Below are 56,324 nucleotides of genomic sequence, written 5' to 3' on the forward strand. Positions count from 1 at the left end.
GAAAATGCGCCTCCATCAGCCGGAAAAATTCGCTTCGGGAAGGAGTGCCGTCTAGTTTTGCTTTCGCCCGCTGATACGTTTTCTTAATAAAATGAAAGGCGAGATTATAAATTTCATCGCTTACTTCTTGGAGAAGCTTTTGATAGTCTTCCTTATAATTTAATTTCGTTGGAAAAATTTCGATCGTCACTTCTAATATGACTTTATCTCCATTCCGGATTTCAAATGTCGATAATCCCACTTCGTTTTGAAAATGAAGGTTTCCCATCAGTACGTATTGACTGCCGATGTTGACTCGGTCGACTGCTCTTCTTAATGATGGATATTCATGATAAAACGTTAGTTCACTATCGTTTTTTGGAGAAACGATGATTTGATAAATGCCATTTTCAAAAAAGATCGGCCGGTGGCCCTCAGACCATTCCACAAGTCTTTGTTGATCAATATCAAATATCTTCACTTCAAGAATGTCTTCTCCCCTGACCAAAAACTCCATCGATTCGTGAAAGTCGAGTTTGCGGTATTGCTGGAGTCCTTTGTATTGCTCGTGATATGGCTTTCCTTTGATCACGAGCGTTAAATGTTTCGTTTCAATATGGACTAGCTCTACATCCTCACGAGCCAATCCAGAAGGAGGTAAAGCCATCGTTCGCTAACCTCCTTAACATGTGCAAAATTTTATCGGCGCTTTTTGGATATTTCGCGTATGTAAAATCAAGCAAAGCATCGTATTCCCCATTTAATTCAATGCCAGTGCAGAACGTAAATAGTTGCTCCAGGGCGCGTTGCACTCTCGCATCACTTCCAGAGACGCGCGGCAAAATTTTTTGCATCAGGCAATAGTCGAACGCCTTGTCAAATTCCATCAGCTTTCCTTCTTCGTTATACGCAAGGTAGAAACAAATTTCATCGCGGACGCGGTAGCCGATATGCGCGCCGAGCGGCGCGAGGATGCGGTTGATCTCCACGAGCTGTTTCGTCACCGTTTCAACAAGCTCTGGGCAGCGTGCGTACACATCTTTCAAATGCAAATACCGCGCCGCGAACAGCTCCTGTCCGATTGACAGGGGCGCGACGGTCGGCAAGTCGCGCAAAAAATCGAGATGGTCGAGCTGGACGCGGTTGAACTCGATCGTGTTCGCCCGGTCGAGCACTTTTTTGCTGAAGGGGTGGGTCGTCTCGTCCATGTTGACCGTGCCGATGATGTAGACGTTCGGCGGGAGAAAAAGATCGCACCCTGCTGTTTCTCTCGGCAGCAGCCGTGACGAGGTGATGCGCCCGTCTTCCCAGCGGCGGCTTTCCATGACGCTTAAGACATCGCTGAAATAATGCTCAACGCGGGCGAGGTTCATCTCATCCAACACGACGAAATACGGCTTGTCCGGATGCTTCCCCGCTTCGATGATGACGTTGGTGAGCGGCCCGGGCTTGAAATCGCCTTTAATGTCGACATAGCCAAGCAAGTCCGAGCCGTCGTGCCAATCCGGGCGGACGGGAATTAAGGTGAAGCGGCCGTTGTCTTCCGTCGCGCCGACGCTCTCGGCGAGCCATTGAACAATTTTTGTTTTCCCGGTTCCAGAAATGCCGGACAAGATGACAAACGGTTTTGTTTTTAACGATAGAAAGAGGTTGGTCACTTCCTCTTTCGTATAGTAAAACCCTTTGGCGGATATGTATGAATGAATATGCTCAACCGCCTCCCGATAGGAAAGGGCCTGCTCGGGCGGTGCCATCGGTTCTGTTCGCTCCACATACTGTCGGTAATAACCGATCATCGTTTCGAGGTCGCGCGCGAGTTGTTCATCGGATGGCAGATCGTCAAACGAATAGGCGATATACGCCGCCACCGACCGTTCGTAGTCTTTCGCCCGTTTGCTTTCGCCAAGACGGATGTCATCATTCGTCCGCACGCGTTCTTCAGCGGGAATGAGTTGGCGGATGTCCCGCTTCACCCGCTCCATTTCGTCTCTCGGCGTCTCCGTCACTCCTTGGGCGAGCGTCAAATAGAGCCGGCGCATATCTTCACTGAATAAGTAGACGATATAATACCCTCGCTGCGTCGAATCCGTCACCTCTTGATCCATCACCGCCACCCACGGCACGTCAGTCCACACCCCTTGACCGACAGAACCTTTCACCATATACCGGTCAGGCGGTAAGAAAGGCAATGTTTTCAACGCCTCTGGAATCGCTCGTGTCACCAGCTGAAACGACCGTCGCTCTTTTGACAGTTTTTCGCGTTTTTCTTGTTCGTAAATGGCCATCACTTGGCGGAAAAGATCGTGCAATGACATGGGAATAACTCCTTCGTATAGAAATGTTATTCTTCGTTTCTATTTTTCTTCTATTCTACTAAAAAAGCGGCTCTCTCAACTAGTGAGAGAGCCGCTTCTTTCGTCACGAGCAGGCGTTCTTTATGTATATACATGCAACATGAAGAGTGGACTTCTCATCACGCCCCATCCCCCAAGCGCTGCAGCACCTTCTCCGGATGTTCATGGATATAAGCCGTAAATCGATCAAAGGCTTGCATGATATCGTTTCGTTCTTTATGAAATACATTCGCCATGACAGGATCTTTCCGCCATTTCCGCAAACGCTCGATCGGGGTGAGCTACGGCGAATATGGCGGGAGATAAAGAAAAAACCCCCGCATCGCAAGGGTTTTCACTAGCGGCCCGAGAGGATAATAACCATTTACCGAAAAGTATTGATATTTCAATGTTTGAGCGAAACATTCTTTTGTGTTGTGCAAAATTTGTGCAAAATTCTTTTGAGTTGCTATCTCGTGCGAAAAGGCGGAGAGATCCGCCTTTTGTTTAGCTAAAATAAGCTATAAGTAAAACGATAACAAAGCACACCCCACCACATCACTCGGCTTCATCTTCTCCTCGACGCGATACGTTCCATACGTACCATCCACCTTCACCAGCTTTATTTCGCGAGGCGGTTCATCTTCATATGTGATGTCATCCTCCCTTTGTTTCTCGAAACTGTATGAAGCAATATCGTTCGATACAACTGTATGCGCTGTATACATTTTAATGTTCTTTTCCTCAAGCATTGAACTCAAAGTGAGTGCCACTCTACATTCCCTGCCTCAATAATGATGATGTTCACCCCATCGGTTACTATTTTAACTTTTTCAAGCGATGGAGTTTCGGAAATAAGCACCGCTTCCAATATTTCATCAGCATCAAAGTCTTTAACGCAATCTGTTTCAAAATATGTTACATCTTCAAAAACAATGAATCCCTCAATCATTTCAGGATCTTTAGTTTCGTCATAATCAAATTGCTGCCATTTACATAACTCAGTTTCAATAGATACTCTTTTTGTAGTGGAATCATATTCCACATTATTAATTAAACTCCCATGTAAATTATATCTTTTAAGAAAATCAGATATTCTCATCATTTCTTCCCCCTATTAATCACAATATGCGAAGCTTTTGATCCCTTTGCCACCGGGTTACCATTTATGTCCAAATACATATCATTTTTTCCTGTGGCATTAGGATTATATATATGATAATGATCTTTCCCTTCATAACCACTTGCTCCTGGCGTTGCTGGGTCAAATCTAACTTTTAGACCCGTTACAGGGTCTTTATATTCTCTCATTTTAGTATTTGCTTTCATTCTTGGATCAGTTACATCCTGCCATCCCCTCTTCAATAAATCTTTAGGATTTTCCGGTAAAGATCTAATAACAGAATGTACTGCTTCTCTAGCAAAAAATTGCAAATCAAGCCTCAACAATACTTTACTCCCCATTTTACTCAGTTTAACACCCTCATTTACAACTTTACCACCTGGAATAAAGCTTAGGGAAGCAATCAATTTATCTATTGTACTAGCATTGCCATCCAATAAAGTTTTAATATCATCACCAATGATGAAATCAAATCCTAATTTAGCAATTTCTTTTAAAGATTTCACCACTTCTTCCCATGTAGAATCTTTAGAATGAACCTTGTTTTCCAATGCTTTATACTTATTCTCAACAATCGTTTTTTGATTATAATAAATTTTTTGCTGCATGGCGTGCTCGATAGCATGATAAGTGCTTTTTCCCGCCAAGCCATCCGCTGTCAACCCATGCGCTTTTTGAAAGCTTTTCACTGCCTCTGCTGTTTGTTTACCGTAAATACCATCAACAGCTCCGACGTTATACCCCAATCGTTGAAGCTTAGCCTGCAAATCTTTTACGGCTTGTCCCCGATCTCCTTCCCTAAGCGTCTGACCTGTCCAACGATCATCGCTACCTGATGAGTTTGATCGGGACACTGTTGTTTGTGTTCTCACATACTCTTGTAGAGCTTGGTACGTTTGTTTCCCCGCAATTCCATCGGCCGTGATTCCAACCTTCTTCTGAAATTCCTTCACAGCCTTCTCTGTATTTGCTCCGTAAACTCCATCAATTCCCCCGGGATTAAATCCGGCTTTATAAAGCCAAGATTGCAATGTCTTCACATAATCATTTCGATCACCTCTTTTCAGCGTTTGCCCACTCCATAGATAATTTGTATAATTTGATGGATAATAGATGATTCTGCTAGTCCCATCTACAACGTACATCATTGAGCCCCCCATTTCAAAGCTTTATCCATTAATTTCAATAGTAATCAATTTTGATCAAAAAGATTGTCGAATTTTGTATTAAAATAAAAAAATCCCCACTCTAAAGGTGGAGATTCGTAATCATCATTCCATATCATACGGCCGGTATTTCTTGCGCAACGCCTCCAATTCTTTTTTCTTTTCCTCGATGTCGCTTCTTAAAAACAAACTGTCGCCGCGTAGCTTTTTGATCGGATTTAACTTGCCGCCCGCAATCATCTGACTCACTCTTTGACGTGTGACACCAAGAATTTCAACTACTTCAGAAGTCGTGAGGACTTCATTTCGAATGAAGTCCTCTACCTCTTTCCGATTTTTTAAATGATACTCCATCATTCATCCCCTTCGAATTTCAGTTTGTATTTGATGACGACGATCACGATCCAGACGATCCCTAATCCCAATGTGATCCATCTTAAAAACGTCATGTCATCAAAATCAATTTCACTAAGCCAGGAGAGATACAGCATAAGGAAAAACCAGTCTGTTGCATCTGTCTTTTTCAACCATTTCATATGGAATTTGTGTGGAAGAACGGATATAATAGTTGTGAGAGGGTGAGGTTGGGGAGAACCCCACCCCCTCGTCCGCTTACTGTCGCTTGCGGCGGCGGTCGAACCAGTCTAGGATGTCGAGGACATTTTTGATTAGCGCCGCCAAAGCCGCAAGCGTAACAATGATGTCTTTGATTGCCGCCTCTTATCCCTTTCGTTTATTCCAATATCGTCGGTCGCTCTCGACCATTTTTTTATATATTCCCATAGCTTTGGACGATTTTCTCCACCGTGATCGTATGAACTCATCCTGAATTTATGTGTTTGAGTTCCATTTAACTCGACGTCTAAATCGTGCAAAATCCGATGTGCATACACCAAACCCGTTTTATCTTATACATGTCATTTTGGATCTTCGCCAAAAGTGGTACTTGACTGTTTCTAGAATAGAAGGGAATGAAGCAAAAAGGATTCCGCCAAGTTGATCTGGCAATGGAGGAACTGCATCATGCCAAATAGCCGTGCAAAATTCGTGCAAAATTTTTTCAAATTCTATCGTATTTTTTCGGATTCCAAAAAAATAGAAAATGACTGCAAACGCAGTCGTATCAAGGGGTTTAAGAATTTTAATCCGAACTAGTCGGATCGTTGGAACGGCCCCGAGAGGATTCGAACCTCCGACGCACGGTTTAGGAAACCGACGCTCTATCCACTGAGCTACGGGGCCATGATAAGAATGTACACCTAAGCGCTGGGACGGCTAGGGGAGAGACTCCATCCCCTCGAGACGTCGAGAATTCCGATTGTTTGATCCGTTCCTGGTTTTTTGAGGAAAAACATCGAAACGAGACCGCTCCTTGCCTTTGGCGCTGTGCAACCGATCAAACGCGCGGCCAGTTTGAGAATATGTTCATTGTTTGGTTGCCAGTGAACTGGGGGCAGGCTCTAGTCATGTTTGTTGATGCATACCGTTTATGGCGTGTCAGACGGGTATATTATAACTGATTTTTTGCTGTTTTAAAAGGTTAAATGGACAAGGAAAAGTTTTGCAAGTGCATAGAATGGCAAAGGATGCTTATGCTACACTAAGGGTAAGGGGATTGGCAAGGGAAGCGGCCCATACACCGTTTTTCGTCGAATCGTCTAGAAAGGCCGACGAGGAATGAAAAAGGCGGCTCATCCCCATTATTTTTTTCAATTAGGGAAGCCTTGTCAGATCTGTCCCCCTTTCTGATGAACTGCCACCGGTTCAAGCAAAAAACAAATTTTTCACCAGCTCTCTAGGAGGTTGGTGATTTACTTGCGCAACCGCTTCTGGAAATCGGTTCTCAAGTAGAAAAAACTTGTTGCATCAGCCTCTATGTTCGCGCGTTCAATCATCGATCAAGTCAAACAGTGGTTTTTCACCAACCTTCTAGAGGCGGCATCAGGCCGCAAAGTGTTGATCTGTCAATATGACTCAAGGGAGGAATGGAACGATGAACCCCCCTGCCCTGTTTCTCGCCCACGGTTCGCCGATGTTGGCGATCGAAGACAATGCGTATACGGCGTTTTTGAAAAAGCTTGGGGAAGGAATTCGCCCGCAGGCGGTCGTCATCTTTACAGCGCATTGGATGACGCGCCAACCGACGGTTTCGGCGGTTGAGGGGACGTATGACATGATTTATGATTTTTCCGGGTTTCCGCGCGAGCTGTATGAAGTGGTTTATCCGGCGCGCGGGTCGGTCGAGTGGGCGGAGCGCGTGCGCGAGCGTCTCGCTGGTGTGGCGGAAGTGGCCGTTGATTCCACGCGCGGGCTGGATCACGGTTCTTGGGTGTTGTTGCACCGCCTATTTCCCAACGCTGACATCCCGATTGTGCAAGCGTCGGTCGTGCCGTGGTGGACGCCGAAGCAATTGTTCCAGCTTGGTGAGGCGCTGCGTCCATTGCGTGACGAAGGATTGATGGTCATCGGCAGCGGCGGGACGGTGCACAATTTGATGGCGCTCCGTTGGGAAGGGCATGCGGAGGCAGAAAGCTGGGCGGCCGCTTTTGATGACTGGCTGTTGCGCGAGTCAGCCGCCCGCAGTGAGGATGTATTCCATTATGAAGAAAAAGCACCTTACGCCAAGCAGGCCGTACCGACCCCCGAACACCTCGCGCCGTATTGGATCGCTTACGGCGCAGGCGATCGCGACCAAGCGCCGCGCGTGTTGTTCCGAGAATATCAATATGGAAGCTTAAGCCTCATGGCTGTGTCTTTTTAAAAGGCCCGCCTCCGACGCCACCGCGTGGGGACGGGCCGTTTCTTTGAGACAAAGCAGCGTTCTCATTTGCCACAGCACTTTTTATACTTTTTCCCGCTGCCGCACGGACATGGGTCGTTACGGCCGATTTTTCGCTCTTTTCGGCGGTATGGGATGTTGGTCGGCCGCGGAGGTGTTTGCAGCACGGCTTGAAAATGGCGATACCGCTGCTCGGCAATGGCTTTCCACGTTTCCAGCTTCGGGTGATCGATCTCTAGAATCGTATAATAGGCGTACGCGTTCTGTTCGACATCAATCATCCAAGAACGCCCTCGTTTTTCCGCTCTTTTTACATACTGCTCTACTTCTGGGAGCGCCTCTTTATCCAGCTGATGGCAAAGCGCCTCAAAGCAAAATGCTTGGAGGTCATCATCGCGCTGTTTGGAAAAGACTTCTCGCAATACACGCACGGCCTGTTTAGATTTGATGTTGGCGAGCACATGAATAGCGGACAGCGCCGTGTCTTCCTGAAACGCATATGGGCGCACCGCTTCGATCGTTTCTTCACGTTGGAACATCGATAAGGTGGAAACGGCTTGATCAACAAGCACATCACCGTCTTGTTGTTCCAACAGTCGGGCGAGGCGGGGAATATATTCAGCGGCGCCGACGAGCGAGACCGCATACACCGCCAAAATGCCGTCATACGAAAACCAAGGCTGTTGCTCGTTTTTCATCCATGTCAGACCGATATCTTCCTTCGTCATCCATCCGCGTTCAACGAGAATGCGCACGGCTTGCTTGGCTACTAAAAACCAATCGTGATTGTGAAACTCTTCCTCGTGCAAATGCGAAAGCACTGAAAAATAGTGTTCCCATACGTCATCTTCCGTTCCTTCTAAAGCAAGGCGGACAGCTCGCTGCCAAGACCGCGGGAAGTGAGGGAGCAGCTGTTCTCCGTATTTTTCGAGCTGGGCGGCTGGAAACGGGAAAAACCAACGGATGTACTTCGCTGCATCTTTCATGCTCAACAACTGCTCAAGCGCTCGGTCGGTCAACGGCTGTTTGGAGATGCCGTGCAAAATCATCCTCCGTGTTTCTTCGTTGTCCGCCGTTACAGCCTCATCCACCAAACGCTCCACAAGCGCGGCTGGAATATCCGGATACTCTTCGATTGCGTCAAACGCAAACTGGCGGAGGACAGGATGGTCGCTAAACAAATGCGGCTCGATTGTTTGAATAAAGGACATGATCACACCTTCTTTTTTCTGAAATTTCACCCCCGTCGCTGACAGAATATCGACATTCAACCTCCTCGCGACGGGCTTGCGGGTTCTTCCTTCATACATGGAACACAAGCAGCGGCCGATGCGATGGAAATGGGCAGCCAAAGGAGCTCTTGGTCATTTCAAACATCACAGCATCTCCTCCTCTATCATAGACAAAATCCGCTTGATTTGAAACCGTTTTTCCTTCTCGCAAACTCGCTTGTTTGATATACTAGAAGTGGAAGGAGGTGAAGAGGGTGGAAGAAAAAACGATATTGGCGCAAATTTTGCAAGTGCTTGACTTGTACGCGTCCGATATGCGCAAGCAGTTCGAAGCGCTCCATGAGAAATTCGACTCGCTTCAACGCCAAGTCCAAGCGTTGAGCGAACAAACGAACACGATGAACAAACGCATCGAAGACATGGACAAGCGCATCGAAGACATGGACAAGCGCATGGAAGGAATGAATGGACGTGTGGAAGGAATGGACGGACGCATCGAGGAGATGGATGGACGGTTTGAGCGGCAGATCGCCCAGTTGGAGCGCACCGTGAATGAACGGTTCGAACGGCTCGAAGCGAAACTCGGCCACATCCGCGTCGAACTAGTTGAAACACAAGAAACGGTCGACTTCCACTCCGTCAAAATCGCCCAGCACGATCGAAAAATCCGCCATTTGCTTCACGCTCGATAAATCCTCCACTGCCATCATGCCCCCGCCCTGATGGAAGGGCGGGGGCGTTCGCATCAAGAAAGCTCTCGGGCAAGGTCGGCCGCCAAGGCGGCGTTGTTTTTCACTAAGGCGATGTTTGCTTGCAAGCTTTTGCCTCCGGTTAACGTTTTCACACGGTCAAGCAAAAACGGGGTGACCGATTTTCCGGTGATGTGCTGCTTTTCTGCTTCCTTGAGCGCTTGTTCGATGATGGCGGTGATATACGACTCCTCGAGCTCCTCTTCTTTTGGGACGGGATTGGCGATCACAACACCGCCGTTTAACCCAAGCTTCCATTTCGTTTCGAGGAACTGGGCGATCTCTTTGGCGCTGTCGAGGCGATAGTCGACGCGAAACGGGCTCGTCCGCGAATAGAACGCCGGCAGGACGTCCGTCTGATAGCCGATGACCGGAACGCCGTGCGTCTCGAGGTATTCAAGCGTCAAGCCTAAATCCAAAATTGATTTCGCCCCGGCGCAGACGACCGCGACATTTGTGCGCGCCAGTTCCTGCAAGTCAGCCGAGATGTCCATCGTCTGTTCGGCGCCGCGGTGCACGCCGCCGATGCCGCCGGTCGCAAATACGCGGATGCCCGCCATCTCAGCGCAAATCATCGTCCCCGCCACGGTCGTCGCCCCGTGTTTCTTCATGGCGACGACATACGGCAAGTCGCGGCGGCTCACTTTTTCTACATCGTGGCTTGTCCCGAGCTGTTCAAGTTCCCCTTCTGTCAATCCAATTTTAATTTTTCCATTAAAAATCGCGATCGTCGCCGGCACGGCGCCGCGGTCGCGGATGATCCGCTCGACGTCTTTCGCCGTCTGCACGTTTTCCGGATACGGCATGCCATGCGAGATGATCGTTGATTCTAAAGCGACAATCGGCTTTTTTTCGGCCTTCGCTTGAGCGACTTCTTCGGAAAAGACGAGAAAATCATTCATATCACTTCGTTCCCCCTTCGCAAAAATACCGCGCATAGGCGGCTTGCAACAGGTGTTCATTCAAAGCGGGATGCACCGTTTCGGCCGTTTGCAGCGTAAGCGCCGCGCTGCTCATCCCAAAGCGGCAGGCGTCTTCCACCGTATGTCCGCCTAAGACGCCGTACAAAAATCCAGCCGCAAAGGCGTCGCCCGCTCCGGTGGCGTCGGTGACCTCAACCTTCGGCGCCGCAATCGCTCCTGTTTCCCCTTGCTTGGTGGCGTACGCGACGCCCTCAGCCCCGCGCGTGATGATGACATTTTCCACTCCCAAACGAAAAAGCGATTCGATCGCATCATCAAGGCGGCGTTTCCCCGCAAGCGCCATGGCCTCCGCCTGATTCGTGACAAGCCAAGTGACACCGGAAAGAACCGTCGGCAACCGCTTCACTTTGGGCACGGACACAGTCACGACGCAAAGCGGAAGGCGGTCTTGGCGGCACTGCTCGATCACCCATGAGATGACATCAGGCGGAAAATTCGTATCGAGCACGACAGTGGAAATCGGACCGAATTTCAACCATCGCTGCTTCATCCACTCGTTTCCCACTGTATCTTGAACGCTCTCCCATTTACACCTTCTGTTTTGTTAAGGCAAGAGGAAGAGCGATGACAAATACCGATTCATCCCCCACTTACGCTCACACGTGGAAGTGGGGGTCTTCTCGGTTCAGGATGATAAATGGCCATACCCGCCAAGGCGAGAACCATCTCGCCGCGTTCATCGAGCACCGCTGTATACGTCCCGGTGTTCGCTTTTGGCGTTCGCACGATGAAGCTCGTATTGACATATCGGCTCGTCACGTCAATGAGCCACTGTCCATCGTGATCATCGCCAACGGCGCTGACGAGCGAAACAGGTTGAGCAAGCCGCCCTAAGTTTTCCGCCACGTTTCTCGCCACCCCGCCCGCGGTTTGCGTCGTGGTGACGGGATGGGACGTGCCAAGCTGAAACGGCACAAGCAACCGCGCTTTCCGATCGACATTCGCCCCGCCGATGCAGACGATCGAGGCCGCTTTCCCCATGCCTTTCCCCCTCTCTTCCAATGATCGCAGCCGCGCGATCCCGCCTCTTTCCAAACGGAGAAAACGATTTCAAAAAAGCGGACAGCTACACGCTTCGAAGCCTCACCACCCATTGTACCACATACCGCCTGGCAAGAACGGCATAAAGAAGGCACCCCGTCAAAACGACGGGATGCCAACTTTCGGACACTTAGTTTTTGTACGCGCAATACGGACGCAGTTTGACGCCGATCAGGCTGCCGAGGAAAGCAAAGACAAACCACGCCCAGCCGTGGGCGCTGAATGACGCAATGCCGCCGAAATACGCGCCGATATTGCAGCCGAACGCCAGCCGGGCGCCGTATCCCATCATCAGGCCGCCGATCAGCGCACCGATCGTCATGCGCGTCGGACGCTTCCACTGAATCGGTTTTGTATAGCGGCCCGCAAGCGCTGCCGCCAATAAGGCGCCGACCATCAAGCTGATGTCCATCACGGTCGTTGTATCGTAGTAGAGTGGATTCGCGAGCGCCTGCCGTTTCGCTTCATCTTGCCAGTACGCCCAAGCAGTCGGATCGACGCCAAACAGCTGCACGAACTTCGCCCCCCAAAGGGCGAAGGCGGACGTAATGCCCCACGGCTTACCGCTAATCATCAGCACAAGCGCGTTCGTTACAGCCAAGAGCAACGCCCCGACCAGAAGCGACCATGGCCCTTTGTAAATCGCTTTCCAGCCATGACGGTTCTCAAGCGATGTAGCAACGAGTTGGCCATAGCGCCGTTTTTCCGCCACGGTCACCACATAGTAGACCGCTGCCAACAAAACCAACTGAAGCAAAAACCCTCCCAAGGCGCCGAACTCGCCAATGAACGAGAACGGCTTCCATTGCGGCATCTTCGCCCACACGTCAAAGTGGGTCGTCGCAATGACTGAGCCAGCGATGAACCCGATGAGCGTCACGATGCCGTTTGCATCGCCTCCGCCGATATGGTACAACGTCCCGGACGCGCAGCCGTCGCCAAGCTGCATGCCGATGCCAAACAGGAAGGCGCCGACGATGACTGATACCCCCACGCCAAATACATACCCTGACACCGGGTGCCCGAGCGCCGAACCTTTCACGAGCAACGGCAAAAACAACGCGCTGGCCACAGCCATCATGATCATCTGTGCCCGAATGCCTTCCCCTTGGCGGTACAAAATGAATTTCCGCCAGGCCGAAGTAAAACCGAAATGGGCCTGATAAAGCACAAAACCGCCGAACGCTCCCAACAAATATAACAGCGCTTGTTGCCAGGACACACGGCTGTATAAGAACAATGCTCCACCGATTAACACGAAGCAGGAGACTGCAATGATCCATGCCGTCGGATTTTTCGGGGCGTTCGCCGCCTGTTTCGCGCGAACGTCTTGTTGCGCAGTCATTTCCATGGTGCATATCCCCCTTTTCTTTCCCCATTGTTAATATACTCTATAATAATATAAAACAGATTGATTTTCTATGATTTAGATATAAAAATTTCACGTATGAACTTATGGTATAATGTAGAGGATCACATTTCGAGAAAGGAGATTCACATGTGGAACGAATTTAAAAAATTCGCCATCCGCGGCAATGTCATCGATTTAGCCGTTGGGGTGATCATCGGCGGGGCGTTTGGCAAAATCGTTTCCTCGCTCGTCAATGACATCATCATGCCGCTTGTCGGGCTGATTCTAGGCGGCATCAATTTCAGCGATTTGTCTTGGAAAGTCGGCAAAGCGGAAGTGAAATATGGGGCGTTTATCCAAACAGTCGTCGATTTTTTGATCATCGCGTTTTCGATTTTCCTGTTTGTGAAATTGATCAACACGCTGTATGAACGGGTGAAAAAGCAGGAAGAGGTGAAGGAAACCGCACCGACGCTGACGAAAGAGGAGGAGCTATTGACAGAAATTCGCGATTTGTTAAAGCAGCAACGGGAAACGACGTGAAAGCCTGTCTGGAAGATGGACAGGCTTTCATGGCGCTGAAACTTCTCAGTCGGGTTGATGGAATGGCGGCGAACCTGAAAATCGCAGCCGCCCCATCGATGTCCGTTTTCATCGAAGCGCCGCACTCCCGTCAAAGCAGCCAATATGCAAGCGGCGCGGTGAGGATGAGCGTTAAGACGGTGCGTTCAAACCAAATGACAAGAAGCCGCGGCAAGCTGAGCGGGATTTCCGTAGACAAAATGCATGGAATGACAGCGGAAAAGAATAGGATCGCTGATACGGATACAACAGCAATAATGAATTTCGTGACAAGCGGTGCTTCGGTGACAAGCAAGGCCGGCAAAAACATTTCTGCGATTTCGATGGCCGAAGCTTTCGCGGCCAACAGCGGTTCAGGGATTTGCAACAGAAGGGTGAATGGATAGAACAGGTAACCCAACCAGTCAAACACCGGCGTATATTCAGCGAGCAACAGCCCGATCAGTCCGACTGACATAATGGACGGCAAAATGCCCATCGTCATGATGAAGCCATCTCGCAAGTTCTCCCATATGTTTGTCCCAATCCCTTTTGACTGCTCTACCGCCCTCATCGCTTCAGCCCAAGCTTGTTTCATATAGTTGCCCGTTACTTTTTGCTCGGGATCCCCCTTGCCGTCGTAGTATTCATCGCTCATGCGGCTTAGCGGCCAAATCCGAGCGGTGAACGCTGTAACGGCAAACGTGACAAGAAATGTCACCCAAAAATACGTATTCCAGATTGGCATGAGCCCCAATGTTTTCGCCACAACGACCATAAATGTCACGGATACAGTGGAAAAGCCGGTGGCGATGATCGCCGCTTCTTTCACGGTATATTTGCCTTCTTTGAACACTTTATTAGTGATCAATAACCCAATGGAGTAGCTGCCGACAAAGGAAGCGACGGCGTCAATCGCCGAGCGGCCCGGCGTTTTCCAAATCGGCCGCATGACGGGTTGCATCCACACACCGACAAATTCAAGCAGCCCGTAACCAACAAGAAGAGCGAGAAAAACCGAGCCAATCGGCACAAGGAGACCGACGGAAATGACGAGTTTGTCATACAAAAACGGCCCCATATTCGGTTGAAACAGCCACGACGGACCGATGTGAAACACAAGCATGACCGCCGTGATCAGTCCTAGAACTTTCAACAGTGAAAAAACGGTTGTCACAGCATCTTTGTTCCACGTTTTTTTGTAAAACGGATAAACGGCACCGAGAGCGATCACGATAAGAGCATAATAAGGAACAAGTGCCGAAAACTGGGTGCGGATCCATGTCACAATATGATCGAGCAAAATCGATGATGTGCCGCCAATTGACACCGGAACGAAAAACACGAAAATCCCGATGGCACTGTAAACGAAAAACTTCCATGCCCCGCTTGCCGGCGTTGGTGTCGGCACGGATGGCGCCATGTTTGTATCCGTTTTCATTTTCCTCCACCCCCATTTGTTCTTCTACAGGCTAAAGACGACAGCACGGCCGGAAGCATAACCGCTCCCGGTCGCTAAACACCTCGACGGAAGACCATTCCCCCTTCAGATGTACACCTTGCCGTCGTTCACCACCACCTTTCCACCTTTGATCACCGTCTCCGCATGGTTGACGCCGTAATAGTACATGATTTGCATATAATTCGGGACATTGAAAATGACCAAATCCGCCTTCTTCCCCGGCTCGAGGCTGCCGACGAGATGCGCGCGGCCGATGGCGTGGGCGGCATTGATCGTGGCGGCGGCCATCGCTTCAGCGGGAGTCATGCCCATATGCAGGCAGGCAAGGCTCATGACAAGCGGCAGCGAGACGGTCGGCGACGAACCGGGGTTGCAGTCGGTCGCCAAAGCGACGGGAACGCCGGCGTCGATCAAACGGCGGGCATCAGCGGCTTTTGTCATTAAGAAAAATGCCGTGCCCGGCAAGAGAACGCCGATCACGCCGCGCTCCGCCATGCGCCGAAGCCCTTCGTCCGACGCACGAAGCAGGTGGTCGGCGGATATCGCGCCGACTTCGGCTGCCAGTTCCGCCCCGCCATACGGCTCGATTTCATCGGCGTGGATTTTCGGCGTCAAGCCGTGCTCTTTGCCTGCTTCGAGGATGAGGCGCGCCTGGTCGGGGGTAAAGACGCCGCGCTCGCAAAAGACGTCGTTGAACTCGGCGAGCCCCCGCCGGCTCACTTCGGGAATCATCTCGTCGATGACAAGGCGGACGTATTCATCCGGATCGTGCTTCCACTCCGGCGGAACGGCATGAGCGCCAAGAAACGTGGAGACGATATCGACCGGGTGGGTGTCATCGAGACGCTTGGCGACTTCAAGCTGCTTGATTTCGTGCTCAAGGCTTAAACCATAGCCGCTTTTTGCTTCGACGGTCGTGACCCCATGAAGCAAAAACTGATCGAGCCGCCGCTTGCTTTCTTCATACAACATCTCTTCCGACGCCTCGCGCGTCGCTTTTGTCGTCGCATGAATGCCGCCGCCTGCGTTCATGATTTCCATGTACGTCGCCCCGCCGAGCCGCATCGTCCATTCGTGTTCGCGGCTGCCGGCGTAAACGAGATGAGTATGAGGATCGACAAGCCCAGGCGTCACCGTTTTGCCCTTAGCGTCAATGACTTCCGCTTCGGCGAGCCGATCGGCAAATTGGCGGGCCAGTTCATCGTCCGCACCAACCGCCACGATCGTGCCATGTTCGATCCAGACGCTGCCGTTTTCGATGATGTGAAGATCGCTCATCTTCTCCTTGACAAGCGGAGCCGCGGAGCTTCCCGCCAGCGTGACGAGCTGGCGGGCGCGGCGGACAAAGAGCGGTCGCATAGGCGGTTCCCCTTTCTATTTCAGCATCGGCATATCGATGCCTTTTTCTTTCGCTGTCCGAATGGCGAGCTCATACCCAGCGTCGGCGTGGCGGACCACACCAAGCCCCGGGTCGGTCGTCAACACGCGCTCCAGCCGTTTTTCCGCCTCTTTCGTGCCGTCGGCGACAATGACCATGCCGGCGTGAATGGAGTAGCCCATGCCGACGCCGCCGCCGTGGTGAACCGACACCCAGCTTGCGCCGCCGACCGCATTCAACAGCGCGTTTAAAATCGGCCAGTCGGCGATGGCGTCGCTTCCGTCTTTCATTCCTTCCGTCTCCCGGTTCGGCGAAGCAACGGAGCCCGAATCCAAATGATCGCGACCGATGACGATCGGCGCTTTCAGCTCGCCTTTGGCCACCATGTCGTTGATGATTTTCCCGAACTTCGCCCGCTCGCCGTAGCCGAGCCAACAAATGCGCGCCGGCAGCCCTTGGAACTTAATGCGTTTTTGCGCCATGCGAATCCAATGGCAAAGACGCTCATTGTCGCTGAATTCACGCAAAATGACTTCATCGGTTTTATAAATGTCTTCCGGGTCGCCGGATAATGCCACCCAGCGGAACGGCCCTTTTCCTTCGCAAAAGAGCGGACGGATGTAGGCCGGCACAAAACCCGGGAAGGAAAAGGCGTCGTCCACCCCTTCGTCTTTTGCCACTTGGCGGATGTTGTTGCCGTAATCAAACGTCACCGCCCCTTGCTTTTGCATCGCCAGCATCGCTCGAACATGCGCGGCGATCGACTGTTTTGCACGGGCGATGTACTGCTTCGGATCGCGCGCCCTGAGTTCGGCGGCCTCATCAAGCGTAAGGCCAGCCGGGATGTAGCCGTTTAACGGATCGTGGGCGGACGTTTGATCGGTCAAGACGTCCGGAACAAAGCCCATTTCGACGAGACGCGGCAACACTTCAGCCGCATTGCCGACAAGGCCGATCGACAGCGCTTTTTTTCTCTTCCTTCGCTTGTTTCGCCATCTCGAGCGCCGCGTCTAGGCTGTCGGTCATCGTATCCAAGTAATTCGTGTCAATGCGGCGCTGGATGCGGGCCGGATCGACTTCGATGGCGAGGCAGACGCCGCCGTTCATCGTCACGGCGAGCGGCTGCGCCCCGCCCATGCCGCCAAGGCCGGCGGTTAGCGTGATCGTCCCGGCCAGCGTGCCGCCAAAGTGCTGGCGCGCCACTTCGGCAAACGTTTCATACGTCCCTTGGACGATCCCTTGGCTGCCGATGTAAATCCAGCTCCCGGCCGTCATTTGTCCGTACATGATCAACCCTTTTTTGTCAAGTTCGTGGAAATGGTCCCACGTCGCCCATGCGGGCACGAGGTTGGAGTTGGCGATCAGCACGCGAGGGGCGTCCGGATGCGTGCGAAACACCGCCACCGGCTTGCCGGATTGAATGAGCAACGTTTCATCGTTTTCTAAACGAAGAAGGGTGTCCACAATCGCCTCGTAACATTCCCAGTTGCGCGCCGCCTTGCCGATGCCGCCGTAGACGATCAACTCATCCGGCCGCTCGGCGACATCGGGATGCAAATTGTTGTTCAGCATCCGCAGCGCCGCTTCTTGAATCCATCCTTTCGCCCGCCGCTCGGTGCCCGCAAACGGGCGTACGGTCCGTTTTTCTGCCATCGTCATCCTCTCCTTTTTCCTCTTTGCTTTTTATTGTAAGGAAGCCAAGAGGATGGAGATAGATTCTCGTCTTTTCAAGATGATCCATTTTTTTTGAAATTTCTTTTTTCTTTTCGCTTCATCTATCCATTTCTTTTGATATATGTTCATTTCTTTTGAAAAAACCGCCTACCGCGGTGATGACGGTTTCAGCCGTTGTTCATCGCGGTAGGCGGTCGGCGTCTGGTTCAGTTCGGCTTTAAAGACGCGCATCAAATAATGGGCGGTGCGAAACCCGGTTTGTTCGGCGATTTCTTTAATCGACAAATCCGTCTGCCGAAGCAGCCGTTTCGCTTCCTCAAGCCGCCGGTTGGTCAGCCACTGGCGAAACGTCACGCCGCGCTTTTTCGACAACAAATGGCTGAAATACGCGGGGCTGCGCCCGGCGGCGGCCGCGACCCGCTCAAGCGTGAGCGACGGATCGCGAAAATGCGCCTCCATATAGCGGAGGCCGCGCTCCACGGCGTCGACGCGCGCGTCTTCCTCGGCCTGCTTGGCCTCATGGAACAATCGATATAAAAATAAAATCAATTCTTGAACGATGCGATACAAGACGGGATTGTACAAAATGTCTTGAAAAATGCGCATATACTCCCGCTCGGTTCCGCCGCGGTCAAGGCCGTATGTTTTCATAAACCGGCGGATTTGCGCCAAGATGCTCGTCAGCCGCGTCCGCACCATCTCCGGGCTCGGAAACGGCGGCTTCCAATGGGAGAATTCGCGCCGCAGCCATCGCTTCACCCCTTCATGGTCGAACCGCTCGAGCATCTCGATCCATTGCCGCTGCTCCTCCGGCGTCAAAAACGGATCGAGCTCACGCCACTGTTCGTATTCCGAAGCGGGAGCGATCACTTGGCGATAGCCAATGAAAAACGTCGTCTCCAGCAACCGGCGGGCCGCTTGGTATTGCCCGCGCACCGTTTTCCGACCATCAGGCGGCATCACGACAACCGCGAGCGGCTCATGATGCTCCTCTTCCCAATCGCGCAACAGCTTCCACGCCTCTTCTTTCCCGTCGCCCGGCAAATCGGGAAGCAGGCAAACCGCCATATGGGTGAGCGGCAATACGCGCGCCCGTCCGCGAAACGGATAGCTCGTTAAAAAGCGGATCACTTCTCGAGACAAGGCAGGCTGTTCCGCCTGCACAAGCCATACATGGGTGGAAGCTGCGGCGGGGTCATCGTAAAATAATGCGCGGTAGTCGTCATGGCCGTCAAAACCCGCTGTCAGGCTCGAGCGGCTGTTGGAGGAAAGCGAAACCGCCGTCCTCAACGCTTGTTTCAGCTTGGCGGGCTCAAGCGGCTTCACAAGCAAATCGACGCATTGCCAGTCGATGGCTTGTTTCGCCCGCGCAAACGTCGCCTCGGCCGTTGCGGCAATCACGCGTTGGCAAAACAAGCGGACGTGGGATGTCGCCTTCGACCATCGTTCATACGGAATCATATCCAGTTCGACGTACAATAGCTCCGGCGCCTCCCGCTCAAGAAACGCCATCATCTCCTCGACCGTAGCCGCCGTATATACTTGCTCAATCGGCAAGGAATACGCGGAAACGAGCCAGCGGATCGCTTCTCGTTCCTTGTCGTCCCGTTCGGCAATGACCAATTTCACGTTCTCACCGCCTTGGCTGCAAGCGTCGAAAATGAAGGAGCGCTTCCATGCAAAAGGCGGCGGCCAACGCCACCGTTTTTCCGCCTTCATCCCAGAGTGGATTGACTTCGCAAAGATCGACGCTGATCGTTTTCGGATGAGAAACGATTCGGCGGACGAGAGCGCGCACTAGCGACGGAGCGAGTCCAAACGGCGACGGCGCGCTCACCCCCGGCGCGGCAGCCGCGCTGATGGCGTCCATGCAAATGGTCAACATCACGGCATCGTGATGAGCGGCAAATTCCTCGATTTGTTCATAGGCGGCCTCGATCGGCCCTGCGGTCAGCTCGTCTTCAAGCATGTACCGGCAGCCGTACGTCTCGGCCGCCGCAAACAGCGCCGCCGTGTTGCCAAGCCGCTGAATGCCGAGGCAGAAGTAACGGACCCGTTCGTCTTGATCCAATATTTGCCGAAACATCGTCCCGGACGTCGGCCCGTCATCGTACGGGCGCAAGTCGAAATGGGCGTCAATGTTGAGGATGCCAAGGCGGGCTTCGGGCCCGAGCGCTTCGCGAACGCCCAAGTAATGGCCGTACGCCGTCTCATGGCCGCCGCCGATCACGATAGACGCCATCCCGTTTTTCAGCAGGCGGGCGACCGCCTTCCCAAGTTCAGTCTGGCTTTGTTCGAGCCGTTCATCGACGCAAACGACATCGCCTGCGTCATAGACAACGACCCCTTCCGGAAGATGCCAAGGCAGCCGGGCCAGCGCCGCTTTGACGGCGGCCGGCGCCTCTTTCGCCCCTTGGCGGCCTTGGTTGCGGCGCACTCCTTCGTCGCACGCAAACCCGATGAATGCCGCCGCTCGTTCCACCGTCTCCAATGGCTGCGACAAATCGAGCAAGCGAATGCGCTGATGAAGACGAAACGCCTGCTCATCGCTCACGCTGTCAATCCGTCCCGTCCAACGGCCGGCGTCTGGCGGTTGATACATGAGACCATCTCCTTTCCATCATCAGCTGCTTGTTTCTTTCGCCACAGCTTTGCCGTTCTCCTCCTCATGCACGCGAAAAGAGGAAATCGCCGCCGTTTGGCGAATAAAAAAACATGATTGACAACAGAAAGGGTGTTCCACATGAAGCCAATGACCAACTTGCACGCTGTCATCGCCGGTCAAAGCGCGCCGCCCCCATGCGACGAAACGCTCGGCGTCCGCCTGACGGAAGCCCGAGACGGCTATGCGAAAGGCGTATGGACGATCAGCGAATCGCTGCTCAACGGCAACGGGGTGATTATGGGCGGGTTCGTCGGGGCGGCGGCGGACATTCTCATGGCGTATGCGGTGACGACCTTGCTTCGCGATGACCAAATGCACGCCTCCATCAACTTGCAGACGACGTTTCACCGCCCAGCGGTGGCTGGAGAAGCCGAAATCGAGGCGCGGGTGGAAAAGTTCGGGAAAACCGTCGCCTATGTAACCGCCATCGTGCGGCAAAACGGCAAAGAGGTGGCGAGCGCCACGTCGTCGGTGCTGATCATGGACAAACCGTGAAGGTGATGGATCTCCAAAAGGCGTTTTTGCGCATGCTCGTTCTCCTTGGATTCGACGAGGCCAAACAGCAGCTGCTGTTGTTGTTTTGAAACGCATGGAAAGCGATGATCAGAGGAATCCGAGAAAACCGGCGAAAAACGATGATGTTCGCCAAATCGGTGGTTTTGTTGAAAAAGGAGAACCAATTTCACAAGGTTTCCCCACTTGAGAAGAGGCGTTGTCGAGTTGCCTTTTTCATGACATCATCAGTCCTCAATGGCGAAACGAGGTGAGGCGCAGCCGTTTTCGACCAGTTGCCAAGCGCCGGAGAAAGCGCTGTCAAAAACAGCCGCTCTCCGGCGCCTTTTGTTGCTTGTTACCCACGGACAAACGTTTTCGGCATTACGACGGCGACGACTTGCCCGCGGGCGCACAGTTCGCCGTTGGCGAACACTTCGGTGTCCACTTTCCATTTTTTCGGATGAATCTCCGTCACAGTGCCGACGGCGACAAGCGGCACTCCATGCGGCGTCGGCTTGACGAAATCGACGTGAAGCGACGCAGTGACAAAGCGCGGCGGCGTTTCCCCGCTCCCTGGTTCATGGCCGTTTTTCCGATGCAAGGCAAGCGCCGCTGAACCGGTGCCGTGGCAATCAATGAGCGAGGCGATCAGCCCGCCGTACACAAACCCTGGAATCGCCGTATGTTCCGGACGCGGCGTATACACCGTCACCGTTTTGTCGCCCCGCCACCCGGTGCGGAAATGGTGGCCTTGTTCATTCAGACGCCCGCAGCCGTAGCACCAGGCGAATTCATCAGGGTAGTCGTCTTGAATCGCGTGCACGATCATTTCTTCCACGTCATCCTCCCCCTCTCTTTTTCTAGTATACCATTGAATCGAGAAGACGACGACTCCTACATGGACGGTTGTTGTCTAGCGGCAGGCAAGGCCATACGAAGAAAAATGGAACGAAGCGCCAATCGCCAGACGGCAAATTCATAGGCGGCCCAAACAGCTGGCCGCCTAGCGTGACGCCATTTATCGAGCAGGCTCGTAAAACTCGATCCATTCGCCGTCGGGCCCGAGGAAGAACAAATATTTGGCCCCGTTCGGAAGTGTCGTTATTTCTTCCCACACAAGCGGCACACCGAGCGACTGAAGCCGTTCTTTCTCCTGCTCAATGCCTTCCACCGTAAACGCCACATGGTGCACTTTTCCTTCCGTCGGCAAATCCGGATTGTATCCTTCGATCAGCTCGACAATGATCGAGCCGCCAATCCCTAAAAACGCCAATTTCATCGTGCCGTTCGTATGAATCATTTCGTCGAGCAGCTCCAAGCCGACAACATTTTGATAAAACTCTTTCGATGCCTCGATGTCTTTCACTTGAATGCCGACATGTTCAAATTTTTTGACTGCCATTCGTCCCTCTTCCTTTCTATGACTCAGTTAACCATACTGCTTGTAAATACGGCGTCATCTGCATCGGGAAAATCCCTTTTTTCCCAAGCTCTGTCCATATGTAGCGGTCAAGGGCGTACGGTCCGTCCGCCTTCCATTCGTCCGCCTCACTGTTGGTCAACAACAACGAAAAGGCTGTTCCTTGCGCTTCCCCATACAAATGAACGTATCCGTCCCCACGGTCGACATGCACCGCCGCCTTAGGGTCAAACCGGATGAGCTCCGCCTGCACACAGCGCATGACACAAACGGCGAACGCTGCGGCAGGGAGATGAGCGGCCATGCAAGCGCGGAGCGAAACCGCCTCCTCCACTGTTTCTCCTTCACCTCCCATCGACAAAAACCCCCTTCGCCTCGGAATGATGCGAAAGGGGCCATGAGCCGTTCTTATCATCCAAAGCGAAACCGCTTTGCGGGTGTTAGCACCTTGCCTGCGGCAGGTTGCTGTGGGGTCATCAAGCCCGTTCTCTCGCCCACTCTTGATAAGACGTATGCAATTTATCTTCTATCTTATCATACATCATCAAAGGCAACAATCGTCATTGTTCGACTTCCGGTTGCTCGGACGTGACGCCGACATCTTTCCACGTCAGTTTCGAGCCCGGATCGACCGTGAAGTTGGCGACGCGGTTGTTGACGGCATAAATGGCCGAACGATACAACGTCGGGATGACCGGCACTTCTTCGTTCATCAGCTTTTGCCATTCACTGTAAATTTTCCGACGATATTCTTTGTCAAACGCCTGTTCGGAATGGCCTTTTTCCAACAGTTCATCGTTTTTCTCATTCACCCAGCGCGAGTAGTTGAACATGACGTTGCGGCCGTACAATCCGTACGGGTCGACGTCCGTTCCCGTTGCCCAAGCGGCGGCGTAGACATCCACTTTCGGATCGTCTTTTTCGACCATATCGTAGAAGGAGTTGAACTCCGCCAAGCGTCCGTCTACAAGCTGAACATCGAGGCCCACATCTTTCCAGCATTGCATATAAAATTTGGCCAGCGGTTCAGCGATGTCCCCACCGCTCATCGCCAAGAAGTTGATCTTGAATTTTTTGCCGTTTGGATCTTCGCGGAGGCCATCGCCATCCACATCTTTATATCCCGCTTCATCCAGCAATTGTTTCGCTTTTTCCGGATTGTACGTATATCCTTTGATGGAGCTGTCATGATAGCCCGGGAACGACGGCGGAATGAGCGTGTTCGCCGGGAAGCGCAAGCCATGATACAGGCGGTCAGCCACCTCTTGGTTGTTGATGGCATACGCCATCGCTTGGCGCAGTTTTTTGTTTTGGAATTTCGGATTGTCCATTACGTTTTCCTGCTTTTTCGCATCCCAATGGCCGAGTTTAAAGCCGATATAGTTGTACGCCAAATCCACTCTACCGATAAACTGAATGTTTTTCGTCCCTTTCGCGTTCAAATATTGGTCAGTCGGGAACTCAGCGACGTCAATTTCGCCTTTTTTCAGCGCTTGCAGGACGACTTGCGGGCTGACGACTTTCAAAATGACGCCTTCCAAGTTCGGTTTGCCAGCCCAGTAGTCATCATTGCGAACAAACTCTACCGACTCGCCCGGAACGATTTTCTTCACTTTAAACGGACCGAACCCGATCGGGTTTTTCCGGATTTTATCCGATTTCGCCAAGTCTTTGATCGGAATGTCTTTCAAGTAATGCTTCGGCAGCGGATACGCCCAAATGCCGGTCAACACCGACGGATTGGCCTGTTTCCATGTGATCGTCAACGTCTTTTTGTCGATGACTTTAATGCCGGAAATTTTATCCGCTTTGCCGCTGTGATATTCTTCCATCCCGACGATCCCTTGGATGAGCGCATCGCCATAGCGGACGCCGGTGTAATCTTTATGGCCGATGACCAAATACGCATACTCCAAGTCTTCAGCGGTCACCGGCTGGCCGTCATGCCAATTCACATTGTCTTTAATATGGATTGTCATCGTCTTTTTATCATCCGACAACTCATACGTGGCAGCCCCATCATTTGTAATTTCATAGTCACCGTTCGTCCGGAAAAGCGACTCGTCAAAAAATTGCAAAATCTCTGCGTCGGGCGCTCCGGTGTAGAATGCATAGCTGAGCGTCCCTTCAAACGGCGTATCGGACACAAGGCCGTATTTCAACACGCCGCCGTCGATGATTTTCCCGTCGTTTTTCACCGTCATCGGGAATTTGCTGATGTCTTCCTTCTGAGCCGCCGGTTTTTCGTTATTGTTGCCCTTTCCGCTCGTTGTGTCGGATTTGCCCGTGCACCCGGCGAGCACGAGCAAGAGCGCGGCGAGAGCCGCCAGCCATTTTCTCTTCACATTTTCTTCCCCCTTATCCTAGTCGTTGTCTTGCATCAGCCGCACGTTTCAGCGCTTGGCCGATGAAATTTATGCACAGCATCATCACTAAAATAAGCAATGACGCAGGCAACCAAACCCACCATTTGTTTTGCAAAACATCCGGGTTGGTCGCATAGCTGACCAACGTCCCTAAGCTCGGCGTGCTCTCCGGCAGCCCGAAGCCAAGATACGTGAGCCCGGACTCGATGCCGATGTTGCCCGCCAAATTTAACGTCAAATTGACGATAATGATCGAGCTGAGGTTGGGCAAAATTTGAAAAATAATGATTTTCCAATCTGGCGTGCCGAGCGTTTTTGACGCGCTGACATAATCCAGCTCGCGCTCGGCCAGCGTTTTGGCGCGGATCAGCCGGGCTTTGCCCGTCCACAAAAACGCGCTCATGATCAAAATGAACGTCAATACATTATATTTAGGCACAATGGCGACAAAAACAATAACGAGCATCAAAAACGGCAGAACGAGAATGAAATCGATGATGCGCATAATGACATTGTCAATCCAGCCGCCGAAATAGCCGGCCACCAATCCGACAATGAGGCCGATCGCCCCAGTGATGAGCGTAATGGCCAGTCCGATCGTAAACGAATTGCGGGCGCCGATGATGAGCTGGCCAAACACGTCGCGCCCTCCGTAGTCTGTGCCAAGCCAGTGTTCCGCTGACGGCGGAGAATAGATGGAAAGAAAATCCACTTTCACGATTTCCTCTTGATCCAAAAAGAGCGACACGCCATAGACGATCGACAAAAGGATTCCTAAAATGATGAGCGAACCAAGCGCGAGCCGATCCCGAACCACCTCCCGCCACATGATCGAAAAGGCGGAAGGGCTTTTCTCGATGTTCGCTCCGGCCGGCGTTGGGCCGCTGATTTCCGCTTTCATGTCAGCTGCCTTCCTCCTTCCCTACTCAATCCGGATGCGCGGGTCGACCGCACTCAAAATGATGTCCGACAACAGCGTGCCCACCAGCGTCGCCAGGCCGGAAATCATGACGAGCGCCGTCACGACGCTGTAATCCCGCTGCATAATCGACTGCAAAAACAGCTGGCCAAGCCCCGGATAGCTGTAGATCGACTCCAAAAACACGGAACCGCCGACAAGCCCGGTGATCTCATACCCTAAAAACGCCGCGATCGGCAAAAACGAATTGCGCAAAATATGGCGCCAATAGATGTGCCGCTCCGGCACGCCTTTCGCCCGCGCCGTTTTCACGAAATCTTTCACTTTCGTATCGACGATTTCGCTGCGCAAATATTGAATCGTAACGACCGTGTTGATGAGCGCTCCCGACAACGCCGGAAGCATGAGATGGTTCAATTTGCTTAAATAGTAAGCGAGCGTCCCTTCCTCGACCTGAACGTCCACGCTGCCGCCGGTTGGAAACCAGCCAAGGTGAAAGCCGAAAATAAACAGCATGATCAAAGCAAAAATGAACAGCGGCGTGGCAAACCCGAGATAGCTGTAGCCGACGATCAGCTTATCAGCCCATGTATCTGTCCATCGCCCCGACACGATGCCAAGCGGAATGGCAATCAGGTACGTCAAAATTAAAATCGCCGCCGACAGCAACACCGTATTCCCGATCCGTCCGGCCAGCAGATCAGTGACCGGCTGCTGGTGGGTATAGGAAAGGCCGAGATCCCCTTGCAGCATGTTTTTCACCCAACGGATGTATTGAATATGTACCGGATCATTCAAGCCAAGTTTTTCCCGCATTTCCTCAAGCGTCTGCGGATCCATTTTCGGGTTGGCCGCCAGCTGCCCCGTCAGCGCATCGCCCGGCATCGCCTTCGCCAGTAAGAAAATGAGGACGCTCAGCAAAAACAATTGCGGAATCATAATGAGGATTCGCCGTAAAATAAATTTCAGCATCTTCCCGTCTTCCCCTCTTTACGGAATGGCCACCGAGTGCGTCGGCGAAATCGGCTTGAGCGGGTGAGCCCGGCCGTTTTCATCAAAATAGCGGGAATACGACTGCTCATATTCTTTTTCCACTTCGCGGCGAAGCGCCTCCTGCCGGCCGCGTTCGCGCGGATCGGCGTTCGGAATGGCGGAGAGCAGACGTTTCGTATAAATATGTTGAGGATTCGTAAAAATCTCCTCGCTCGTCCCTTCCTCCACGAGCCGGCCGCGGTACATAATGCCGATGCGGTCGCACATATGCCGGATGATCCCTAAATCATGGCTGATGAACAAATACGTCAGCCCGTACTCCTGCTGGATTTCTTTCATGAAATTCAACACTTGCGCCTGCACCGACACATCAAGCGCCGACACCGGCTCATCGGCGATGATGAGCTTCGGATTGAGCGTGAGCGCCCGCGCAATGCCGATGCGTTGGCGCTGTCCGCCGGAAAATTCATGCGGATATTTGTAAATCGACTCCGCGCTCAAGCCGACCCGCTCTAAAACGTATTGCACCTTCTGCCGCTCCTCTTGCGGGGACAGGCGTTCAAAATTGCGGAGCGGCTCGGCGACAATGTCGAGCACACGTTTGCGCGGATTGAGCGAAGAATACGGATCTTGGAAAATCATCTGGATGTCTTTCCGATACGGATGAAACTCGCGGCGACGAAGCTTTGTCAAATCCGTCCCTTCAAACAGCACTTCCCCGGCCGTGGCGCGAATCAAACCGATAATCGTGCGCCCTGTCGTCGTCTTGCCGCAGCCGGACTCGCCGACGAGCCCGTACGTTTCCCCTTTGTTCAGCGTGAAACTGACATCATCCACCGCGCGGACATGGTCGACCACCCGGCGAAAAAAACCGCCGCGCACCGGATAGTATACTTTCAAATGGTTGACGTTAAGAAGCGCCATAGCCGATTCCACCTACCGTTTGATCATCGGGAAAATAAAAATGTTGGTAACATGTGCAACGCACCCAGTGCCCCGGCTCCACTTCCCGCAACTTCGGATCCGATTCGTGCTTATCCGCCCCAATCCAGCTGATGCGCGGCTGGAAGCGGCAGCCGCGCCGCGGCAGTTTATGCAGCGGCGGAACGATCCCTTGGATGACGTGGAGTCGTTCCTTTTTCGTCTGCGCAGACGGGATCGACTGCAACAATGAGCGAGTGTATGGATGAAGCGGACGGTGAAAAATGGTATCGACGTCCGCTAACTCAACGATTTCCCCAGCATACATGACCGCCACACGGTCCGCCATTTCCGCCACCACCCCCAAATCATGCGTGATTAAAATAATGCTCGTTTTCATTTGCCGCTGCAACTCTTTGAGCAGCCCTATGATCTGCGCCTGAATCGTCACATCAAGCGCCGTTGTCGGTTCATCGGCGATGAGCAGGGCGGGCTCGCAGGCGATGGCGATCGCGATGACGACCCGCTGCCGCATCCCCCCGGACAACTCGTGCGGATAACGGTAGTACACCTTTTCCGGCTCCGGAATGCCGACTTTGCGAAGCAAGCCGATCGTTCGCTTCTTTTTTTTCGGCTGCTGACAGCCGCAGATGGTAATCCATGCTTTCTTCGATCTGCCGGCCGACCGTCATGAGCGGATTGAGCGCCGTTAACGGATCCTGAAAGATCATCCCGATTTCTTTGCCGCGGATGCGATTGAGTTCGGCAACGGAGAGCGACAGCAAATTTGTCCCTTTAAAGTGCAGGCGCCCCTCAATTTTTGTCTTTTCGGGCGGGTGGAGACCCATAATCGACAAAGCGAGTGCGCTTTTGCCGCAACCCGACTCCCCGACGAGAGCGACGACTTCGTTCTCCCCGATCGCCAGCGAAACGTCGTCGACCGCCGCATAATAGTCATCACCGATGCGGAAAGAGACTCGCAGCTCCTCAATTTCCAATAACGTTTGCTTTGCCAATGTGTCCTTCTCCCTTTTGTTAGTATTACTAAATTTTAGACTATATATAATATCCAGATAATATTCTATCATTTTTTTTCGTAAATTCAATATTTATAGAAAAAATATCAGTAAATTTTTTGATTCCTTTCCAGTCTTATACCTCATAGAAAAACATGACTGTGAACTACAGCTCAGTTTCAACCACTATTTTTTGGACAATAAATAAGCAGATGCTCCACGAAAGGAACATCTGCCTAAGCAATGAACAAAAAAGTGGAAAAGGACACAGCTTGACCGCGGCCGCCCATTCACGATCGATTATTGCTTTGTTCCCTATAGTTATTTAAACGCCATCGCCGCCCGCACCGCTTTTTTCCAGCCATCGTAGAGCATCGTTCGCTTGTCGTCATCCATCTTCGGCTCAAACCGGCGCTCGAGCTGCCATTGGGCGGCGATGTCATCTCGGCTGTTCCAGTAGCCGACCGCCAGCCCGGCCAAATACGCCGCACCCAAGGCCGTCGTTTCATTCACAACCGGACGTTCGACCGGAACGGCAAGCAAATCGCTCTGGAATTGCATAAGGAAATTGTTTTTCACCGCCCCGCCGTCAACGCGCAACGTGGTCAGCGAGATGCCGGAATCGGCTTCCATGGCGGCGAGCACATCTTTTGTCTGGTAAGCGAGCGATTCCAAGGTGGCCCGGATGAAATGCTCTTTCGTTGTGCCGCGCGTGAGGCCAAACACCGCCCCGCGCACCTCGCTGTCCCAATACGGCGTGCCAAGCCCGACGAACGCCGGTACGACATACACCCCGTCGGTCGACTCGACTTTTTCGGCGTACGCTTCGCTGTCAGCCGCCGTTTTGATCATCCGCAAGCCGTCGCGCAGCCATTGAATGGCCGAACCGGCGACGAAAATGCTGCCTTCAAGGGCGTATTCAACCTTGCCGTCAATTCCCCAGGCGATCGTTGTGAGCAGCCCGTGTTTCGATTGCACCGCTTTTTCCCCCGTATTCATCAGCATAAAGCAGCCGGTGCCGTACGTATTTTTCGCCATCCCTTCCGTAAAGCACGCCTGGCCGAACAAAGCCGCCTGCTGGTCGCCCGCGGCTCCCGCGATCGGCACCTCCACGCCGAAGAAATGATGCGGAACCGTTTTCGCGTATACTTCCGAGGACGGGCGCACCTCAGGAAGCATCGCCTTTGGCACGTTTAAAATCGCAAGCAGCTCGTCATCCCACTCGAGCGTATGAATGTTAAACATTAATGTGCGCGACGCGTTCGAGTAATCGGTTACATGGGCGCGGCCGCCGGACAGCTTCCAAATGAGCCACGTATCAATCGTGCCAAAGAGCAGCTCTCCTCGCTCCGCCCGTTCGCGCGCCCCCTCGACATGGTCCAAAATCCATTTCACTTTTGTCCCGGAAAAATAGGCGTCAATAAGCAAGCCGGTTTTTTCGCGGAATAGCGGGTCATACCCTTTCGCTTTCAGTTCATCGCAAATGCCGGCCGTCTGCCGCGACTGCCAGACGATGGCGTTGTAAATCGGGTTGCCGGTGTCTTTCTCCCACACAACCGTCGTTTCCCGCTGGTTCGTAATGCCGATCGCCGCCACTTGTTCCGGCTTCACTTGCGCCTCGGACAAGACGCTGGCAATGACCGCAAGCACCGATCCCCAAATTTCATTGGCGTTGTGCTCGACCCAGCCGGGCTGCGGAAAATATTGCGTAAACTCTTTTTGCGCCATATGGACGATTTCGCCCTTTTGATTGAACAAAATCGCGCGCGAACTCGTTGTGCCTTGGTCGATGGCTAAAATGTATTGATTCATGACATTCTTCCCCCTTCACCTTTATTTGCTTACAAACCCGGTACGCCAACTAGAGAGAACGGCGGCTTGCGGCGCTGGTTGTTTTTCCTTTTGCCATCTTCGCCGCCGCCAAAACGACTGCGGTTGCCGCCAGCACTCCCCATAATGCGCCTGTCGGTTTTCCCAAGAAAACGGCTTTATAGACCAAACTGCCTAACGCGCCGCCAAGCAGCGGTCCGACGATCGGCACCCACGCATACGCCCAATTCGATGACCCTTTCCCTGGGATTGGCAACAAAAAGTGGGCTAAGCGAGGTCCAAAGTCTCGGGCCGGATTAATGGCGTATCCCGTCGTACCGCCGAGCGACAGTCCAATCGCCACGATCAAAAAACCAACGATAAATGGATTGAGCCCATCAGCGAATTTGTTGGCGCCAATGGCCAAGATGGCCAAAACCAACACAAACGTTCCGATGATCTCGCTAAGCAAGTTGGCAGCCGTATTCGGCACTGCCGGACCCGTCGCAAACACGCCAAGCTTGACACCCGGGTCGTCTGTTTCCTTCCAATGCGGCCAATAGTGGAGATAGACGACGGCAGCCCCAACCATAGCGCCAAGTACTTGTGCCAACACATAGCCAGGGACATCTTTCCATGGAAAATCACCGCTTATGGCCAATGCCACTGTCAGCGCTGGATTGAGATGGGCGCCGCTATACCGGCCGACAGCGTATACGGCCACGGCCACCGCCAGCCCCCACCCCATCGTAATGACAATCCAGCCCGAATTGGCCGCATATGATTTCTTTAAATTGACCCCGGCGCACACACCAGCGCCGAAAATGATGAGCAGTGCCGTGCCGATGAATTCCCCTAAAAATGGCGACATTTGTTCTCTTCCCCCTTTTCATTCGTGATTTCCTCTGCTATTTCCTGCTTGGGCGGCCCCTCCGGAGGGTTAGCCGTTGGGTGGAAAAACAAAAACCCACACACTTCCCCGCTAAGCAACGAGGAATATGTGTGGGTCTCCGCTTCTCCACCACAACGTTATTAACTTGCTTTTAGCATATCATCCGTTGAAAACGCTGTCAACCTATTTCTTCGGCAAAATTTGCACGTAATCGAAGTCGAGCGTATCGACCGCGTCTTCGATATGAAGGCGGGTGATGAACCGGTACGACCGGCCGGGGCGCGATGGCGGCAAGGTTTCTGGAATCATGTAGGAAAACGGGATTTCCTTTTTCTCGCTCGGCTTGATCCAAAACGCTCCGGCCGCCGGAATGACGGCGACAATGGCATCCAGCTCCTTGCCGTTTTCGATTGTTTTTTGCACGAGCTCCACATCGAGCCGCTCGATCCTTTGTTCCACCGTTCCGCCGTAAATGTGGACGATCCCTTGAATCATTTCCCCCTGGCGCCATAACGATTTATTTAAGATCAAGTCGACGTGCGCCGACCCGACTCCGACTCTTGACATCATTTTGCGCAATAACACCGTAGTCACCTCTTTGTCTCTCTTGTCATATCATCATACGAAAAAACGAAGCCGCTTGTTTCAACGCGAGCCAAAAAATAAACAGACGATGCTGGCGCGGCACGTCTGCCCCTGGGAGAAACAGGGACGAATGCGGCTTGTTTTGTTACCGCTTACATTCGAGATTACCGCATTCGCCTTCCGCTGTCAATTGGTTATTCGTACACATTTTCGTTTTCGATAATGTAATCGATTCGAATGACCGGGACGTCCTGTTGCTCGACTTCCGCGACAATCAAGCCGACGCGGTCATTATAGATGCAAAACATATCCTGCCCTTTGCGAAACGCCGACTCTCCGTACGAAAGAACCATGTGGTAAATTTTATTGTCGCTGAAATAACGGCGGCTGACCCGGCTCCCTAACCGGACGATCACTTCTTTTCCCGCGATTTTTCCGCGGTACATCCGCTCTCCCCCTTTTTGTCGTTCCTATTCCAATGTATGGGCGTTGTGGCCCGCTCATGACTATTTTCTCCCCCAGCGGCCCGTTTTCCTTTTCAACGCATTGTTTTTCGGGCCGGCAAACAATTTTTTCGGAAATTTCCTTTCTTTTGCTTGACGCGGCCACCCGCGGTAGTGTATAGTAAAGTCATCATATAACAGAATATATTTCAGGCATTCAACATGAAGGTGCATCTTGGATGGCTGTGAAGTATATTTTGTTATTTGATAAAAATCTTGAGGTTAGCCGAACAGGCTAAAGGTATTAGGAGGAATTCAGTATTATGCAACGTGGTAAAGTAAAATGGTTTAACAACGAAAAAGGTTACGGTTTCATCGAAGTGGAAGGCGGTTCCGACGTATTCGTCCACTTCACGGCGATCCAAGGTGAAGGGTTCAAAACGTTAGAAGAAGGCCAAGAAGTTTCGTTTGAAATCGTCCAAGGAAACCGCGGACCGCAAGCAGCGAACGTTGTCAAATTATAAGACTTCGTTGACATAGACGAGAGAACGGGAGCGGAATCGAGTAGGAGAGGGTGACTAACCCTCGTCCTCTCACACCACCGTACGTACCGTTCGGTATACGGCGGTTCCATTAAGTCTGACGCAGAGATTCATATCGTTGATAAAGACTCTTCAGCCCTTGGCTCTCCCAATAGGAGTTGCCAAGGGCTTTATGCAGGATGGGACTGGCGGCCACTCTCCAATATTTCTTCCGAGTGTTTCCCCATTCATATGCTTTCTGCTTGGGCACTCCTAAACTTTGCAGTTTTCGGACTCTGGTTCTCGGAAGTTTCCACTCTTTCCATTGGCACATGCGCAGCCTTCGTCGAATCCATCCATCTAGTTCTTTGAACACACTTGGGGTCTCTGCTAGCGAAAAGTATCCACACCATCCCAGAATGTATTGATTGAGCTGTTCGATTCGTTCGGGCATGGGAATCGGTTTCGATCGGCTCGTCATGGTGCGTATCCTTTGCTTCATGCGCCGAATGCTTTCCTTTGCAATTCGGATTTTTGGCTCCTTACTTGGGGTGAAGCTAAAACCGAGGAATTTTCTCCTCCACGGACGATCCACTGCCGATTTGGTTTCGTTGACTTTCAGCCGGAGTTTCTTTTCGATGAATGCCGTGATCGATTTCATCACCCGTTCCCCGGCCTTCTTCGTCCTTACGTAGATATTGCAGTCATCCGCATACCGTACAAACTTGTGCCCTCGTTTTTCCAATTCTTTGTCCAGCTCATCCAGGAGAATGTTGGACAGGAGTGGACTGAGCGGCCCTCCTTGTGGAGTCCCCTCTTGTGTTTCCATGACCACCCCGTTGATCATGACCCCTGCCTGTAGATACTTCCGTATCAACTTTAGGAGGATTTTGTCTGGAATTCGTTTCGCTAATATCCCCATCAGTTTGTCATGGTTGACTCGATCAAAGAACTTTTCCAAGTCGATATCTACCACCCATGTATATCCTTCCTGAATATACTGCTTCGCCTTTTTCACCGCGTCGTGTCCTCTTCGACCGGGACGAAACCCGTAGCTGTGTTCCGAAAAGGATGGGTCAAAGATCGGCGTGAGCACTTGGGCGATGGCCTGTTGGATGAACCGGTCTGTCACGGTCGGGATTCCTAGTAACCTGACTCCTCCGTTCGGTTTCGGGATTTCGACCCGTCGGACCGGGCAAGGTTCGTAGGTCCCTTCTTCTAAAGCGTGCCGTATCGCGTCCCAATGTTCCACGAGGTGTCTTCGCAGGTCTTTGACGGACATTCCATCGGTTCCATGGGACCCTTTATTCTTTTCCACTTGTTTGAGTGCTCGCAGGAGATTCTCTCGTGACATTACCTGTTTCATCCACATTCCGATTCTTCCTCTCTACGTGAACGGTCCGTTCTATTTGTGCCATCTTCTTCTCCACCCTCTTGAGGTTCCCCATGGACTTCACCATTTCCCCCCTCAAGCAGGCCCTTTCGGGTTATCTGCTTCATCAAAGAAGATGAACGCCTAGTGGCCGTTCTCCTTCATGGTTCGGTCCTTCCCCTTCTATCTAAGCTAGACGGGTACTATGACCTCTGCTGACTTCTGTCCGTTCAGCGTTGGATCGCTCCAACGGTTGCCAAGCGCACTTGGCTTCCCGGACAGACCTCCCCGGGTAAGAGTGCAGTCTTTCCTTCCATCCATCTGCTTCATTTACTCGGTATCACCTTCGGCAGAAAGGGCTTCGTTTTGTCGTGCAAACTCACCCAATGATACCCAGCCTCCTATGAAGTTCGTGTTCCTCAGACCGGAAGTTTGCCGCCCGCTTCCTTCAGATTCTGCGTCGCCGCAGACACCCTTGCGTTAAGCTAACTGCTACTTCTGCCTTCGCAGTTCGGGACTTTCACCCTATAGACTGCACCCATGCCGGGCGCACACGAGAGGCACCCTGCTTAAGCAGGGTGCTTTTTCATTGCGATTTGCATAGATTCAACCAAGCGGCGAACAATAAAAAAAGGGAGGTGTTCATATGGCCAGACGCGATGCCGACGTACATACGGGATACAACGACTTAAAGCAAGTGGAAATGTTCGTCGAGACGGCGGAGAAAATGGTCGGCCAGGCGACGATGCAGCTCGACCCCGAGATGCTTCGCCATGCCGAACAAGCGGTGAAAAACGCCCGCGACCAACTTGCGCGCGCCCGCCAAGAAGCAACGGGCGTCGACGGTGATTTTCTCGCCCGTTGCGAACAAACATTGGCCCGCGCCGAACACCAGCTTCGCGAGGCGCGGCAATAACAGCAAAACGATATATATAGATGCAACGAAATCGTTTAACATATCCTTGACGGAAAAGTGGCTCATCCATTTTTGACTGTCGAAGGCAAGCCTATGGCTTGCCTCCGTCACGCTTTAGCGTGACGGAAGACCGAACAACGACTCGCTTCCAGACCCATTCATGGGTCTGGAAGCGGTGTTGTTCGGTCACTCGACAGTCGGATGAAATGATCGGTAAAAACGAAAAATGTTAAAGCTTTAAATTGCATCTATATAGATGCAACCAAAACGTTTAACATATCTTTTCTTTGACAGAAAAGACACTTATCAATTTTTCGACTGTCGAGGGCAAGCCTTTGCTTGCCTCCGTCACGCCTTGGCGTGACGGACGATCGAACAACCACCCGCTTCTCAGACCCATACATGGGGCTGAAAGCGGTGTTTGTTCGGTCGTTCGACGGTCGATCCAATGCTCAGTAAAAATTGCATCTATTAAGGCGGAGGACAAACAGCGATTTCCTTTTGGAGTGAAAAGAAGAACTGCTTTTGAGGTTTCTCCATGTTAAAACGTATGTTCTGTCAATCACCGGCCTTCGCAGCGCATCCGCTTCCTCCGTTCAAACGCCAAAGCTTGCCTGGTCGCAGCCGGCACCGCCCCAGGCCCGCGAAAGCGCAGATTGGGGCTCCTATCGCCCGCACCAACCGCCTCTTGAAAAAAATTCCTTCATTACCGACGCGAACGCGGCGGCGCTGATAGAAGCATCTCCCCGTACTGCCGCATTTGTTCCCCGACCGTGCATTGCTGGATGCAAAACGATTGGGCGTACGTTTTGCCGTACTCTTTCCGGAACGTGCTTTTTAAAAAGCAGCCATCGCAGTACGTTTCCTCCAGCCAAGCGATTTGGTCCAATATTTCTTTGCGTCGGTTCCGCTTCTTTCCCATACGACCTTACCCTTTCCCTGTCAATTCCGTTCGGCTTGTGATGATCTGCCCTTCAAGCGCCTGGCGGGCGAGCGAATCCGCCTCTTTATTTTGTTTGCGCGAAATCGGCTCGTACGCCGGTTCGATGTGAAGCTCGCGCATTTTCGCTTCAATGCGGTCAAGCCAGATGTTGAAATCGTCCTCAAAACACGGCCAATCGCCGGACAGCTGCTTTAACACGACGTGGGAGTCGCCGCGGAACGTCACCGGCAAATGATGAACACCAAGTTCCTCGAGCAGCTGCATGACAAACCAAAACGCCGCATACTCTGCCTCGTTATTGGATTTGATTTCGCCGAGCCGGCTGTTGGCGCGCAACCGGTAGCGATGATCGTTTTGCTTATAGTATACGACCGCGCCGGCGCCGCCTTGGGACGTTTCATGGTCAAAGCCGCCGTCGAAATACACAACGATCTCATGCGGCTCGCCGGCGATCTCCTCAAGCAGCTTTTGCAGCTCTTTTTTTGACCACACCGTGCCGTTTCGATCGATGAACTCCACTGTTTTCGTCCGCCCGGTTTTTTCAAAATCATCCGCCAAAGCGAGCGCCTTTTTGGCATCGACCCAATCGGAGACAAGAAACGCCTCTTGTTTTTTCGGCGTGATATACGTCCAGTGGATTTGTACGTCCAACGCATTGTCACCCTTCCGCGTGGCGATGATCGGAGCTGGTTTTTATTTTACCACACTTGCGCCCTTGTTCATTACCTAATATTATGCGCAATTTCTTCTTGTATCAACCATTTTGCCGCAGGCGCCCATCTTTTTTCCAAAATATCTATCTTTTTCGGCCTACTTGTGGTACACTAGCGGCTAGCACCCAAAATGAGATGGGGCGCAAGCATATGAAGAGGGAGGATTCGAATTGAAGCGTCAAACCATAGCCGATCTGAGTCTGCTAATGGTGACGTTCGTCTGGGGGGCGACGTTCGTCGTCGTCCAAAATGCCATTTCGTTTTTGGAGCCGTTGTCGTTTAACGCCGTTCGCTTCAGTTTGGCCGGCTTGTTGCTTCTCGCTTGGATCGCTGCCGCTTCCCGCCCACTCTTCGGCCAGTTGTCATGGCGAGTCATCGGCGCTGGGGCGTGGATGGGGCTATGGCTGTTTTGCGGCTACGCATTCCAAACGATCGGACTGTTGTATACCACTTCCTCGAAAGCCGGCTTTATTACCGGACTGAGCGTTGTGCTCGTTCCATTGTTTTCCTTTTTGATTTTAAAGCAAAAACCGTCTGTGAATGCGGTCGTTGGAGCGGCACTTGCCGCGTTCGGCCTGTATTGGCTGACAGGGGGAGCGGAGCTGTCGTTCAATCAGGGCGATTTCTTTGTCTTTCTTTGTGCTGTTTCCTTTGCCATGCACATTATCGTCACCGGCCGCTATTCCTCTCAGTATTCGACGATGCTGTTGACAATGGTGCAAATTTTTACCGTCGGCATCCTCTGTTTCTTCTTTGCCTTTTGGTTTGAAGACGCCGCGCAAATGTGGAATATGGCGGTGCTCCGCCGTCCGGAAGTATGGGGGGCGCTCGCTGTGACATCGTTGTTGGCGACGACCGCGGCGTTTCTCATCCAAACGGCGGTGCAAAAATATACGACTCCCGCCCATGTCGCGCTGATTTTCGCCATGGAGCCGGTGTTCGCCGCTTTGACCGCCTACCTTTGGGCTGGAGAGCGGCTGTCGCCATCGGCCTGGCTTGGCGGCGCTGCGATTTTGGCCGGCATGATTTTCGCCGAACTGCCAAGCATGCGCCTCTGGGGCAGACGGTGGCGGGAAAAGCGGAACATCCCATCGTAGCCGCAACGATTGCTCTTAGCGAAAAACAGTGAAGCTTTCCTCCTTTGCTTATATTTTGACCAAGGGTGGCCATACTATCCGTAAAGAGCGGAGGTGAGAGCAATGACCAAAAACGGCGGCCGAAACCGCGGCACGAAGGCGCCGGGCGTCAACCCGCAAGGCTTTGGCCAAGACGGAACGTTCACCCCGGATCCAAAAAGCAAGCTTGAGAACGCAGCGAAAAAGCTCAACACAAAATAAAAGCAGGCTTCCCGATATGGGAGCCTGCTTTTTGTCGTTATTGTTTCACTTTCGCCAATTTTTCGCGCAACACCATTTGCAAAATGCCGCCGTGGCGATAGTAGTCGATTTCGACTTCGCTGTCAAAGCGGACGATGACCTCAAATTCTTTCTTCTCACCCGTATCCGGGTTCGTCGCCGTCACTTTGACGAGATCGCGCGGTTTGACGTTTTCATCGATGTGAATGTCGAACACTTCTTTACCCGTCAAGCCGAGCGTCTCCGCATTTTCGCCTTCTTTAAATTGCAGCGGCAGGACGCCCATCAAAACGAGGTTCGAGCGGTGGATGCGCTCAAAGCTTTCGGCGATGACCGTTTTAATGCCGAGCAAGAACGTCCCTTTCGCCGCCCAGTCGCGCGAGCTGCCCATGCCGTAGTCTTTGCCGGCGATGACGACAAGCCCAGTGCCGTCTTGTTTGTATCTCATGCACGCATCGTACATCGACATCACTTCGCCGGTCGGCCAGTACGTCGTATAGCCGCCTTCCGTGCCCGGCGCGATTTGGTTGCGGATGCGGATGTTGGCGAACGTGCCGCGCATCATCACTTCATGGTTGCCGCGCCGCGAACCGTACGAGTTGAAATCTTTCGGCTCGACGCCTTTCGAGATCAAATATTGGCCTGCCGGCGTGTTTTTGCCGATCGACCCAGCTGGCGAAATATGGTCAGTCGTGACCGAATCACCGAACTTGCCGACGACGCGCAAGCCGGTGAGAGGTTCAACTTTGCGCACTTCCGGCGACAAGCCTTCAAAGAACGGCGGATTTTGAATGTACGTCGAGTTTTCATCCCATTGGTACAGCGGCTCATCCGTTGTTTCGATGGCGTTCCAGCGCGGATTGCCGTCGAACACGCGCTCATATTCTTTGCGGAACAGTTCCGGATCGACCGCTTGCTTGACGACATTCTTCACTTCTTCCATCGACGGCCAAATGTCGCGGAAATAGACGTCGTTGCCGTCTTTGTCTTTGCCAATCGGCTCGTTAAGCAAGTCAATGTCGACCGTGCCGGCGAGCGCATAGGCGACAACAAGCGGCGGCGATGCCAAATAGTTGCCTTTGACAAGCGGGTGGATGCGGCCTTCAAAGTTCCGGTTGCCGGACAGGACGCTTGTCACGAGCAGATCGCTTTCCGCGAGCGCTTTTTCGAGCTCCGGCGCAAGCGGACCTGAGTTGCCGATGCATGTCGTGCAGCCGTAGCCGACAATGTTGAAACCGAGCTGTTCCAGATACGGAAGCAGCCCCGAGTCACGCAAGTAGCCGGTGACGACTTTCGAGCCCGGCGCGAGCGACGTTTTCACGTATTTCGGCACTTGCAAGCCTTTTTCGACCGCTTTTTTCGCCACTAAACCAGCGGCGACAAGCACGTACGGGTTCGACGTGTTCGTACAGCTTGTGATCGCCGCGATGACGACAGCGCCCGTTTTTAATTTCACTTGTTCGCCGTTCAGCTCGACCGTAATTTCCCGCTCCAAGTCCGCTTCCGTCAAGCCAAAGCCTTGGTTGCCTTGCGGCGCTTTCACCGCGTCGCGGAACGACTGTTTCATTTTCGAGAGCGGGATCAAGTCTTGCGGCCGTTTCGGGCCAGACAAGTTCGTTTCAATTTCCGACAAGTTGATTTCCACCACATCCGTAAACACCGGCTCCGGTGCATCCGGCGTGTAGAACAAACCGTTCGCTTTGCAATACGCTTCGACGACTTGAACGTGATGTTCGTCGCGGCCGGTCAAGCGCAAATAGTCAAGCGCTTCAGCGTCGACCGGGAAGAAGCCGCACGTTGCCCCGTATTCCGGCGCCATGTTGGCAATCGTCGCCCGGTCGGCAAGCGGCAAAGTCGCTACTCCTGGTCCGAAAAATTCAACGAATTTGCCGACGACGCCTTTTTTCCGGAGCACTTGCGTCACCTTAAGCGCCAAGTCCGTGGCCGTCGCTCCGTCCGGCAGCTTGCCTGTCAGGCGGACGCCGATGACTTCCGGCACCGGGAAGTACGACGGCTGGCCGAGCATGCCGGCTTCCGCTTCAATGCCGCCGACTCCCCAACCGAGGACGCCGAGGCCGTTGATCATCGTCGTATGCGAGTCCGTGCCGACAAGCGTATCCGGGAACGCTTCGTACTCGCCGTTCTCCCCTTCGACCGCGTGAACGACGCTTGCCAAATATTCCAAGTTCACTTGGTGGACGATCCCCGTTGCCGGCGGAACGGCACGATAGTTGTTAAACGCTTTTTGCGCCCATTTCAAAAACTTGTACCGTTCGGCGTTCCGTTTGAATTCCAAATCCATGTTGTACTCCAGCGCATCGTCTGACCCGTAGCGGTCGACTTGCACCGAGTGGTCGATGACGAGATCGACCGGAATTTCCGGGTTGATTTCGTACGGATCGCCTCCCAAATCGGCCATCGCTTTGCGCATCGAAGCCAGATCGACGACAACCGGCACGCCGGTGAAGTCTTGCAAAATGACGCGCGACGGCTTAAACGGCACGTCGATGTCTTTCATTTCCGGCGTTCCCCATTTCGCCAAGTTTTCGACGTGCTCTTTCGTGATGACGCGGCCGTCGACTTGGCGGAGCACCGATTCAAGCAATACTTTGATCGAGTACGGCAGGCGGCTCACCTGGCCGATGCCCGCTTCTTCAAGCGCTTGCAAACGGTAATAATTGTATTTTTTACCGTTGACTTCGAATGAAGAGCGGGTGTTGAACACATCTTGTTTCGCCATATGTATAACCCCCTTCACTTCATAATCCTTCACTTCATAATAATACTATACTATTTTTTCGCACAAAAGTCGAAAAAATAGCATGAATTCTCCCAATCCCCATAAAGTTCGGCACGACTTTATCTTATTATAGAACAGCACAAGTTGTAAATAATGATTTCCAATGTCTCGCCATATTACTTCCTTACCGCGGCAAAAGAGGAATAAGGCGCCCGTTTCGTCGCAAACTAGAAGCGGAGGTGAAACGAATGGCAAAGCGAAAAGCAAACCACGTGATCCCTGGCATGAACGCTGCAAAAGCGCAAGGGATGGGCGCCGGCTACAATGAAGAATTTTCCAACGAACCGTTGACCGAAGCGCAGCGGCAAAACAACAAAAAACGAAAAAAGAACCAATAGCGTGGCGGCCATTCCGCCATCCCGGACTGCCATAGCGTCAACTACCCCCACTTAGCTAACGCTTGAAGTGGGGGCTTGCAACTCCCCAGAAGTGCAAACGGACTTCGTCCTCCTTCCTTGACTTGGGGTTGCATCAGGGGGCAGGTTGACGACTACCCAACGACGCAGGTCATGCCTGCATCGTTACCGATTCTCTCGGTGTGTCTGTTGGCAGTACTTGGCTTCCACACACAACAGACGGACCTATGCTCGATGTTTTACGGTTACAACGTTTCCTGTAACCAACTCCATACATCGAGTAGCCGTGATTGGAGTGCCTTTATTGAACGGTTTTCTCCACGCCTTTATTATATCATACACAAAAGAAAGGGGGGAACGCGCATTCCTCTCCCACTTACTCCCTTTGGTCGTTGAAGTGGGAGTCTCCTGCGCGAAATAGGATGAAAAAAGGGAATGTCCGCCGCCGGCATTCCCTTACTCGTTTTCATTGACTTCGTCAACGATCGCCTGCAAATCGCTGCGGAATTTTTCGAGCTGCACGCGCTGCGTTTCCGAGGCAACTTCGAGCGCGTTTTCAATTTGGGCGAACGCCTCGTTTACTTCTTGCCGAAGATGGGCCAGCTGGTGGCCGTAGTCGGCTTGATCACGCACCAAGTGATCGTGCCATTCTTTCGCTTCCATCGTCGCCTTTTGCGCTGCTTGAAACGCCTCTTGCTTCGTTTTATGGTAAACCATGGCTCGTCCCTCCTTCGCAGTCATTGCGGTCGTTCACTACTTATCGTTTCAAACCGGGCGCAAATTATGCGCCGAATAAGCGAAAGCACAACGCCGCATGCTAACGGACAAAGGAGGGACAACAAATGACGAACAAAAACGACGGCAAAGATATGCGCAAAAACGCCCCAAAAGGCGACAATCCTGGGCAGCCGGAGCCGCTTGACGGTTCGAAAAAAGTGAAGAACCGCAATCACACGCGGCAAAAGCACAACACAAGCCACGATATGTGACGCAAACAAGCGGAGTTTTCCTTCTCCGTTCAGCCGAGACCGGCGGCAGCCGGGAGGGCTGAACGGCTGGCGCCCTTATGTTCACATAATAAAATTATTGTAAAATCAACAAAGCGGGCGGTCGCTAGAACAGCCCGTTGCCGCCCGCCTTGGGTTCATTCCCGTTGAAGCGAATCATCCTCACCCGGTCAACAAGCCGGCCGACGACAATTATGATTCGGTTGTTTGCCGCTTGAGCGCTTCATACAGCTCCACGAATTCAGCGGCTAAATCCTTGACCGTGATCGCCGTCATTAAATGATCTTGGGCATGCACCATCAGAAGCGTCACCACCGGCTGCCCGCCGCTATGCACAAAACAAAAGAACGAGGCCTTATTCGACCCCGTTCATCTCGCGAAGACATGGTGCCCAATGCGAATCGTCACCGGGCGCGACAACATCCATTTGTCTTTGGTGATTTTCGGATTGTAGAAATAAAGCGAGCCGCGGCGATCGTTTGGGAATAAGGCTAGCGCCTTGTCGACCGCCTCGTAATCCTGCTTGGTCGGCTGAATGCGGGTCAATTTCCCCGTTTTGGCTGGCACAAACGCATAGCCGGATTTCGTTTTTTGATAAATGACGCCGCGCACCGTCTTTGGAAACTCCGGATGCTTTGTGCGGTTTAAAATCACAAGCGCCACTTCCACCTTGCCGGCAAACGGCTCGCTCGAACCGGTCTCCGCTTGCACAAGCTGGGCGAGCAGCTTCCGGTCAGCGGCGCTTAATGAGATCGATTTCTTCTTTGCCGGCGCCGAAGCCGATCGTTTCGCCGCAGCCGGCACTTTCAGCCTTTCTCCGGCATAAATGGCATCGCTTTTTAAGTGATTTAACAACTTTAACGAAGCAACCGTAGTATGATATTGTTTGGCGATCTTCGACAACGTATCCCCTTTTTTCACTTGATAGTATGTATACGAGCCAGCCGCTTCCGCCGACAGCCCATGAGAGCTTAACGCCATACAGCAAATGATCGTGAGCGCTGCAATCGTCTTTTTCACTTTCACTCTGCGCATCCCCCTCATCGTTGCCTTTTGGCTTTTTTTCTTTGTTTACTAGATTAGCAGGCAAAGAAGGGAACGTCACTGTATATCTTTTCCATACAAAGCGGCCGGCGGCTTTCAATCCATTGGCGCTGTAAGGTGGGACAAGCTTTTTTACAGTTGCATTACAGTTGCGTTACGCTTCGTAACAAGCCGCTGTTTGAAACTTGCCAAACAGCAAGCTTTTCGACATAATAGTAGACGAATCTTGCCTATGGCAAAAACAGTTGATCATCATGTTGGGGTGGGGATCGTGCTGACCGGATGGTTTCTTTGGTTTATTTTGCTTTGGGTCGTCTTTTTGCTTGTCATGATGTCGATCGGCGGCTTTTTCATGTTCCGCAAGTTTTTGAAGCGGCTGCCGAAAGAAGATGGGAAATCGGAGCTCGACTGGCAGGAATATTACATTGAACAGACGCGTCATCTATGGGGGGAAGAAGAAAAAGCGCTGCTTGAGGAATTGGTTCGCCCTGTGCCGGAATTGTTCCGCGACGTCGCGCGGCAAAAGATCGCCGGCAAAATCGGCGAGCTTGCGCTCAAGGAACAGGCGCCGCGCATCACACGCGACTTGCTGATCCGCGGCTATATCATCGCAACCCCCAAGCGCGACCATAAGTTTTTGATCCGGACATTGCAGGCGAAGAACATCGATCTCGCCCCTTATAAACATTTATTGGAAAGCCGCTGACGTTCCGCCTTTCGTCTAAGGCTGACCGGCGGCTTTCGTCTGTTTCAGCATGGAAAAAGCGGCCCAAACAAGCAGCTTTTTAGGCCGGGACCGACGACTTCAGCTCCGTCTGCGGGACAATTCCAGGGAAGCGAAGTGAAGCGGCTTGGCGCAACAAAAAAGGGAGCTGTCCATCAGCGGGACAGCTCTTTATGTCAGCACTGGCGGTTTCAGCTGCGCCGCCAGCTTTCTATACGAAACGTACATTGCAATCCGCCATGGGACGATCATCGAAAACGCGAGCAAATAAAACATGCCGCTTAACTGGCGGTAGTCGATCGTTCGTCCTAAATACGTTTTCAAGCCAAGACGAATGACAATCAACCCGAGCAAAATCCAAATAAAGGATTTTGAGCGTTTCAAATAAATATCGCTGCCGCGGATTTCAAATTTTGACGTTTTAATGAGAAACAGCGAGAAAAACAGGCCGAGAATGACCGCTTCGATGAGCTCCCCGCGCGTAACGCGAAAGACCGGATCGATGAACATCAGCGCCCCGGTGCTCATAAACAGCGGCGGCAAAATAATTTTTTTGGCATTCGTCGGCTTTTCCGACGCCTTCATGCGCACAAAAAAGATGAAAAACGCCATCACAACGGCGATGAGCGATGTAATGAACGCCAAAGCCATCACCTTCTTCCGACAAAATTCACGGACAACGCTATTATAGCAAAAACCGCTCCGCTTGCCTACCGCCCTCTCCAGCCGCCCCCGCCTTCGCCAAACATCGCGCTCGCTTCATCCCTCTCGCTTGCCAAGAGGAACGCAGTCAGCTGTTTTCCAGCGGTCATAAGCCGGCGCCTTCCTATGCCGTACGAAGCCAAAGCCCGCTTACAAAAGACGGGCAATCGCCTCGAGCACGCGGGTTTCTTCAAACGGCTTGACGATGAAGTCAGCCGCTCCGGCTTCAATGGCCTCAACGACCATACGCTGCTGCCCGAGCGCCGAGCAGATGATGATTTTCGCCCCGGGATCGATCTCCTTAATCGCCCGCACCGCTTCAATCCCATTCATGACCGGCATCGTAATGTCCATGATGACAAGATCGGGGCGCAGCCGGCGATACAGCTCGACCGCCTCTTTGCCGTTTTCCGCCTCACCGGCTACGGTGTGATCCGTTTTTTCCAGTATGCGCGCCAGCGTTACCCGCATAAACTTCGCATCGTCAGCAATTAAAATGGCAGCCATCTTTCCATCGCCCTCTCCTCAACGATATTCCTCCAACAACAGCCGCACAAAGGGCGGCTCCATCGCCGCTAAAAACCAGTAAATCCGCCAAACAAGCTTGTCGTATAAGCAATCAGCTTTGTCATCCAGTCAAAGTACAAAACGACGCCCATCGCCACCATGACATAGCCGCCCGCCTTCATGATGGATGCGCTATGGCGGCGGATCCATTGCAGCTTGCCGATAAAAAACGACAACATGAAAAACGGAACGGCAAATCCAAGCGTATAAGCAAGCATATACATCATTCCTGAGCCCGGGTTGGTGGCGGCTAGAGCGACAACCGCCACCAAAATCGGCCCCATGCACGGCGTCCAACCGGCGGCAAACGCCATGCCGATCAGCACGGAGCCGACATATCCCGATGGCCGTTCACGAAACGAAATGCGCCGATCTTTCAGCAAAAACGCCGGCTTCCACAGCCCGGCGACGACGAGGCCAAGAGCGACGATCACGACCGCGCCGATTTGCCGGATCGCATCTTGATAATCAACAAACAGCCTTCCAAGAAGCGAGGTGCCAAAGCCAAGCGAGATAAAAATGAGCGAGAAGCCGAGCAAAAAGCAAAGCGTATGCCATAAGCTGCGGCGGTTCAGCATCGCGTTTTCCTCTTTCAACTCGCTGACCGACACGCCGGTGATATACGATAAAAACGCCGGATAAAGCGGCAAGCAGCACGGGGAAATAAACGACAAAAACCCGGCGCCGAACGCTAAAAATAGATTGAGATCATTCATTGGTGAACCAGCCCCTGCTTTTTTACTTTTTATTTTAGCAGAATTCCTTCTTCCCGTAACACGTTTCTCATTGTTCCTGGTCAATTTTTCTATTTTCCATTTTTGCGTTCACTGATAAAATAGTATAAAGCACCATACACAATACTTCAAGCAAAGGACGGTCGATTCGTGCCGAAATGCAAATTGTTGACCTTGATTGAACAAAAGCGGATGGAGCTTGTCGACACGGTGGCCAAAACGGGGTTAAACTCGGCGGCGGCCATGAAAATCAGCAAAGAACTTGACACGTTGCTCAATGCCTATCAACGCGAACAAACCAAGCGGCGAAAGCAAAGCGCCTCCCGCTAGGCGGGACATGGCGCTTTCTTCTTTTTGTTCCAAGCAGGGGCGGCAAAACGCCGCCATTTACGCATGGACGTCGACGAGGCCGTTTTGCAGCAAGTACATTTGGTAGTAAAGCCCTTTTTGCGCCAGCAGTTGCTGATGCGTACCGCGCTCGATGATTTCGCCGCGGTGGAGGACGAAAATTTGATCAGCGTCTTGAATCGTTGATAGACGGTGGGCGATGGCGATCGTCGTCCGCCCTTTCCGCATGCGCATGAGCGCATCTTGAATCGCTTCCTCTGTTTCGGTGTCAATATGGGCGGTCGCCTCATCGAGCACCAAAATTTTCGGATCAGCAGCGATCGTGCGAGCAAAGGAAAGAAGCTGGCGCTGACCGCTTGATAACGTCGCCCCGCGCTCGGCGAGCACATGGTCGTAGCCGCCGGGCAATTGCTCAATAAACGCATCGGCCTGCACGAGCCGAGCGGCCTCCTTAATGGCTTCGTCGTCCAGTTCCTGATTATACATGCGAATGTTCTCTTTGACCGTCCCGTAAAACAAAAACGGATCTTGCAAGACAAGGCCGAGGCGGCGGCGCAGCTCGGCGCGCGAGTAATCGCGGATCGACCGGCCGTCAAGCAAAATATCGCCGCGGTCAAACTCATAAAAGCGCATGAGCAAGTTGATGATCGAACTTTTGCCGCTGCCAGTATGGCCGACAAACGCGACCGTCTGACCTGGACGGATGACAAACGACAGCCGTTTCAGCACATCCCGTTTGCCGTCGTAGGAAAAGCTGACATCCCGAAATTCGATTTCCCCGCGCTCGATCACATGCGGCGACCAATTTGGATTGGCCGGCGCCTCTTCTTGATGATCAAGAAGGGCAAACACGCGAGAGGCGGAAACGATCGCCTGCTGGTAAAGAGACAGGCGCATCATCATTTGCGTCACCGGTTCGAAAAAGCGCTCCAAATAGTTGACAAACGCATACAGCACGCCGATCTCAACTGGGCCATCAAGCGCCGTGATGCCAAAAAAGCTGAGCACAACCATGATCGACAACATATACACCACATCGATCGCCGGTCGAAGCAGCAGTCCATCAAGGTGGATGTTTTTCATCCCCGCCTTGTAATGCGCTTCATTGACGGCGGCAAACTCTTGATATAAACGGCGCTGCTGGCGGAACGCTTGAATGACGGCCATTCCTTGCAGCGATTCGTTCAATTTGGCGTTCAGTTCGCTCAGCCGTTCGCGCATCTCTTGATAAAACACTGAGCTGTAGCGGCGGTATGTGTGCATGATGAACGCGATCGCCGGGAGGATGAACAGGCAAAACAACGCAAGCTTAGCATCAAGCGAAAACATGGCGACAAACACGCCGATGACAAACAAGCCGTTTTGCACAAAGGCCGCTAGGACGCTGATGAACATGTCCTTGATCGCTTCTGTATCGTTCGTCACCCGCGAAACGATGCTTCCGCCCGGCGTCCGGTCAAAATAGCTCATCCCGAGCCGGTGCACTTTCGCAAACACATCCATCCGCAGCGCTTGAATGACGTACAAAGCGAGCCGCTGAAACTCGACAAGCTGGAAGTAGGAAATGATCGTTTTCAAGACGAGCACGCCGAGATAGGCGGCCGCCAGCGCCGCCACCGGTCCAAAAGCGAGGCGGCCCGGCACCAAATAGTCATCAATGAACACTTTCACCAAATACGGGCCGGAAAGCTCCCCGGCCGTTGCCAACAGAAGAAGCGCAAACGCAAGCGCAGTTTCTTTTTTGTATCTTCCCATATAAGCGAGCAGCCGCCATAAGACGCGCCGCTGCTCTTTTGTTGTCAACCATCGGTCGTTCATCCACTTCCCCCTATCTTACAAACAACTTGTATTTTCAGGTTTTTCGCTCCGCTCGTTTTTGGCGAGAGCTCGAACGTTCAGACCTGTTGTTACTCCGCAAGCGCCTCAAGCTGCTGGCGTCGGTGCATGTCACGATACCAGCCGCCTTCTGCCATCAGCTGCTCGTGCGTTCCGGCCTGCACAATTCGCCCCCCGTCAAGGACGAGAATCCAATCGGCATGCTCAACCGCGCTTAAACGGTGAGCGGCGATGATCGTCGTTTTTCCGCGCCGCTCCTGTTTGAGCGCCGCTAAAATCCGCGCCTCGGTCTTCGCATCCACGGCCGACAACGCGTCATCAAAAATGAGCACTTCCGGGTCAATGAGAAGCGCCCGGGCGATTGACAGCCGCTGTTTTTGCCCACCGGATAGGGAAACGCCGCGCTCTCCGATGACCGTCTCATACCCGTCGGGAAACTGCAAAATGTCATCATGAATGTCGGCCAGCCGCGCCGCCCGTACGACCTCGTCCTCTCCGGCTTCCGGCTTGGCAAAGGCGATGTTGTCGCGGATGGAGGCAGAAAACAAGAAATGGTCTTGCGGCACGTAGCCGATCGCCGAACGGAGCGCGAAAAGCGTATAATCGCGGATGTCGCGGCCGCCGAAGCGAATCTCGCCGTCATAGCCGTCAAACTCGCGCAGCAGCAGGCGAAGCAACGTCGTTTTTCCCGCCCCCGTTTTGCCGACGACGCCAAGCGTTGCCCCACGCTTGAGCTGAAAACGAATGCCCCGAAGCGCCGGCTTCGCCTCCCCCGGATAGGCAAATTGACGAACATCATACTCAATGTCGCCTTGCGGAGCGATGTGAAGGGCATCCGGACGTTCGTTGATTTCATCTTGTTCAGCCAACAGCGCCCGCACCCGGTCGTACGAAGCACGCCCTCGCTCAACAATGTTAAACAGCCAGCCGAACGCCAACATCGGCCAAATAAGCAGGCCAAGGTAGGTCGTAAACGACACAAGCTCGCCGATCGTCAATTCGCCCGCCAAAACCATTTGGCTGCCAAACGCCACAGCGAGAAAAAATGACAGCCCAACAAGCAGCCCGATCGTCGGATCAAACAAGGCGTCAATTTTGGCGACGGCAACGTTTTTCGCCACGACGTCTTCCGATTGACGGCGAAACGCCTCGACATCGTGTTCCTCATAGCCGAACGCCTTGATGACGCGGATGCCGTTGACGCTTTCCTGCACCTTGTCGTTCAGCGACGAAAACGCCGCTTGCGCCGTTAAAAACCGACGATGGAGCATCGTCCCATAGCGGCTCGTCGCCGCCGCCATCACGGGCATCGGCAATAGGCTGATGAGCGTCAGCTTCCAGCTGATCGAAAACGCCATCGTTGCCAACACAAACCCGCCAAGCGTCACCGAGTCAACAAGCGTCAAAATGCCGCTTCCGGCCGTCTGCTGAATCGCTTGCAAATCGTTGGTCGCATGGGCCATTAAATCGCCGATCCGCTTCCGCTGGTAAAACGACGGCGACATGTTCGTAAAATGCTGATACAGCTCGTTGCGCAGCTGGCGGGCAAGCTTGACCGCCGAACCGAAAATGAAAATGCGCCAAGCGTAGCGGAGCCCGTAAAGCGCCGCCGCAACGGCGGCGAGGACGGCGATCCAGCGGATGAGCACTTCTTTTGTCATCGTGCCGTTTTTCATATGATCGACCAACAAGCCGATCACTTTCGGCGGGACTGTCTCCAAAAACGCCACGATGACAAGCACGAAAATGCCGGTGATATACGCCTTCTTTTCTTGACGGAAAAACCAAAACAAATCGCGAAACACGCGCATAAGGCCCGCCCTCCTTTCATTTGGCTGACGAACAATCGCCATATTATTGTAACAAAACTAGAAAAATTTTGAAAGAACATTTTGGCAAAATAAAAAGACACTCTCGATCGAGTGTCCGTTTCGCTTATTTCAGTTGATTGTTCATCATTTTCATCATCTGGTTGATTTTCTTCTGCGACGGAGTCATGCCCATTTGCATCATCATCATGCGAATCATTTGTTCATTGATCGGCGGGTTTTTCTTCAAATAATTGATCATCGTTTTGCGGGCGACGAAAAATCCGATCGCCACCCCGGCGATGAGCGCCAGCACGCCAACGAGAATCGTACCCCACATAACAGCGATTTTCCTCCTTCTTGTTGTCTCCCTAACAGTGTACTAAACGATGCGTCATTAGACAATATTTCGCGACAAAAATCTTTTCATTACGCAAATTTTCTTCCTTGCCGAGGCGCAGACAGCCAGTAGTAATCGACAAAATCGGCGTCGACCGCCAAAAACGTCGGCGAAAGCCGAGCGAGCGCCCGCCCGATGTCCGCGGCAAGCGGCGCGCTGTCAGCGACAAGAAGCAAGCGGCGCTTTTGCACGACAAGCAACGCTTCCTCGCCGGCGTCGTTTTGCAAAACAAACATATTGCGCTCCAAATTTTTGCCGACGCGGCCGGCAAAATATTGCTTTAAGCCAAGTTCCAGGCGCGAAAATGACAGCCGTTCGGTGATAAATTCGACTTGCTTGCGGCAAATCGCCTTCAGCGGCGCTTTCGCGTATTGATGCTCACGAAGCAGTTCGACAATTTTTTCTGCCCGATGGCGGTAATGCGACGCCACATCGTCATTCAACAAATAAATCCAATAGCGGACCATGCCCCATCCCCCATTTCTGTTCATCTATTTTCTATTATAGAAAAGGAAAGGGGAAAAATATGTCTATTAACGGCAAGTTTTTTCACTAACATTGTCGATTTTTGTTTGCGGTGGCCATGCGGCCGCAAACAGGCCAACACGTCATGAACAAGCCTTTGCCCTCGATTCAACCCCGAAAATACTTGACCAAGGCGCAGCCATCTTTCACAAAAACAAGCTGCCCCTGCAACAACGCAAGGGCAGCTTTCCCGGTTACTTGCCGAGCAGCGCTTTTGTGCGGCGGACGACGTTGTCAACCGTAAAGCCATACTCGGCCATGATTTTCTCTCCCGGAGCGGAAGCACCGAATCGGTCGATGGCCAAAATGTCGCCCTCGGCGCCGACGTAGCGCTCCCAACCGAGCGACGCGCCCATTTCAATGGCGAGCCGCTTCGTCACGGCCGGCGGAAGCACTTCATCGCGGTACGATTTTGGCTGCGCTTCGAAGCGGTCCCACGATGGCATGCTGATGACGGAGACATGGATGCCCTCAGCGGCGAGCGCTTCTTGCGCTTTGACGGCCAGACCGACTTCCGAGCCAGTCGCCAACAACAGCGCCTCCGGAGCGCCGTTTTTCGCCGGTGAAACGACGTACGCACCTTTTTTCACGCCTTCATACGCCAACTCAGCTGTTGCCGCCAACGTCGGCACATCTTGACGCGTCAAGACGAGCGCAGTCGGCTTGTCCGTCGATTCGAGCGCCAGCCGCCATGCTGCCGCCGTTTCGTTTGCGTCAGCCGGACGGATGACCGACAAGTTCGGCATCGCCCGAAGCGAAGCGAGATGTTCGATCGGCTCGTGCGTCGGCCCGTCTTCGCCGACGGCGATGCTGTCGTGCGTCAAGACGTAGATGACCGGCAAGCCCATCAGCGCCGCCAAGCGGATCGCCGGACGCAAATAGTCAGAGAACACGAAGAACGTGCCTCCGAACACTTTCAACCCGCCGTGAAGCGCCATGCCGTTCAGCGCCGCCCCCATGGCAAACTCGCGCACGCCAAACCAAATGTTGCGCCCTTCGTAGCTGTCCGGCAAGAAGTTGCCGCCGCCTTTGATGAGCGTTTTATTCGAGCTTGCCAAGTCCGCCGAACCGCCAAACAATTGCGGCACCGCTTTGGCGATGGCGTTGATCACTTCCCCGGACGATGAGCGGGTCGCCAGGCTTTTGCCCGCTTCATACACCGGCAGCGCCGCCTCCCAGCCATCCGGAAGCTTCCCTTCAATCGCCCGCTTCAGCTCGGCAGCCAGCTCCGGATGCGCCCGTTCGTACGCGGCGAACTGTTCGTTCCATTCCGCTTCTTTTTTCGCACCGGCCTCTTGCACCGTTTCTCGGAAATGGGCATATACTTCTTCCGGTACATAAAAATCTTCAGCAAACGTCCAGCGGTACGCTTCCTTCGTCAGCTTCGCCTCTTGGGCGCCGAGCGGAGCGCCGTGGACGCCGGACGTGCCCGCTTTATTTGGCGCGCCGTAGCCAATCGTCGTTTTTACTTCAATGAGCGTCGGCCGGCTGAGGTCCGCCCGCGCCTCCTCGAGCGCTTTGGCGATTTCTTCAATATTGTTGCCGTCCTCAACGCGCAAATATTGCCAGCCGTACGCTTGGAAACGTTGGGCGACGTTTTCCGAGAACGACAGGTTGAGCTCCCCGTCCAGCGAAATGTCGTTCGAGTCATACAGGACGATCAGACGGCCGAGCTTCAAGTGGCCGGCGAGTGACGCAGCTTCGCTCGCCACTCCTTCCATCAAATCGCCGTCGCCGCAAATGGCGTACGTATAATGATTGATGATCTCAAACCCGTCGCGGTTGTATGTAGCAGCCAAATGCCGTTCCGCCATGGCCATGCCGACCGCCATCGCAATCCCTTGGCCGAGCGGGCCGGTCGTCGCTTCCACGCCCGGCGTATGGCCGTATTCCGGATGGCCCGGCGTTTTGCTTCCCCATTGACGGAATTGTTTCAAATCATCCATCGATACGTCGTAGCCGCTTAAATGAAGCAAGCTGTACAATAACATCGACCCGTGCCCGGCTGACAAGACAAACCGGTCGCGGTTGAACCAGTTTGGATTCGCTGGGTTATGATTCATAAATTTCGTCCAAAGCGTGTACGCCATCGGCGCCGCGCCCATCGGCATGCCCGGGTGCCCGGATTTCGCTTTTTCGATCGCGTCAATCGACAGCGTTCGAATGGTGGTAATCGCCAACTCCTCGATTGAATGCGCCATCGTCTTCCTCCCTTTCATCAACATGGTGTCATTTACTATCATATAGAAAATCAGATTCCTTGTACAACGTTTATTTCCTCCTTCGGGACAAACGAGACGCCGTCTGTTTTTTCGCGGCTTAATGGAAGCGCCGCCGCTGGCTTTCCTTTAATTTTTTCGGCGTCACGTCGTTGCCGCTCGGGTCAATGACGGTCACTGTATGGAGCATATCGGTCATCGCCTTGCGGAACGCTTGAATGTACTCACGGCGCAGCTTCGCTTGCTCGAAAGCCTCTTCGGCCGACAAGCCGGCCGTTTTCGCTTTTTTCGCCAGTTCATTGATGCGGGCTAATTTATGTTTGGCAAGCATTGATCATCTTCTCCTATCTGCCATATTCTCACTCTGTTTTATCTTATCTGATCAACCGGGAAGATGGCAACGATGGCATCTTGGTTTCCTTTGCCCGCTCGCCGCTTTAGGGCCAGGCGCAGTACACGATCAACGCCGCCTTTGTTGCTCGTCCATATATTCCTGGTAACGCCGATGGACGGTCGCCTTGGACACCTCGTAGCCGAAGCTTCGCATCGTCGCGGCGATATCGGCAAACGTCAGTCCGCGCTCGCGCAAGCGGACGATCTCCTCAACCGGCAGATCGATTCGATCGCGCCCGGCGTTTTCGCCCCGGCGCCTTAGGTTCCGCTCCGGTCGGTAGCCGCTGGCGATGGCTCGCTGCATGCCACGCTTAATTTTGGCGTTATGTATTTTTCTTTGGTACTCCTCGACAATAGCGATAATGGATAACACCATCTCATCGGCCTCCGACAGCGGCATCTCCCCGCGGTGGCTGGCGCTGTATATTTTCACCCCTTGCTTTTTCAAGCAATGCAGCACCGCCATGCGCGCATGGCCGCGCCCAAGCCGCGTTTCATCTTGAATGAGCAGCACATCGACCTCGCCTTCCTCGCAAAGCGAAAGCAGCTCCAACACGCCGTCGCGGTCGGCTTCATAACCGCTCGCCTGCTCGGCGATCACTTTCACGACTTCAAATCCACACTCGGCCGCCAGCTGCTCGAGCTCATCTCGTTGCCTCGCGAGCGACGTTTCCTGTTCAGCTTTGTCCGTGCTGACGCGGCAGTAAATGACCGCCCTCATGGCCAATCCCTTCTTTCCATCACTGATTGACGGCCACCGAGCCGCCCTGCTTTGATTTTAACACAGGAATGACAATTTGTTCACCGGCGGCAAGACGCGGGCTCGGCAAATGGTTGACATCGACGACCCAGCGGATGAACTCATCAGGCGGCATATGGTGTTCCTGTTCGTACTGTTTTGCCAGCCCCCAAAGCGTATCGCCGGGAGCGACCGTGATCGTCACGTATTCTTTTTTATCGACCGGGCTGCTGGCGTAAACGAACCCTGCCAACACGAGCGCAAACAAAAATGAAAACAAAACATAGTGCAGCAACGTTTTCCTCATTCCCTCCCACCCTTTCTAGAATGTTTGTTCGCTTTCCTTCATTATAGCCAGGAACATTTGTTTGTGTCAATAAAAAACTCGAACCTATGTTTGTTTTTTCGTCTTCCGCATGGTATAATGAAGGCAAATGATGTGGCGAGAGGTGTGAAACAATGACGAAACTGTCAAAACGACAACAGCAAATTTTAGAGTTTATTAAACAGGAAGTAAAAACAAAAGGCTATCCTCCGTCGGTGCGGGAAATTGGGGAAGCGGTTGGACTGGCGTCAAGTTCGACGGTCCACGGGCATCTCGCGCGCCTAGAAAGCAAAGGGTACATCCGCCGCGACCCGACAAAGCCGCGCGCCATTGAAATTTTGGACAACGATATGGCCAAGGAGAGAGAAAAAGAGGAGATCATCTCGGTGCCGATCATCGGCAAGGTGACGGCCGGCCAACCGATTACAGCGGTGGAAAACATCGAAGGCTACTTTCCGCTGCCGAAGCGGCTCGCCGCCGGCGAGGAGCAGCTGTTTATGCTTGAAGTGATGGGCGACAGCATGATCGAAGCCGGCATTCTCGACGGCGACTACGTCATCGTCCGCCAGCAGTCATCGGCCAACAACGGCGACATCGTCGTCGCCATGACGGAAGACAACGAGGCGACGGTGAAGCGGTTTTTCAAGGAAAAAGACCACATCCGCCTGCAGCCGGAAAACGCCCATCTTGAGCCGATCATCGTCCGCGACTGCACGATTCTCGGCAAAGTGATCGGCGTCTATCGCCTGTTCGACTGACTCGTGCCGGCCTGCGCCCATAAAAAAGCTGCCCCGTTTTTTTCAGGGCAGCTTTTTTATGAATCAGTAGAGTTCCATATATTGGTCCAATTCCCATTGATGAACCGTTGTCCGATACATATCCCACTCAATTTCTTTCGCTTCGACGAAATGCTCGAATAAATGTTTGCCGAGCGCGTGAATCATCACTTCATCGGACTTCAAGTTTTCCAACGCTTCATGCAGCGTTGCCGGCAAATCGACAATGCCTTCTTCGAGCCGTTCTTCTTTCGTCATGACGTAAATGTTTCGATCCACTGGCGCCGGAGGAGTGAGCTTGTTGCGAATGCCGTCAAGCCCAGCGGCTAAAAGCACCGCCATGGCCAAGTATGGGTTGGCCGACGGGTCGACGCTGCGCACCTCAATGCGCGTGCTCATGCCGCGCGAAGCTGGAATGCGGATGAGCGGGCTGCGGTTGCGCGCCGACCAAGCGACGTAGCACGGCGCTTCATAGCCTGGAACAAGCCGCTTGTACGAGTTGACGGTCGGGTTCGTCACCGCCGTAAAGTTCGGCGCATGCTTCAGCACACCGGCGATAAACTGCCGCGCCGTATCGCTCAACTGCAAGTCGCCGTTCGGATCGAAAAAGGCGTTTTCACCGTTGCGGAACAGCGACAGGTTGCAATGCATTCCTGAACCGTTAATCCCAAAAATCGGCTTCGGCATAAAGGTCGCATGCAATCCGTGTTTGCGGGCGATCGTTTTGACGACGAGCTTAAACGTTTGAATGTCGTCGCACGCTTTTACGGCATCAGCGTATTTAAAATCGATCTCATGCTGGCCCGGGGCGACTTCATGATGGGACGCTTCGATTTCAAACCCCATTTCCTCAAGCTCGAGCACAA

The 56,324-nt window shown here is 52.9% G+C and carries 56 protein-coding genes, 1 tRNA gene, 3 pseudogenes and 1 riboswitch (2 of these 61 only partly in view); of the genes and pseudogenes, 13 read left to right on the forward strand and 47 right to left on the reverse strand.

Annotation, left to right across the window (positions count from 1 at the left end):
- The 6 genes from ACVX3G_RS13485 to ACVX3G_RS13510 form a co-directional block, all read right to left on the reverse strand.
- Positions 1–646 carry the 5' portion of a restriction endonuclease-like protein gene (locus tag ACVX3G_RS13485; protein WP_025039194.1) on the reverse strand. Its footprint begins 1,865 nt before the window's first position, so only the first 646 of its 2,511 coding nucleotides appear in the window; the start codon lies at positions 644–646; its stop codon lies beyond the left edge, outside the window.
- The gene (locus ACVX3G_RS13490) at positions 615–2,294 is read right to left on the reverse strand and encodes an MrcB family domain-containing protein (RefSeq protein WP_014195552.1); all 1,680 of its coding nucleotides are present in this window, start codon (positions 2,292–2,294) and stop codon (positions 615–617) included. The genes ACVX3G_RS13485 and ACVX3G_RS13490 overlap by 32 nt, the downstream gene beginning before the upstream one ends.
- Before the next feature lie 775 nt (positions 2,295–3,069).
- On the reverse strand, positions 3,070–3,414 hold the full coding sequence (locus ACVX3G_RS13495) for a hypothetical protein (RefSeq protein WP_230581431.1): 345 nt from the start codon (positions 3,412–3,414) through the stop codon (positions 3,070–3,072).
- A complete protein-coding gene (locus ACVX3G_RS13500; protein WP_269208237.1) occupies positions 3,414–4,580 on the reverse strand; it encodes a peptidoglycan-binding domain-containing protein in 1,167 nt (388 codons plus the stop codon). Before ACVX3G_RS13500 ends, ACVX3G_RS13495 begins: the two co-directional genes overlap by 1 nt.
- Before the next feature lie 126 nt (positions 4,581–4,706).
- Positions 4,707–4,955: a helix-turn-helix domain-containing protein gene (locus ACVX3G_RS13505; RefSeq protein ID WP_025039192.1), complete on the reverse strand. Its 249-nt coding sequence runs from the start codon at positions 4,953–4,955 to the stop codon at positions 4,707–4,709.
- An 815-nt stretch (positions 4,956–5,770) separates the two neighbouring features.
- Positions 5,771–5,843, reverse strand: a tRNA-Arg gene (locus ACVX3G_RS13510).
- Positions 5,844–6,594: 751 nt separating this feature from the next.
- On the opposite strand from ACVX3G_RS13510, the gene ACVX3G_RS13515 reads away from it, so the two are divergent.
- A complete protein-coding gene (locus ACVX3G_RS13515; RefSeq protein ID WP_014195545.1) occupies positions 6,595–7,362 on the forward strand; it encodes a DODA-type extradiol aromatic ring-opening family dioxygenase in 768 nt (255 codons plus the stop codon).
- 62 nt (positions 7,363–7,424) lie between these two features.
- Here the strand turns inward: ACVX3G_RS13515 and ACVX3G_RS13520 are convergent, their stop codons facing one another.
- A complete protein-coding gene (locus tag ACVX3G_RS13520) occupies positions 7,425–8,591 on the reverse strand; it encodes a HEAT repeat domain-containing protein (protein WP_031205493.1) in 1,167 nt (388 codons plus the stop codon).
- Between the two features lie 275 nt (positions 8,592–8,866).
- Here ACVX3G_RS13520 and ACVX3G_RS13525 point away from each other — a divergent pair, with 275 nt between their 5' ends.
- Positions 8,867–9,304 carry a hypothetical protein gene (locus ACVX3G_RS13525; protein ID WP_021321283.1) on the forward strand — a complete coding sequence of 146 codons (438 nt, stop codon included), beginning with the start codon at positions 8,867–8,869 and terminating at the stop codon, positions 9,302–9,304.
- Between the two features lie 53 nt (positions 9,305–9,357).
- Here ACVX3G_RS13525 and ACVX3G_RS13530 read toward each other — a convergent pair whose 3' ends face one another.
- The 4 genes from ACVX3G_RS13530 to ACVX3G_RS13545 form a co-directional block, all read right to left on the reverse strand.
- Positions 9,358–10,263 carry a pseudouridine-5'-phosphate glycosidase gene (locus ACVX3G_RS13530; RefSeq protein WP_021321284.1) on the reverse strand — a complete coding sequence of 302 codons (906 nt, stop codon included), beginning with the start codon at positions 10,261–10,263 and terminating at the stop codon, positions 9,358–9,360.
- Position 10,264: 1 nt separating this feature from the next.
- Positions 10,265–10,834 carry a carbohydrate kinase family protein gene (locus ACVX3G_RS13535; RefSeq protein ID WP_223812616.1) on the reverse strand — a complete coding sequence of 190 codons (570 nt, stop codon included), beginning with the start codon at positions 10,832–10,834 and terminating at the stop codon, positions 10,265–10,267.
- Between the two features lie 89 nt (positions 10,835–10,923).
- Positions 10,924–11,325 carry a PfkB family carbohydrate kinase gene (locus ACVX3G_RS13540; RefSeq protein WP_021321286.1) on the reverse strand — a complete coding sequence of 134 codons (402 nt, stop codon included), beginning with the start codon at positions 11,323–11,325 and terminating at the stop codon, positions 10,924–10,926.
- A gap of 190 nt (positions 11,326–11,515) precedes the next feature.
- Positions 11,516–12,736, reverse strand: coding sequence for a YeeE/YedE family protein (locus tag ACVX3G_RS13545; RefSeq protein WP_011230868.1), 1,221 nt, complete (start codon positions 12,734–12,736; stop codon positions 11,516–11,518).
- Between the two features lie 147 nt (positions 12,737–12,883).
- Here ACVX3G_RS13545 and mscL point away from each other — a divergent pair, with 147 nt between their 5' ends.
- Positions 12,884–13,279, forward strand: a complete 396-nt coding sequence (mscL, locus tag ACVX3G_RS13550) for a large conductance mechanosensitive channel protein MscL (protein ID WP_011230867.1) — start codon at positions 12,884–12,886, stop codon at positions 13,277–13,279.
- Between the two features lie 130 nt (positions 13,280–13,409).
- On the opposite strand, the gene ACVX3G_RS13555 is transcribed toward mscL, so the two are convergent.
- The 5 genes and pseudogenes from ACVX3G_RS13555 to hutG form a co-directional block, all read right to left on the reverse strand.
- Positions 13,410–14,738, reverse strand: a complete 1,329-nt coding sequence (locus tag ACVX3G_RS13555; RefSeq protein WP_014195538.1) for a YjiH family protein — start codon at positions 14,736–14,738, stop codon at positions 13,410–13,412.
- A gap of 105 nt (positions 14,739–14,843) precedes the next feature.
- Positions 14,844–16,118 carry an imidazolonepropionase gene (hutI, locus tag ACVX3G_RS13560; protein ID WP_014195537.1) on the reverse strand — a complete coding sequence of 425 codons (1,275 nt, stop codon included), beginning with the start codon at positions 16,116–16,118 and terminating at the stop codon, positions 14,844–14,846.
- A gap of 15 nt (positions 16,119–16,133) precedes the next feature.
- Positions 16,134–17,790: pseudogene (hutU, locus tag ACVX3G_RS13565) on the reverse strand (urocanate hydratase).
- Positions 17,791–17,958: 168 nt separating this feature from the next.
- On the reverse strand, positions 17,959–19,440 hold the full coding sequence (locus tag ACVX3G_RS13570) for a helix-turn-helix domain-containing protein (protein ID WP_014195534.1): 1,482 nt from the start codon (positions 19,438–19,440) through the stop codon (positions 17,959–17,961).
- A gap of 4 nt (positions 19,441–19,444) precedes the next feature.
- The gene (hutG, locus tag ACVX3G_RS13575) at positions 19,445–20,413 is read right to left on the reverse strand and encodes a formimidoylglutamase (RefSeq protein WP_014195533.1); all 969 of its coding nucleotides are present in this window, start codon (positions 20,411–20,413) and stop codon (positions 19,445–19,447) included.
- A gap of 141 nt (positions 20,414–20,554) precedes the next feature.
- On the opposite strand from hutG, the gene ACVX3G_RS13580 reads away from it, so the two are divergent.
- Positions 20,555–20,971 (forward strand): PaaI family thioesterase, encoded by a 417-nt coding sequence (locus tag ACVX3G_RS13580; protein ID WP_021321290.1) that lies wholly within the window; start codon positions 20,555–20,557, stop codon positions 20,969–20,971.
- A 355-nt stretch (positions 20,972–21,326) separates the two neighbouring features.
- Here ACVX3G_RS13580 and ACVX3G_RS13585 read toward each other — a convergent pair whose 3' ends face one another.
- The 12 genes and pseudogenes from ACVX3G_RS13585 to ACVX3G_RS13640 form a co-directional block, all read right to left on the reverse strand.
- Complete coding sequence (locus tag ACVX3G_RS13585; protein WP_013523474.1) at positions 21,327–21,809, reverse strand: PaaI family thioesterase; 483 nt, start codon at positions 21,807–21,809, stop codon at positions 21,327–21,329.
- Between the two features lie 180 nt (positions 21,810–21,989).
- Positions 21,990–22,373 carry a VOC family protein gene (locus ACVX3G_RS13590; protein WP_014195529.1) on the reverse strand — a complete coding sequence of 128 codons (384 nt, stop codon included), beginning with the start codon at positions 22,371–22,373 and terminating at the stop codon, positions 21,990–21,992.
- A gap of 16 nt (positions 22,374–22,389) precedes the next feature.
- Positions 22,390–22,746, reverse strand: a complete 357-nt coding sequence (locus tag ACVX3G_RS13595) for a hypothetical protein (RefSeq protein WP_014195528.1) — start codon at positions 22,744–22,746, stop codon at positions 22,390–22,392.
- 50 nt (positions 22,747–22,796) lie between these two features.
- A riboswitch (SAM riboswitch) is annotated at positions 22,797–22,901 on the reverse strand.
- A gap of 50 nt (positions 22,902–22,951) precedes the next feature.
- Positions 22,952–24,736 (reverse strand): oligopeptide ABC transporter substrate-binding protein, encoded by a 1,785-nt coding sequence (gene opp4A / locus ACVX3G_RS13600; RefSeq protein WP_020279677.1) that lies wholly within the window; start codon positions 24,734–24,736, stop codon positions 22,952–22,954.
- A gap of 13 nt (positions 24,737–24,749) precedes the next feature.
- Positions 24,750–25,658, reverse strand: coding sequence for an ABC transporter permease (locus ACVX3G_RS13605; RefSeq protein ID WP_014195526.1), 909 nt, complete (start codon positions 25,656–25,658; stop codon positions 24,750–24,752).
- A gap of 21 nt (positions 25,659–25,679) precedes the next feature.
- Positions 25,680–26,648: an oligopeptide ABC transporter permease gene (opp4B, locus tag ACVX3G_RS13610; RefSeq protein WP_014195525.1), complete on the reverse strand. Its 969-nt coding sequence runs from the start codon at positions 26,646–26,648 to the stop codon at positions 25,680–25,682.
- 18 nt (positions 26,649–26,666) lie between these two features.
- Positions 26,667–27,593: an ABC transporter ATP-binding protein gene (locus ACVX3G_RS13615; protein WP_014195524.1), complete on the reverse strand. Its 927-nt coding sequence runs from the start codon at positions 27,591–27,593 to the stop codon at positions 26,667–26,669.
- Positions 27,580–28,606: pseudogene (locus ACVX3G_RS13620) on the reverse strand (ABC transporter ATP-binding protein). Before ACVX3G_RS13620 ends, ACVX3G_RS13615 begins: the two are co-directional and overlap by 14 nt.
- Positions 28,607–28,927: 321 nt before the next feature.
- Positions 28,928–30,418 (reverse strand): glycerol kinase GlpK, encoded by a 1,491-nt coding sequence (gene glpK / locus ACVX3G_RS13625; protein ID WP_013523471.1) that lies wholly within the window; start codon positions 30,416–30,418, stop codon positions 28,928–28,930.
- A gap of 49 nt (positions 30,419–30,467) precedes the next feature.
- The gene (locus ACVX3G_RS13630; RefSeq protein WP_020756086.1) at positions 30,468–31,286 is read right to left on the reverse strand and encodes an MIP/aquaporin family protein; all 819 of its coding nucleotides are present in this window, start codon (positions 31,284–31,286) and stop codon (positions 30,468–30,470) included.
- Between the two features lie 204 nt (positions 31,287–31,490).
- Positions 31,491–31,892, reverse strand: a complete 402-nt coding sequence (locus ACVX3G_RS13635; protein WP_014195522.1) for a sporulation protein — start codon at positions 31,890–31,892, stop codon at positions 31,491–31,493.
- A 194-nt stretch (positions 31,893–32,086) separates the two neighbouring features.
- Complete coding sequence (locus ACVX3G_RS13640; protein WP_014195521.1) at positions 32,087–32,338, reverse strand: hypothetical protein; 252 nt, start codon at positions 32,336–32,338, stop codon at positions 32,087–32,089.
- Between the two features lie 320 nt (positions 32,339–32,658).
- Here ACVX3G_RS13640 and cspD point away from each other — a divergent pair, with 320 nt between their 5' ends.
- On the forward strand, positions 32,659–32,859 hold the full coding sequence (cspD, locus tag ACVX3G_RS13645) for a cold-shock protein CspD (protein ID WP_003251474.1): 201 nt from the start codon (positions 32,659–32,661) through the stop codon (positions 32,857–32,859).
- Between the two features lie 109 nt (positions 32,860–32,968).
- Here the strand turns inward: cspD and ltrA are convergent, their stop codons facing one another.
- On the reverse strand, positions 32,969–34,228 hold the full coding sequence (ltrA, locus tag ACVX3G_RS13650; protein WP_011230853.1) for a group II intron reverse transcriptase/maturase: 1,260 nt from the start codon (positions 34,226–34,228) through the stop codon (positions 32,969–32,971).
- 646 nt (positions 34,229–34,874) lie between these two features.
- On the opposite strand from ltrA, the gene ACVX3G_RS13655 reads away from it, so the two are divergent.
- A complete protein-coding gene (locus tag ACVX3G_RS13655; RefSeq protein ID WP_011230852.1) occupies positions 34,875–35,144 on the forward strand; it encodes a DUF2564 family protein in 270 nt (89 codons plus the stop codon).
- 706 nt (positions 35,145–35,850) lie between these two features.
- Here ACVX3G_RS13655 and ACVX3G_RS13660 read toward each other — a convergent pair.
- Both ACVX3G_RS13660 and ACVX3G_RS13665 read right to left on the reverse strand, forming a co-directional pair.
- Positions 35,851–36,066, reverse strand: a complete 216-nt coding sequence (locus ACVX3G_RS13660; RefSeq protein ID WP_011230850.1) for a zinc-finger domain-containing protein — start codon at positions 36,064–36,066, stop codon at positions 35,851–35,853.
- Between the two features lie 6 nt (positions 36,067–36,072).
- A complete protein-coding gene (locus ACVX3G_RS13665; RefSeq protein WP_014195518.1) occupies positions 36,073–36,738 on the reverse strand; it encodes a ribonuclease H family protein in 666 nt (221 codons plus the stop codon).
- A gap of 232 nt (positions 36,739–36,970) precedes the next feature.
- Between ACVX3G_RS13665 and ACVX3G_RS13670 the strand changes: the two genes are divergently transcribed.
- The gene (locus ACVX3G_RS13670) at positions 36,971–37,897 is read left to right on the forward strand and encodes a DMT family transporter (protein WP_011230848.1); all 927 of its coding nucleotides are present in this window, start codon (positions 36,971–36,973) and stop codon (positions 37,895–37,897) included.
- A gap of 102 nt (positions 37,898–37,999) precedes the next feature.
- Positions 38,000–38,137, forward strand: coding sequence for a small, acid-soluble spore protein L (gene sspL / locus ACVX3G_RS13675; protein ID WP_011230846.1), 138 nt, complete (start codon positions 38,000–38,002; stop codon positions 38,135–38,137).
- 37 nt (positions 38,138–38,174) lie between these two features.
- On the opposite strand, the gene acnA is transcribed toward sspL, so the two are convergent.
- A complete protein-coding gene (gene acnA, locus ACVX3G_RS13680; RefSeq protein ID WP_014195516.1) occupies positions 38,175–40,895 on the reverse strand; it encodes an aconitate hydratase AcnA in 2,721 nt (906 codons plus the stop codon).
- A 248-nt stretch (positions 40,896–41,143) separates the two neighbouring features.
- On the opposite strand from acnA, the gene sspO reads away from it, so the two are divergent.
- Positions 41,144–41,293, forward strand: a complete 150-nt coding sequence (sspO, locus tag ACVX3G_RS13685; RefSeq protein WP_008879509.1) for a small acid-soluble spore protein O — start codon at positions 41,144–41,146, stop codon at positions 41,291–41,293.
- Positions 41,294–41,767: 474 nt separating this feature from the next.
- On the opposite strand, the gene ACVX3G_RS13690 is transcribed toward sspO, so the two are convergent.
- On the reverse strand, positions 41,768–42,028 hold the full coding sequence (locus ACVX3G_RS13690) for a hypothetical protein (protein ID WP_011230844.1): 261 nt from the start codon (positions 42,026–42,028) through the stop codon (positions 41,768–41,770).
- 125 nt (positions 42,029–42,153) lie between these two features.
- Here ACVX3G_RS13690 and ACVX3G_RS13695 point away from each other — a divergent pair, with 125 nt between their 5' ends.
- Positions 42,154–42,300, forward strand: coding sequence for a small acid-soluble spore protein P (locus ACVX3G_RS13695; protein WP_011230843.1), 147 nt, complete (start codon positions 42,154–42,156; stop codon positions 42,298–42,300).
- 210 nt (positions 42,301–42,510) lie between these two features.
- On the opposite strand, the pseudogene ACVX3G_RS13700 reads toward ACVX3G_RS13695, so the two are convergent.
- A pseudogene (locus tag ACVX3G_RS13700) lies at positions 42,511–42,645 on the reverse strand (PTS lactose/cellobiose transporter subunit IIA); the annotation flags it as partial.
- 42 nt (positions 42,646–42,687) lie between these two features.
- On the reverse strand, positions 42,688–43,362 hold the full coding sequence (locus tag ACVX3G_RS13705) for a cell wall hydrolase (protein WP_031206444.1): 675 nt from the start codon (positions 43,360–43,362) through the stop codon (positions 42,688–42,690).
- Positions 43,363–43,633: 271 nt separating this feature from the next.
- Here ACVX3G_RS13705 and ACVX3G_RS13710 point away from each other — a divergent pair, with 271 nt between their 5' ends.
- The gene (locus ACVX3G_RS13710) at positions 43,634–44,068 is read left to right on the forward strand and encodes a DUF2621 domain-containing protein (RefSeq protein ID WP_011230841.1); all 435 of its coding nucleotides are present in this window, start codon (positions 43,634–43,636) and stop codon (positions 44,066–44,068) included.
- Positions 44,069–44,257: 189 nt separating this feature from the next.
- Here the strand turns inward: ACVX3G_RS13710 and ACVX3G_RS13715 are convergent, their stop codons facing one another.
- The 3 genes from ACVX3G_RS13715 to ACVX3G_RS13725 all read right to left on the reverse strand — a co-directional run bounded on the left by ACVX3G_RS13715 (position 44,258) and on the right by ACVX3G_RS13725 (position 46,071).
- Positions 44,258–44,737, reverse strand: a complete 480-nt coding sequence (locus tag ACVX3G_RS13715; RefSeq protein ID WP_020278238.1) for a CcdC family protein — start codon at positions 44,735–44,737, stop codon at positions 44,258–44,260.
- A gap of 201 nt (positions 44,738–44,938) precedes the next feature.
- Positions 44,939–45,295 carry a response regulator gene (locus ACVX3G_RS13720; RefSeq protein ID WP_011230839.1) on the reverse strand — a complete coding sequence of 119 codons (357 nt, stop codon included), beginning with the start codon at positions 45,293–45,295 and terminating at the stop codon, positions 44,939–44,941.
- Positions 45,296–45,363: 68 nt separating this feature from the next.
- Positions 45,364–46,071, reverse strand: a complete 708-nt coding sequence (locus tag ACVX3G_RS13725) for a cytochrome c biogenesis protein CcdA (RefSeq protein WP_011230838.1) — start codon at positions 46,069–46,071, stop codon at positions 45,364–45,366.
- A 168-nt stretch (positions 46,072–46,239) separates the two neighbouring features.
- On the opposite strand from ACVX3G_RS13725, the gene ACVX3G_RS13730 reads away from it, so the two are divergent.
- Positions 46,240–46,419, forward strand: coding sequence for an aspartyl-phosphate phosphatase Spo0E family protein (locus ACVX3G_RS13730; RefSeq protein WP_011230836.1), 180 nt, complete (start codon positions 46,240–46,242; stop codon positions 46,417–46,419).
- Between the two features lie 57 nt (positions 46,420–46,476).
- On the opposite strand, the gene ACVX3G_RS13735 is transcribed toward ACVX3G_RS13730, so the two are convergent.
- The 8 genes from ACVX3G_RS13735 to yneA all read right to left on the reverse strand — a co-directional run bounded on the left by ACVX3G_RS13735 (position 46,477) and on the right by yneA (position 54,664).
- Positions 46,477–48,255: an ABC transporter ATP-binding protein gene (locus ACVX3G_RS13735; protein ID WP_023634181.1), complete on the reverse strand. Its 1,779-nt coding sequence runs from the start codon at positions 48,253–48,255 to the stop codon at positions 46,477–46,479.
- An 89-nt stretch (positions 48,256–48,344) separates the two neighbouring features.
- Complete coding sequence (locus ACVX3G_RS13740) at positions 48,345–50,084, reverse strand: ABC transporter transmembrane domain-containing protein (protein WP_014195510.1); 1,740 nt, start codon at positions 50,082–50,084, stop codon at positions 48,345–48,347.
- Between the two features lie 124 nt (positions 50,085–50,208).
- Positions 50,209–50,421, reverse strand: coding sequence for a YneF family protein (locus ACVX3G_RS13745; RefSeq protein WP_011230833.1), 213 nt, complete (start codon positions 50,419–50,421; stop codon positions 50,209–50,211).
- Between the two features lie 89 nt (positions 50,422–50,510).
- Complete coding sequence (gene sirA / locus ACVX3G_RS13750; RefSeq protein WP_011230832.1) at positions 50,511–50,948, reverse strand: sporulation inhibitor of replication protein SirA; 438 nt, start codon at positions 50,946–50,948, stop codon at positions 50,511–50,513.
- 252 nt (positions 50,949–51,200) lie between these two features.
- Positions 51,201–53,207: a transketolase gene (gene tkt, locus ACVX3G_RS13755; RefSeq protein WP_023634179.1), complete on the reverse strand. Its 2,007-nt coding sequence runs from the start codon at positions 53,205–53,207 to the stop codon at positions 51,201–51,203.
- Between the two features lie 118 nt (positions 53,208–53,325).
- Complete coding sequence (locus ACVX3G_RS13760) at positions 53,326–53,556, reverse strand: DUF896 domain-containing protein (protein ID WP_011230830.1); 231 nt, start codon at positions 53,554–53,556, stop codon at positions 53,326–53,328.
- Positions 53,557–53,685: 129 nt separating this feature from the next.
- Positions 53,686–54,339 (reverse strand): YneB family resolvase-like protein, encoded by a 654-nt coding sequence (locus tag ACVX3G_RS13765; RefSeq protein ID WP_011230829.1) that lies wholly within the window; start codon positions 54,337–54,339, stop codon positions 53,686–53,688.
- Positions 54,340–54,358: 19 nt separating this feature from the next.
- The gene (gene yneA / locus ACVX3G_RS13770; protein WP_011230828.1) at positions 54,359–54,664 is read right to left on the reverse strand and encodes a cell division suppressor protein YneA; all 306 of its coding nucleotides are present in this window, start codon (positions 54,662–54,664) and stop codon (positions 54,359–54,361) included.
- 152 nt (positions 54,665–54,816) lie between these two features.
- On the opposite strand from yneA, the gene lexA reads away from it, so the two are divergent.
- Positions 54,817–55,440, forward strand: a complete 624-nt coding sequence (gene lexA, locus ACVX3G_RS13775) for a transcriptional repressor LexA (RefSeq protein ID WP_011230827.1) — start codon at positions 54,817–54,819, stop codon at positions 55,438–55,440.
- Between the two features lie 63 nt (positions 55,441–55,503).
- Here the strand turns inward: lexA and glnA are convergent, their stop codons facing one another.
- Positions 55,504–56,324 carry the 3' portion of a type I glutamate--ammonia ligase gene (gene glnA / locus ACVX3G_RS13780; protein ID WP_011230826.1) on the reverse strand. 514 nt of this gene lie beyond the right edge of the window, so only the last 821 of its 1,335 coding nucleotides appear in the window; its start codon lies beyond the right edge, outside the window; its stop codon occupies positions 55,504–55,506.

It is taken from the genome of Geobacillus sp. PLS 41 (assembly GCF_056494105.1).

Excerpts from the sequence above, each read along its gene's own strand:
- ACVX3G_RS13490 (WP_014195552.1), bottom strand. The coding sequence starts at position 2,294 with ATGTCATTGCACGATCTTTTCCGCCAAGTGATGGCCATTTACGAACAA.
- ACVX3G_RS13495 (WP_230581431.1), bottom strand. The coding sequence starts at position 3,414 with ATGAGAATATCTGATTTTCTTAAAAGATATAATTTACATGGGAGTTTA.
- ACVX3G_RS13500 (WP_269208237.1), bottom strand. The coding sequence starts at position 4,580 with ATGTACGTTGTAGATGGGACTAGCAGAATCATCTATTATCCATCAAAT.
- ACVX3G_RS13505 (WP_025039192.1), bottom strand. The coding sequence starts at position 4,955 with ATGGAGTATCATTTAAAAAATCGGAAAGAGGTAGAGGACTTCATTCGA.
- ACVX3G_RS13515 (WP_014195545.1), top strand. The coding sequence starts at position 6,595 with ATGAACCCCCCTGCCCTGTTTCTCGCCCACGGTTCGCCGATGTTGGCG.
- ACVX3G_RS13520 (WP_031205493.1), bottom strand. The coding sequence starts at position 8,591 with ATGTCCTTTATTCAAACAATCGAGCCGCATTTGTTTAGCGACCATCCT.
- ACVX3G_RS13530 (WP_021321284.1), bottom strand. The coding sequence starts at position 10,263 with ATGAATGATTTTCTCGTCTTTTCCGAAGAAGTCGCTCAAGCGAAGGCC.
- ACVX3G_RS13535 (WP_223812616.1), bottom strand. The coding sequence starts at position 10,834 with ATGAAGCAGCGATGGTTGAAATTCGGTCCGATTTCCACTGTCGTGCTC.
- ACVX3G_RS13540 (WP_021321286.1), bottom strand. The coding sequence starts at position 11,325 with ATGGGGAAAGCGGCCTCGATCGTCTGCATCGGCGGGGCGAATGTCGAT.
- ACVX3G_RS13545 (WP_011230868.1), bottom strand. The coding sequence starts at position 12,736 with ATGGAAATGACTGCGCAACAAGACGTTCGCGCGAAACAGGCGGCGAAC.
- mscL (WP_011230867.1), top strand. The coding sequence starts at position 12,884 with ATGTGGAACGAATTTAAAAAATTCGCCATCCGCGGCAATGTCATCGAT.
- ACVX3G_RS13555 (WP_014195538.1), bottom strand. The coding sequence starts at position 14,738 with ATGAAAACGGATACAAACATGGCGCCATCCGTGCCGACACCAACGCCG.
- hutI (WP_014195537.1), bottom strand. The coding sequence starts at position 16,118 with ATGCGACCGCTCTTTGTCCGCCGCGCCCGCCAGCTCGTCACGCTGGCG.
- hutG (WP_014195533.1), bottom strand. The coding sequence starts at position 20,413 with ATGTATCAACCGCCAGACGCCGGCCGTTGGACGGGACGGATTGACAGC.
- ACVX3G_RS13580 (WP_021321290.1), top strand. The coding sequence starts at position 20,555 with ATGAAGCCAATGACCAACTTGCACGCTGTCATCGCCGGTCAAAGCGCG.
- ACVX3G_RS13590 (WP_014195529.1), bottom strand. The coding sequence starts at position 22,373 with ATGGCAGTCAAAAAATTTGAACATGTCGGCATTCAAGTGAAAGACATC.
- ACVX3G_RS13595 (WP_014195528.1), bottom strand. The coding sequence starts at position 22,746 with ATGGGAGGTGAAGGAGAAACAGTGGAGGAGGCGGTTTCGCTCCGCGCT.
- ACVX3G_RS13605 (WP_014195526.1), bottom strand. The coding sequence starts at position 25,658 with ATGAAAGCGGAAATCAGCGGCCCAACGCCGGCCGGAGCGAACATCGAG.
- opp4B (WP_014195525.1), bottom strand. The coding sequence starts at position 26,648 with ATGCTGAAATTTATTTTACGGCGAATCCTCATTATGATTCCGCAATTG.
- ACVX3G_RS13615 (WP_014195524.1), bottom strand. The coding sequence starts at position 27,593 with ATGGCGCTTCTTAACGTCAACCATTTGAAAGTATACTATCCGGTGCGC.
- glpK (WP_013523471.1), bottom strand. The coding sequence starts at position 30,418 with ATGAATCAATACATTTTAGCCATCGACCAAGGCACAACGAGTTCGCGC.
- ACVX3G_RS13630 (WP_020756086.1), bottom strand. The coding sequence starts at position 31,286 with ATGTCGCCATTTTTAGGGGAATTCATCGGCACGGCACTGCTCATCATT.
- ACVX3G_RS13640 (WP_014195521.1), bottom strand. The coding sequence starts at position 32,338 with ATGTACCGCGGAAAAATCGCGGGAAAAGAAGTGATCGTCCGGTTAGGG.
- cspD (WP_003251474.1), top strand. The coding sequence starts at position 32,659 with ATGCAACGTGGTAAAGTAAAATGGTTTAACAACGAAAAAGGTTACGGT.
- ltrA (WP_011230853.1), bottom strand. The coding sequence starts at position 34,228 with ATGTGGATGAAACAGGTAATGTCACGAGAGAATCTCCTGCGAGCACTC.
- ACVX3G_RS13655 (WP_011230852.1), top strand. The coding sequence starts at position 34,875 with ATGGCCAGACGCGATGCCGACGTACATACGGGATACAACGACTTAAAG.
- ACVX3G_RS13660 (WP_011230850.1), bottom strand. The coding sequence starts at position 36,066 with ATGGGAAAGAAGCGGAACCGACGCAAAGAAATATTGGACCAAATCGCT.
- sspL (WP_011230846.1), top strand. The coding sequence starts at position 38,000 with ATGACCAAAAACGGCGGCCGAAACCGCGGCACGAAGGCGCCGGGCGTC.
- acnA (WP_014195516.1), bottom strand. The coding sequence starts at position 40,895 with ATGGCGAAACAAGATGTGTTCAACACCCGCTCTTCATTCGAAGTCAAC.
- sspO (WP_008879509.1), top strand. The coding sequence starts at position 41,144 with ATGGCAAAGCGAAAAGCAAACCACGTGATCCCTGGCATGAACGCTGCA.
- ACVX3G_RS13690 (WP_011230844.1), bottom strand. The coding sequence starts at position 42,028 with ATGGTTTACCATAAAACGAAGCAAGAGGCGTTTCAAGCAGCGCAAAAG.
- ACVX3G_RS13695 (WP_011230843.1), top strand. The coding sequence starts at position 42,154 with ATGACGAACAAAAACGACGGCAAAGATATGCGCAAAAACGCCCCAAAA.
- ACVX3G_RS13705 (WP_031206444.1), bottom strand. The coding sequence starts at position 43,362 with ATGAGGGGGATGCGCAGAGTGAAAGTGAAAAAGACGATTGCAGCGCTC.
- ACVX3G_RS13715 (WP_020278238.1), bottom strand. The coding sequence starts at position 44,737 with ATGGCTTTGGCGTTCATTACATCGCTCATCGCCGTTGTGATGGCGTTT.
- ACVX3G_RS13720 (WP_011230839.1), bottom strand. The coding sequence starts at position 45,295 with ATGGCTGCCATTTTAATTGCTGACGATGCGAAGTTTATGCGGGTAACG.
- ACVX3G_RS13725 (WP_011230838.1), bottom strand. The coding sequence starts at position 46,071 with ATGAATGATCTCAATCTATTTTTAGCGTTCGGCGCCGGGTTTTTGTCG.
- ACVX3G_RS13735 (WP_023634181.1), bottom strand. The coding sequence starts at position 48,255 with ATGAACGACCGATGGTTGACAACAAAAGAGCAGCGGCGCGTCTTATGG.
- ACVX3G_RS13740 (WP_014195510.1), bottom strand. The coding sequence starts at position 50,084 with ATGCGCGTGTTTCGCGATTTGTTTTGGTTTTTCCGTCAAGAAAAGAAG.
- ACVX3G_RS13745 (WP_011230833.1), bottom strand. The coding sequence starts at position 50,421 with ATGTGGGGTACGATTCTCGTTGGCGTGCTGGCGCTCATCGCCGGGGTG.
- sirA (WP_011230832.1), bottom strand. The coding sequence starts at position 50,948 with ATGGTCCGCTATTGGATTTATTTGTTGAATGACGATGTGGCGTCGCAT.
- tkt (WP_023634179.1), bottom strand. The coding sequence starts at position 53,207 with ATGGCGCATTCAATCGAGGAGTTGGCGATTACCACCATTCGAACGCTG.
- ACVX3G_RS13760 (WP_011230830.1), bottom strand. The coding sequence starts at position 53,556 with ATGCTTGCCAAACATAAATTAGCCCGCATCAATGAACTGGCGAAAAAA.
- ACVX3G_RS13765 (WP_011230829.1), bottom strand. The coding sequence starts at position 54,339 with ATGAGGGCGGTCATTTACTGCCGCGTCAGCACGGACAAAGCTGAACAG.
- yneA (WP_011230828.1), bottom strand. The coding sequence starts at position 54,664 with ATGAGGAAAACGTTGCTGCACTATGTTTTGTTTTCATTTTTGTTTGCG.
- lexA (WP_011230827.1), top strand. The coding sequence starts at position 54,817 with ATGACGAAACTGTCAAAACGACAACAGCAAATTTTAGAGTTTATTAAA.